The following is a 57,671-nucleotide window of genomic DNA, read 5'->3' on the forward strand; positions in this document are numbered from 1 at the left end:
ATAATGCCACTCATCTACATATTGCTCAAAGAATCCTCGACCATATGTATAATTTAAGCCTAAATTTGTAGACCAGTTATTGTTATACTTTTGATTCCAATGCAATTGGTAATGATCTTGTTTATAATTATCTACTTCATTCTCATAAAATCCTTGAAGATTTCCTTCGGCATCATATTGAAATCCTATTGGATTAAATCGTCTGTCATTTTCTAAAGTAGTCTTATCAATACCATTCCACGATTGATATGTAATTTCATGTCCACCAAAAGTAATTGCTTTTATTAAAGTGTTATCGTTTACATAAGATCCTTGTACGAAATACGATTTTAAATCTGAAGAAGCGCGGTCGACATAACCATCTGATGCAATAGCAGATAAACGACCTGCTATTTCTATCTTTTCATTAATTAACCCTGTACTAAATTTCAGGTTATGCTTTCTGGTTCCGAAGGATCCTACAGTATTCGAAATTTCTGCATTAGCTTTTTCAGAAACAGCATCTGTTAATAGGTTTAAACTTGCGCCAAAAGCTCCCGAACCATTAGTTGAAGTTCCTACTCCACGCTGAAGTTGAAGATTTTCGACAGAAGATGCAAAATCCGGAAGGTTTACCCAAAAAGTACCCTGACTCTCTGCATCATTAAAAGGTATCCCATTTAATGTAACATTTACTCTTGATGCATCGCTACCTCTTACTCTAATATATGTATACCCAACTCCAGTTCCTGCATCAGAAGTCGTAACGACTCCTGGTAAATAATTTAATAAAATTGGAATATCCTGACCTAGATTGCGTGTCGCCAGTTCCTCTTTAGACAAATTAGAATGGGTGATAGGTGAATCTGCTTCTACTCGTACAGATTTTACTAAAACCTCATCTAGTTTTTCTATCTTGGTTTGAGTAGAGTCTGTTGATTTCTCCTGAGCCGTAAGGTTAATGCTCAACAATAAGAGTGTAAGATATAATAATACGTTTTTCATCCGTAAACATTCATTACGAATAAAAGGGGTTATTATTCTGTTATAAAATTAGTACTTAAAAAAAGCCTGATACCATTAAGAACACACATTTTACCTAACGTTTTGGTATTTTCTTATATGTCATCTTGCTTATCACAAAAGAGGCACATCGCACCTTTTTTGGTTCCACAGTCCCTTGGCAACATTACTCGCCCAGGTTCATCGGGTATGATCTCAGCCTTTTACGTTTAAAACTTAAAAAGCACCCCTTTGAGATTTTGGCGCAAAAATACTGTGTTTTATTGATTTATTGTACATTTATTTGATGTAATGTAGAATCTATACTAAAACAAAGCAATGCTTTAGGGTTTTTGAAGTTATAAAAGGGTTATGAAGAATACGAAAAGATCGGTTACTTTTAAAATTATTGCAGGCTATCTACTTGCGGGTTTACTTGCCGTAACTGCATTTTGGGTTATCTACCAGCAATTAGGCAATTATACTCAAATCACCGAAATCAAAAATCAAAATAATGAAAAACTCTTTCTTGTTGGTGAAACGATAACAGGACTATATGAGGCTGAAAGCTTAACAAGAAATATCATTCAAACTTCTGATGTTAAAAAGTTTATTACTTATAAAGCTAAAATAGATACTATCTTAAAAACGATTAATCAGGTTTCTGAAATATCTGATGACACCCTACAAACCCGAAAAATCGATAGTATTAAACATCTTATTGATAGTAAAAATAAAAACCTCGAAGAGCTTATTAAAGTTTATGAGCAGCGAAAACAAAAAGGGTTATACGAGACTGCTATTGATGAACTGGAAAAAGTAAACAAAAGCTTTGGTGGATATACCAAATACGATATCCGATTTAAAAAATATGATCCTCGTACAAGAAGGGCATTGATAAATATTCTAGAGTTAACCAAACAAGATAATGCAAAACGACTTACCAATCAGACAGTCGATTCATTAGCTACTTCTGTAAAACAAGTACTTGCTGAGCTTGAGCAAAAGGATAGAAAATATAGGCGTGAAATAACGCTAAAGGAGAACAATCTTCTCAAAAAAGATCAAATCATTACAAAACAGTTAAGGGATTTACTTGCTTCTATTGAACGTAATGAAAGAAATGAATATTTTGCACGTCTAGAAGCTTCAAATCAGGTTTTAAATAATACTGCAGATATTATTGTAGTAATTGCAGCTATTAGTCTGCTAATAGCAATCATATTTCTGTTTTTGATTACTAAAGATGTTTCTAAAAGTCAAAAATACCGTAATGAACTCGAAGCCGAAAAAACATATACCGAATCTCTTTTAAAAACACGGGAATCTTTGATTAACACGGTTACTCATGATCTCCGTTCTCCTTTAAATACGGTTATCGGATATTCGGATTTGTTAGAAAGAACGGGGCTGGATAATAAGCAAAAACACTATCTGGACCATTTAAAAAAATCATCAGACTATATTCTTCACCTGGTAAATGACCTTCTTGATTTATCAAAACTTGAGGCCGGTCGAATGGTAATTGAAGAGCTTCCGTTTTCTCCACAAAAATTAATAGAAAATACAATTTCAAGTGTTATTCCTATAAATGACAAGAAAAATCTTGATATAAGGATTATAACAGATCCTCAATTAAAAAAACAATATTTAGGAGATCCTTTTAGAATAAAACAGGTATTGACAAATTTGGTAAATAATGCTTATAAATTTACTAATGAAGGCTCTATAACAATTGATAGTAAGGTTATCGAAAATGGTTTGTCGGAAAAACAATTGGTTATATCTGTAATAGATACAGGAATCGGAATTACAAAAGAACAGCAGCATTACATTTTCGAAGAGTTTTCTCAAGGAGATGATAATACCGAGAAAAAGTATGGTGGTTTTGGTTTAGGGCTTGCTATTACCAAAAAAATAATTAAACTCTTAAAAGGCAAAATCGAATTAGAGAGTGAACTTAATGTAGGTAGTAAATTTACATTTTATATTCCTTTTAAACAGTCTGGCACATTAATCCTAGAAGAGGAGTCAGAAGTCACAGAAATACAGAATTTTACAAATAAGAAGGTTTTGATCGTTGATGATGATCCTAGTCAATTAGCTCTAACTAGTGAGGTAGCTACATTAGCTGGTCTGACTTATGATATTTGTAAAAACGGTATTGAAGCGATTTCATTATTACAGACCAATACATACGATCTTGTGCTTACTGATATTCAAATGCCAAAAATGGGTGGTTTTGAACTTTTACAATCTATAAAAAGTAATGCAAATCAATCCACTATACCAGTTGTTGCATTATCTGGTAGAACAGATACTTCTTTTACAGAGTATCAAGAGGCCGGATTTGCTGCCAGCTTACGAAAACCATATGCCCCAAAGGAATTAATTGATCTTATTGCCAAGGTACTTAGTGTTGATTTAACCAATTATAATGGGACAACTCATAATGGCCTTAACCTATCTAATGAACAATATTCTCTTAATGATCTAATGCTTTTTGCGCAAGGTGATTCTGATTCTTTATATGCAATTCTAGATACATTTTATGAAAGTACTATTGACAATGTTAAAGAACTAAAAATGACAATAAGAAAAAAAGACATCTATCATATTAAAAAGATTGCTCACAAAATGCTTCCTATGTTTAAACAGATCAAAGCAAAAGAAGTAGTACCTATTCTAGAAAAGCTAGAACATCCGGATCAATATCACCTTAATAAAAAAGCGATATTAAATCTAACAAATGATGGTATCGAAAAAATTGAAGATTTAATTGATAAATTAAAAGTAGAAAATTAAAGACTAATATCGTACTGTTTTAATTTATTGTACAGTGTTTTTCGATCTATCAAAAGCATTCTGGCGGCTTTAGCTTTATTTCCATTTGCTTTTTCTAGCGCATCAAGAATCAATTCCTGTTCATTTTGGTTTTTAAACAATCCATAAGTTTGTTTTGCATTATGAGGAGCATATGCTATATCATTTGGTAATACATCTAATGTAATCATATCACTTTGAGAAAGAAGAACAGATCGTTTTACCATATTTCTTAATTCTCTTAAGTTACCAGGCCAATTGTATTTTTTAAATGCTTCCAATACTTCATCAGTGAATCCAACTACATGTTTTTCTAATTCGATATTTGATTCTTCGAGAAAGTGATTTGCAAAAAGCATCAGATCTTCAATTCTATCTCGCAAAGGCGGTACCTTAATAGAAAATTCATTTAATCTATGATACAAATCTTCTCGAAAATCCCCTTCCTTTACGGCATGACTAAGATCTTCATTAGTAGCGACTATTACTCTAATATCTACTTCTATTTCTTTATTACTACCTACTGGCTTGATTTTTCGTTCCTGAAGTGCTCTTAACAATTGAACTTGTAGCTCATAACTTAGATTACCTATTTCATCTAAAAATAATGTTCCTTTATTTGCAGCCTCAAAATGTCCCACTTTATCATTTACTGCCCCGGTAAAGGACCCTTTTATATGCCCAAAAAACTCACTAGAAGCTATTTCTTTAGGAATAGCTCCGCAATCTACCGCAACAAATGGTTTATCTGCTCGCTTACTTGCTTTATGAATACTGCTGGCCACGTATTCTTTACCTGTACCACTATCTCCTATTACTAAAACAGACATGCGTGTAGGAGCTACCAGAGCGACATATTCATTTAGTTTTTTGGAAGCATCACTAACTCCACGAACAAAAGAATCATTAGCCCTTTTTGGTATTTTAGGCTGTATTACATTAGTTTCCTTTTCTTTAACCGTTTTGTCTGATATAAATCCTTGTTTATTTAATGCTTTTTCTATAGTATGCAGTATAGTATCTGGATTAAATGGTTTTGAAACATAGTCAAAAGCTCCTTGTTTAATAGCACTAACAGCCATATTGATTTCGGCATAACCCGTCATAATAATTACTTGAGTATCCGAGCTATGTTTTAAAATTTCGGCTAATAAGGTAATACCATCACTATCGGGTAATCTCACATCAGAAAGTACAACATCAAAAGTTTCTTTCTTTATTTTTTGAATAGCTTCATTACCAGAAAATGCTGTAAAGACCTTATATTCCTTTTTTTGTAAAAAGGTCTTAAGCATTGTACAAAAAGCCACATCATCTTCTACGATAAGTATCTTAGACATATTTAAAAATTTATTCCCTAAAAAAGCTATTGTATAAAATTACGATTTAAAATACTTAGTTCGAATAAAAACATAAAAAAAGAGACCCTTGGGATTGAGTCTCTTTTTTAGCACTAAACAACTTTATATCGTCCTTGGTTGCAAAACGATATCCTTTTCTACCCCTAGATTTAAGATTTATTGTCGTTTGGCTTTATCCATTCGCCATTAGCGCTTGCAAATACAACTTTTGTATTATCGTCTTTACTTTGCAGGATAATTTTATACGTATTATCCTTAGATATATATGCTTTTACAATCCTTAACTCTGCAAAATCTTTGGCAGCTGCTTCTTGAATTGATAATGGCAATTCTACAATATTGATTTCAGTATATTCCTGCTGCTCATACTCATAGTCTCTAAACTCGAGATCATCACTAAGAACGGCTAATTCGTCCTGAGCAACAACACCCTGTGCCGAAAAGATACTTACTACAATCGCTACTATCATTGGTAACTTTTTCATTTTGGGTTACTGAATTATTTCTACAGTTAATAAATAGTAATAATTGTTCCAAAGATGTAATTACAAGCAAAAACAATTTAAACACCTGATTATCAATAAGTTGATATTTTTACATGTATAAATGTTTCGGTGTAGAAAATGTAGAATCCACACAAAAGTGTAGAAATGTTACACACTTTTTAAAAAGAGATTAACTTACAAAGAAGGCTTTTTACGATTAGCTTTCTTTAATGCATGCTTTTGTTTACTATTCAGACGTTTTTTGATAGCTGCTCTAGAAGGTTTAGTTTGTTTTCTTTTTTTAGGAATATAGAGATTGGCCTTAAGAATCTCCAAAAGCCTTTTAATCACCAATTCTTTATTTCTATGTTGACTTCTACTATCACCACATTGTAATAATAAAACACCAGATTTGGTTAATCGTGAAGACAACTTCTGACTCAGTCGTAATTTTTCGTCATCGGTAAACCCTGTCGATGTCATGATATCTAAAGCTAGTTCTATTTTTGAAGATACTTTATTTACATGTTGACCTCCTGCTCCAGAGCTTCGAATGGCTTTAAATTTTAGTTCATTTATGACTATAGAAGTATTCACGAAAAAAGAGTTACCTGGTGTGCAGACTTAAGTAAATCATTTACTGTTTTCACAGGGTTAAATGTAGTTAATGGTACTTCTACAAATACACTAATCCAATTTGCCATTGCGCCATTCCATAACCCGGGAAGCTCCAGTGCTTTAAGAATCTTACCATTCAAAGTTTTTTGGGTAATAAATCCTGCATCAGGATCTACAAAATCAAGTAGGTTAAATTTCTTACCGTTATAATCTCTTACGCCACATACCAAATCAACCGGATTAAAATGAGTAGCGCTACCAAGAATCTCTTCTTGTCTTCGATCTTTTTTATCAATTTGTGGTGCTTCGATAATCTGTAATACCAATCTTCCATTTTCGCGCTTTATCCAAAATGGGCCTCCTCCTGGTTCTCCTTCATTAATTACCATACCACAAACCCGAATAGGTCGATTTAAGGATTCTCGTAAGAATTGAAGTTTGTATTTATCAGAAAATTTATCAAAATCTAGTGGCAATCTTACATTAAGCTGGTGTACCAAAAACTTCTTGATGTCTTTTAACTCTGCTTCTGAAGGCTTCTTTTCATCAATTGCATTTAATATTCTAAATACTTCGTCCTGAATTTCGATAAGCTTACCTGCTAATACTTTTTTATATCCAGAAACCTCATCTTGATATTTACGTACCACTACATTATCTATATTTTTAATGTAAATAATATCTGCATCTAAATCATTTAAGTTTTCGATCAACGCTCCATGTCCTCCGGGTCTAAACAACAAACATCCATCTTCTTTTCTAAACGGTTCATTATCTTCTGTTACTGCGATAGTATCTGTTTCTGATTTTTGAAATGAATAGGTAATACTAAAATTGGTATTGGTCTTCTCTTCAACTTTTTTCTTAATTCTTTCAAACTCACCTTTAAAAGCTTCGAGATGGTCTTTAGAAATCGTAAAATGCAGTTTAGAATCACTTTTATCATTAGTATTATAACCGGCTGCCTCATATAAATGTTCTTCAAAAGAGGTTGCTATGCTATCATCATATTTATGAAAAGGAAATAATCCTTTAGGAAAGGTTCCATAATTTAATCCTTTCTCTTTTAGCATCATTTCGACAAAAATATACAATTGTTTCCCTTCGGATAACGATCCAAATTTAGGATAGGCACTTTTTACTTTTTCCATAACTATGTCATAGAATGGAAATTTTTCCAGACCTATTAAAAAAAGGCGTATTGCATCTGCTTTTTCATGATTCGTATAAGAATTAAGACTTTCTTTCTTAAAATCATAATTATCAAGAAACCGAAATAAATCTTTAAACATTCGTGTAGCTGCACCCGATGCAGGAACAAATTTTATTGTTTCGAGATGCTGCACTCTAGAATCGTATAACTTGGTAAGTTCTGACTGGTAGTGTTCAGAAAATTTAAGGATTCCATTATCCAGTGTTGCTGCACTTCTTAAAGCTACAAAAGGGATTTCATTTTTAAAAGTTTCTATTTGTGTAAGCACCTTATCAATCGTTAATCCTTTTGATTTGATTAACTTAATATCTTTATCTGTTATATTCACTTTTATCTTCTATTAATTGGCTAATGTGTGTCAATGCTTTTTCAAAACGAGATGTTTTATCTCCTTTTAAGACGATGTATGGAAGATTATGTTTATCAAGACATTCTTTAAATCTTAAAAACATTTCTTCTCGTTCGTGGGGTTTGTCCCTTAGATCATCGGCAATCCAAGGAATGTCAATATAAGTCAAAAGATACAAATCATAAACATTTTCTAATGAAATTTTATTTAAGGTTTCGGGAACAGTCCCATCGTAGTATGCTTCTGAATATACTTTGAGTTCTAAAAGATTTGTATCGCAAAACAATAGGGTGTTAACTTTTTGAGCAATTTCATTTTCTAATTTCATTTGCCCTTCTGCAATCTGAAGCATATCATCATACACACATACTTCTTTGGATTTGTCCCATTTTCTTTGCAAATATTCTCGCATATATTCGGGAACACACTCCGTATTATAATATGCTGCCAATTGCCTGGACAATGTAGTTTTACCCGTACATTCTGGACCAAACAATACTATTTTTACACAATTGCCGGGTCGTTGTCTAAGCTTTTTTTCCATGTGATATATCCAAAAATTGCAATAATCGTAAACACTACATATTGCAAACTGGTAAATGTAAATCCTTTATAAAAATATAACGGTACCGAAATAATATCTCCGATAATCCAAAATATCCAATTTTCAATTTTTCTTTTTGCCATTAACCACATTCCAACAAAGAATATCGCTGTAGTTAAGGTATCTATATATGCTGCCCAATCATTTAACTTATCAAAAAAAACATAAACTCCATACACAAAAAGCAAGGTCATGACAAAGATTATTGCTGATATATTCTTTTCTTCAATAGTTGTTCTTGCAATGGGAGTAACATGTGTCTCATCTATTTTTCGGGTCCAGATGTACCATCCATAAATACTCATTATAAAATAATACGCATTAATCATCATATCCCCTAACAATGACCATTGTAATAATAAATACACATAAATTGCAGTACTTATAATACCCGTTGGATATACCCAAATCTTATTAAACCAAGCAAAGATCACACTTAGCAGACCAAAAAGTGCCGCTATAATCTCGAGAGTTATATGTAAATCGGAGTATTCTGAATACTGCCCAAATAAAAATTCAAAAATGGGGTTCATAATCACTTCTATTACTTTTTACCATTTTCATATACACCAAAACGTGATCCATATCTCCAAACGCGTTTTTAATTTCTAAAGTCAGAAAAGACATTACTTCATCATATTCTCCATAGATTTGAGTACTTAAAGGATTTTCTATAACTGTAAACTCAGATGCCCTTAACCGTTTTATAAAACGAATAATATGTTCTTCAAAATCAGCTTGAAGCGGGGTAAGGGTTAATTCTATTGATATTTGCATGTTATCTTTTTTATGATATTTCTCATAAAATATTCATGTATTCGTAGCTACAAAATTTATATTTCAGAAGCTGGTAAAGCATATACACAGGTAAATCCCTCAAATTCTACAAATGCCATATCATAATGAGTTATTTCATCCTTATAATTAACAGCACCATAAACAAATGGATATTCTAATGTAAAAGGAGAAATATAAATATGTTGCTCAAAACTTAAGCCTGCCGTTGCATATAACTTATACAAAGATTCTTTGGCTCCCCAAATTATAGTTAATGCACGAGTCTTATCCAGATTTTGTTTTTCCAGAGCATCATTCTCAAAATCATTCACAAATTTATGAGCAATTCTATGAATCTTTTCTCTTTGTTTTTCGATATCAATTCCTACAAGTTTATCACTAATTATGATTCCTGCATACTCATAAGAATGAGTGATTGAGATTTGTTTTCCGTCTTTAAGATGTGGTTTTCCGAATTCATCATAATACAGATCATGATCGGTATAACCAAATGCAGCCAACAGATGCCTAACACTCATAAAGCCTCTGCGATGCATATCAGATTTCATATTATCTACTCTATTCTGGCAATGTTGTGTTAATTCTATTCCCTGACAGAGAGAGTCATAAGATTCTTCAATCTTCCAAATCAACACATTAGTACTTTCATCTACTGTTATAGTTTTGTAAAGAGGCATTTAAATTTTTAAAGTTATTATGTACCTTTGCAAACCGAAAAAGGAATATTATTCCATATTTTCGGGAAACGAATTTAGAACAATTTAGTGCGAAATACCAGAAAGCACTTCATAAACATAAAATTAACTACTATGAGTACTAAAACTGTACCTTATGTTCCTTACAAGGTGAAAGATATTTCATTAGCTGCTTGGGGAAGAAAAGAAATTGAATTAGCTGAAGCAGAAATGCCTGGACTTATGTCTCTTCGTGAAGAATACAAAGATGAGCAACCTCTTAAAGGTGCTCGTATTGCGGGTTGTCTTCATATGACCATCCAAACTGCAGTGTTAATAGAAACACTTCAGGCTCTTGGTGCAGAGGTAACCTGGAGTTCTTGTAACATATTTTCTACTCAGGATCAAGCTGCAGCTGCAATTGCAGAAGCAGGTACTCCTGTATATGCCTGGAAAGGTATGAATGATGAAGAATTCGACTGGTGTATAGAACAAACTCTATTTTTTGGCGAAGATCGTAAACCTTTAAATATGATCCTTGATGATGGAGGAGACTTAACTAATATGGTTTTAGATAAGTATCCTGAATTGGTAGAAGGAATCAATGGTTTATCTGAGGAAACAACTACTGGAGTTCATAGATTATATGAGCGTATGACAAATGGAACACTTCCAATGCCAGCAATTAATGTAAACGATAGTGTTACTAAATCAAAATTTGACAATAAATACGGATGTAAAGAAAGTGCTGTAGATGCGATTCGTCGTGCTACCGATGTAATGCTTGCTGGTAAACGTGTTGTTGTTTGCGGATATGGAGATGTGGGTAAAGGTACCGCTGCATCGTTTAGAGGAGCCGGTTCTATAGTTACTGTTACCGAAATTGATCCGATTTGTGCTTTGCAAGCAGCCATGGATGGTTTTGAAGTGAAAAAACTAGAAACTGTTGTTGGAAATGCAGATATTGTTATTACCACTACCGGGAATAAAGATATTGTTCGCGGAGAACATTTTAAAGCAATGAAAGATAAAACCATTGTTTGTAATATTGGGCATTTTGATAATGAGATTGATGTAGCTTGGTTAAACTCGCAAAGCGAGAAAATTGAAATCAAACCTCAAGTAGATAAGTACAACATTGGAGGTAATGATATTATACTTCTTGCCGAAGGTCGTTTAGTAAATTTAGGTTGTGCAACGGGTCACCCAAGTTTTGTAATGAGTAATTCATTTACCAATCAGACTTTAGCACAAATTGAGCTTTGGACTAATCTCGAAAATTATGAAAACAAGGTATATATGCTTCCGAAGCACTTAGATGAAAAGGTAGCAAAATTACACTTGGCTAAAATTGGAGTAGAACTTACTGATCTTAGCAAAGATCAAGCTGAGTATATTGGTGTAACTGTTGAAGGGCCATACAAACCAGAATATTACAGATACTAAAAAAGATCGCTATCGCGGTTAAAAATAAGAAACCCCCTATCAAAAGATAGGGGGTTTTTGATTCAAAAAAAAATTAAAGTCCTAATTTTTCTAAGTTATAAAAATAGAAATCTCGTTGTTCATTCATAGCAACAAAAAGTCCCTCTGTAAACATAGTATTTAGCGAAACCGTAACTGCATCACATCCATCTGTAGCAATCGTTCCTAAATTAACTGCTTTAATAAAACTATTTTCTTTTCTCGAAAATAAATTAAACTGCCCTTTTTGTTGATCTGAAACAATAAGAATTCCTTCCCCGTTAGGTTTTGCAGCTATAGCAATTCCCTCTATATCATCCTTAAAATATTCTCCTCCAAACACTGCCAATTCTTCATTGCCTTTTGCTGGGTCCGCATAGTATTTTCTAATCCCTACTCCCTCATCAGAGTAATAAACGAAACCTAATTCATCGTCTACCGCAATAGCCTCGATTTCCTTTTCTTCACTAAACTTTCCAAACTTTCTTACCAATTTGGTTTTTATGCCTGTACTATCACTTAAGAACTGATATTGATGCAAATAATCATCTGCAGGGCCAGATTTTCTACTTACGATTGCATAAATATTCTTACTCACAGGATCTTTATACAAACTTATCCCCATTGGTCTTCTTAATTCAAGGTCAGTTTCTTCTTCAAAAACCTGAAAACCACCATTATCCAAAGGTTTCATATCAGGAACAGAAAACAAGCGAATTCGATTTCGTTCTCTTTCTGTAAAAGCAATAACGTCAACAGTAATAGAATCATTAATTCTAAAGCCATATTCTACATCAATATTATTGGGATATTTAATATTCCTTATCGTTTTCTCTGTAATTACTTTTCCTTTTAAATCAAAAGCATAAATTGCTCCATTGGTATCCTTATCTGTACCAAAGACAATGCTTTTTGAAACATCTGTAGGATGAACCCAAATGGCAGGGTCATCGGTATCATATTGCACCTTTTCTGAAACAATATCAGGATCGATAGGAGGCAGTTTCTTATCACAGGATAAAAATATAATGATTGCAATTAGTATAATAGAATTTCTCATGTATTTAAAATATTACTGAAATTTTATAAAAATTAATTAAAAAAAGAGTTTGTGGTTTTATTTTTTGAACAAATCATACTTCAAACCAAAAGTAAATCTTCGTTCATAATATTCTGCCTGCATCGTTCGTTGTGAAACTCCTTGATAAAAACGCAAAGGCTGATTTGTGATATTATTTACATCTGCATAAACCCTAAGGTTTTTTGTAATAGCATAACTTGCATTAAAATCAAGAAAAAATTGCTTGTCATAATAACGATCTTCAAAAGTATTTCCTCCAATCTCATCAATATAAGCATCAGAAAAATTGGCAGATAACCTCACACTAAATCTATTATCGTTATATCCTAATGATCCGTTAAACATATTAGGTGCTGTATTTGGAAGATCCAGATCAGAACGTTCTTCACCGTCTTCGTTACGAATTCCATCTGCACTAGAAGTAAGATATGTATAATTCAGATAGATACTTAAATTCTTTGCAAACCCAGGTAAAAAATCCATTTTACGCTGAAATGCTATTTCTGCTCCAAAAACAGAAGCATCATCACCATTAAGCGGTTGAAAAATATCAAATCCCGAGGTTCCTGCTCCATAAGTATCATCGGTGGCTTCTCCTCTAAAAGTATATATAAAGTTATCAATTTTTTTATAAAACAACCCACCAGATACTATCCCAACAGATTTAAAATAGTGTTCTGCTAATAAGTCAAAATTCATAGAAGTGGTAGGATCAAGATCAGAATTCCCTACAAAAATTTCTTCATCACCTAATACGACATCCAAAGTAGGTACCAGATCTACATAATTAGGCCGGGCCAAAGTATTAGTCCAGGCAAATCTAAAAATTGTTTGTGGAGATAGATCATATTTAAAATGAACACCCGGTAATACATTAGTGTATGATTTTTCTTCTGTAATTTTACCTATTACGTTCTCTTCGTCTTCAATTTGATTTCCGGTAGCATTGATCATAGTATGTTCTACTCTAATACCAGCCAGAACACCAAATTTATCAGATAGTTTCTGATTCGTCATTACATATCCCGCCAATACATCTTCTTCTACATCAAAATTTGCTTTCAAAAACTCATCAGGAACAGATTCTCCATTCTCTAGATTTAATCCTCCCAACCAGTTTTCATCCGCATATGAACCCGCTTGATATTGACTTCCGGCCGAGAAACCTGGATCGGTATAATTTCGTACAGGTACATCTGCAAGTGTCGGGAAATTACCTTCTAAATCAAATTCAAAAAAACTGTTATCTCTTAATTTTTTTTTCAATCGGCTTCTTACCCCAAATTTCAGAATTCCATTTCCTTTTCCAAAGAAATCAGAAGGGAGTTCTACATTGGCAAAAAAGTTTATATCTTCTTCTTCGGTATATTGGTTTTCTTCTGTGATTTCTCCATATTCAAAACCCGAAAAATTATTGGCATCAGCACCATTTACAGGAGTGAAAACCGGAAATTTGGGATTAGAGTTATCATTATTCACAATATATTCAGATTCATACTCTGCATATCGTTCATTGAGTCTTTCTTCTGATGCTTTTGCAAAAGAAGCCATCCAATCTACCTTAACATTACCAAATAAATGATCCCCTCCTAAGCTATAATTTTGCATTCGTTGATCTTCTAACCTTCTATTTTTATTTCGGCTATTATCAATCCCACCTTTGGTTTGGCGCTTTACTTCTACCGGAAAACGAGTAAGATTTCTATTCACAACAGTGAAATCATCAATTTCGATATCCTCACCATCCAAAATTTCATGTTCTAAACGAAATCTATTTTCTCTATCATCTCTCCAGTTATACATGGTTTTTAAGTACATGCTATGATTATCATCGAACTGATAATCAAAATTGGCAGAAAAGCTCCTTCTTATACGTTGCACTAAATAGGTGCGTATTTGAAATTCTTTGGCATAAGGATTTACAGAAATCTCTTCGAGAATTGGTTCTCCATCTGCATCATCAACCCCAGTATAATACTCAAATTCATTGGTCCATTCTGCTTCTATATTATCAGAACCAAAATCATTATCGGTAATAGAGGCCGATAGCATCCAGCCAAATTTTTTGTTTTTAGATCGATCTCCAATAAGAAATGATCCATTAAGTATTCTTTTATCCGTAATAAAACTGATCCCAGAACCTAAGGTGGCAGAAAGTCTAAACCCCTGCGGAGCAGTTCTGGTAATCAGGTTTACAGATCCTCCTAATGCATCGGCTTCCATATCGGGTGTTACTGCTTTATTAACCTCTATGGTCTGTATCATATCTGAAGGAATCAGATCCATCTGAATATTTCGATTATCCCCTTCTGCCGAAGGGATTCTACTACCATTAAGCGTTACAGAATTTAACTGTGGAGAAAGACCTCTAACAATTATATTACGAGCTTCTCCCTGATCAACTTGCATCGTTATACCAGGAATACGCTTTACTGCATCGCCTATGTTTGCATCAGGAAACTTTCCTATCTGATCGGTAGACACTACATTGGTAATATTAATGTTATTCTTTTGAGTATTTAGCGCCTTGGCTTGCCCACTAATTGCTCTTCCTATAATTTGGACATCTTCAAGCTGAACACTCTCTGGTTTTAATACAACAGAAGCAGACACTGTTTTAGATGCAAGTACACTAACTTCTTGTTCAATATCTGAAAATCCCAAATACTCTATTTTCAAAGTGTAAGTTCCTTCGGGAACATCTACAAGTGTAAATATCCCATTTTGATCAGAAACAGTCGCTTTTTTTATTGAACTTATCAATATTGAGGCTCCGGGTATGTAAATCCCGTACTCGTCTGTAATAGTTCCTTTTATAGAACCGCTTTGTGCTGACAATGTATTGAAACTTATAATCATTATTAGCGTTACAAAAATCAATTTTAAAAATCCGGATGGTATCATTTTTATAAATTTAAAAGTCGAGACAAAGCTATATGTACAAAAGGATATAAGGATAAAACGTAAAGCAACAAAGGGTAAACATTTGGCTATATTAAGAGAAACAACAAGGCAACAATTAAGATTTATTTACATTGCAATAACATTTACAAAAAAAGACAGATTTATAACTTTTTTACAAGGCTATCATAAAATTAACAAGCTCTTCTTTTTGATCTATTGGAAGTTTTTTTCTTAGACGATATCTGGCTACTCTCACACTATCGGGTGTAACTCTTAAAATTGATGCAATTTCTTTTGATGATAAATTAAGACGTAGCAACATACCAAGACGTAACTCTGCCGGTGATAAATTTTCTTCAGACAATGAAGATAATTTTTTAATGAAATTTGGATGAATTTCTGTAAAAAAGTTATTGAATTCATCCCATTCTCGTTCCTGTTTTAGGTCGAAATTAATCTCTTTTACTATTTTCTTGATATTAGCATTCACATCTATATTCTTTCGATTTGCAATATTGGTAAGCCTAAAAGACAAATCAGATAATATTTTGTTTTTTTGCGATAAATGCAAGCTATATCTAGACAAAGCAGATGTTTTTACATCTACTTCATCTTGTAAATTCTTTTCTTCGAATGCTTTTTTTTCTAATTCTGCCTTTAGCATTCGTTGTTTATATTCTTGTATTTTCGAGTTTTCTTTTCTTTTTCTTCTGAAATATAAAAACGATATGATTGCAATAAACACAGTTGCAACTAAGCTAACAAGCAAAAGATCCTGATTAACCTGGCTTATTTCTTTTTGCTGTAAAAGCAAATTGATTTGCGCCTCTTTTTGTTTCGTTTCATAAACTACCTGAAGCGTATTTAATTGATTTATATTTTGAGAAGAAATTAATGATTCATTAATTCGTTCAGATTCTAAAAGATGATCAAATGCATTTTTATGATCCCCCATGAACTCATATGTCTTTGATAAATCTTTATGAGCACTTTTTAACTGGTACATATCTTGGGCTTCGATTGCCAAATTATAAGCTTTAAGTGTATATTCAAGAGCATCGGGATAATTACCTGTTTTTCGATTAATATCTCCCAAATTATTCAGAACATTTATTCGTTCGCTCCCGTTAACATTTTCAAAATATTCAGCTGCTTTTTTAAAATATTTATATGCCAGATCATACTGCTCAAGATCTTCATAAATACTTCCTATATTTTCATTTACAACCGCTACGCCTTTCTTATCATTTAATTTTTCAAACAATTCAAGACTTTCCTTTTGGTACTTAAGCGCTTCTAAATACTCTCCTTCTTTTTCATAACAAGAACCTAATAACTCTTTTGCTATAGCCTCTCCTTTTATATAACCAGACTCAGAAGATGTTGATCTACTTTGATCAAAATAAACCTTTGCCTTGCTTCTGTTTTTTAAGGATAGATATATTTTACCGATTTCATTTTTCAGAAGAATAGCCAAAGTATCATTCTCTTTAATCAATGCCAGTGCACTATTATAATGTTCTATGGCTTCATTATACACTCTTGCTTTATGATAAAACTTACCAAGTTGGAGATGTTTTTCGGCAATGATATGTGGTGTTTTATTTTGCTGAGAAATTTCTAATTCTCTTCTCAAAGATAGAAATGTAGAATCTACCTGTTTCTTTTCTTCTTCTTGAACCTGATTGATTTGTGCAGATGAACTAAAAGAAATAGTTATCACTAACCAATATAAAATGAAGATAGGTTCCTGTATACGTTTCATAAAACTTTGTGTGAAAAAAATAATTCCCCTAGATTTTGCAAAATCTCACAAATCTATGATGCACACAATTTTTTGCTGTTACGTATTTATTATTTTTATGTTATGCTCTCTTTTTAAGAAAACAACATCATGTCACTTCTTTTTTCTAAAGATATAACTCATCCATACAGGATCATTCTCTTCAGAAACAATAGATTGTCGATCTACAAACTCCCAATTAGCAGCATTCATGTAGTTTAATAAATCAGAGGTTTTCTCTAAATCTTCTAGCTGTTTAATGGTTATTTGCTTACCCACTAAAGATGTTTGTTCCTCTACCTTAATTCTTTTTACCTTACCTCTATTATTTGCTTTTTGAATTACAATAACCTCGAGATAATCATATTTAGGAATATTTTGCGAAGTAGCAGTTAAGGTTATACATAAAAAGAAGATAAAAGACGCTGTTTTGATTAGTATAGTACTCATAGTTTTTCTATGTATTTAGTACACTTTGTATTTTAACTATAAAATACAAAGTGTACTTATTTTTTATTCCCCATATCCATTCAATATCATTGTTTTTTGATTATGAATGTATAGGTCAGAGATTACTTTGCTTTTTTAAGGATATATTTTGCCATTTCCTTAGCTAGTTTAGCATAACTTTCGGCTATTCTGTATCCAGAATTATAATCGGCTCCATAAAAATTACTTCCTGGCACTTTAAAGTATTTTGTAGAGAATAATATTTTATCAGGATTACCAGTTTCATATACAATAATCGTTGCATTTACTTTAGAGGGTTGTTTCATAACACCCACATTATATCCCGGGTAAATCCATGTTGTTTTAACTTTCATAGTATGGGTAGCGCCTTCTAGATTTTTTTCAACTTTAACAGCTCCACCATCAAAACGCTTATTGAAAGATTCTATATATTTTGGTTCATATAAGTTTTCGCGATCAGCAAACCAGGATTTTTTAAATCTTTCACCTCTACCAGCTTCTTTAGCTTCTCGCTTTTCCATTTTGTTTTTCAGAAACTCTTCTTCAGTATCAAATTTGTCAACTTTAAGATTTTCGTAATCGAAAACTAAATTATACGCTGTGATACCTTTTAAATTTTTAATACTTCCTTCTTGGTCTTTTCTTTTTTGACTAAAAGAAAGGGTAACAGTCATTAACAATGTTAATAATAATAACTTTTTCATGATTAGGTTTTTAAATTTGATGTTAAATATATTTCTTTTTTTTTAAGAATAGGGAAAAAGTCTTTAACAGCTTGGTTCTTGGAGGTTAAAACAAGAAATTCCTTAAACTTAAAGTAGACATTAGAAAATTTATGAAAAACAAAAAACCCTTTTCTTAATACAGAAAAGGGTTTTTTTATATTACAAAGGAAAGATCCTTTATGCTTCAAATGGAACTATAGAAACATAGGATTTATTGTCTTTCTTTTTAGTAAATTTCACTAAACCATCTACTTTAGCATGTAGAGTATGATCTTTACCTGCATATACGTTTTCACCTGGCTTGTGGGCTGTACCTCTTTGTCTTACAATGATGTTACCAGCCACGGCAGCTTGTCCACCAAATATCTTCACACCTAAGCGTTTCGATTCTGATTCTCTACCGTTTTTCGAACTACCAACTCCTTTTTTATGAGCCATTTTCTTTCGGTTTTATATTGTTAATACTTACAGGGATTACCTGCCGTTTTTTATTTTCCTTGTAAAGCTTCGATTAATTCTGCTTTCTTCATAGAAGAAATCCCAGAGATTCCCTGCGCTTTAGCCATATCTTTTAATTCAGCTACTGTTTTAGCGCTTAAATCTTCTTTATCAGCTTTCGGCTTTGCTGCTTCTTTCTTAGGAGCAGCTGCTTTAGTTTCAGTTTTTGGAGTAGAAGCTTTTACTTCTTTCTCTGCTTTAGCTTTTGGTTCAGCTTTTTTAGTTGCAGTTTTCTTAGCTCCAGAAGTTACTATACTTTCGATAACAATTTCTGTAAGAGATTGGCGGTGACCATTTTTAACACGGTATCCTTTACGTCTCTTTTTCTTGAAAACAATAACTTTATCACCTTTAAGGTGTCTTGTGATTTTTGCTCCTACTTGAGCTCCATCTATAGCTGGGGCGCCTAAAGTAACTTTATCTCCATCTGCTGCAAGAAGAACTTTATCAAAAGAGACTTTATCTCCTTCTTCTCCTGCTAAACGATGTACAAACACTTTTTGGTCTTTTGCAACTTTAAATTGCTGCCCTGCTATCTCTACAATTGCGTACATAGCGTAACGTTTAATTAATTATTTTTATAAATAAAGAACTGCGCCTATTTCTAAATAGGCGGGTGCAAATATACTGCTAATTAATTAAATGGCAAATATTTTATGCCTCTACAGGCTTTGAATTGTGATTTTTTTTAGGATTCCAGCTTTCTTTAAATAATTGCATAAAAGATAACGTAAGCACAAAAGTAGTGGCAAACCCCATAATTGCTGCAACAAACACAACTATCCCTACTCCCACATGATAATGCGAACTCCAATTCGCCAGCATTTCTGGTAAGAAATTAGTATTGATATTAGTTACATATATTGCAAAGAAGATAATAAAAACGACTGTAGCATTAAACCCTGTAAAAAGTCCTGCCATAAATCCTTTCTGATATTCAAAATCACTTCCCTTTTCCAGCTTGTAGTTTTTCATGGCTTTGTACAAACCAAGAGCAACTATAATACCATTACCTAAACTAAAAACAGGTTTTGTTTGCACACCAACCAGAGAAAGGAGTAAAAAATATGCAATAAGTCCAACAGCAATAAGGAGTCCATATGTAACAGGAATAGTTGATTTCTTCATGGTTTCGCTCTTTAGGATTGTCTCTTAAAAGTAAGAAATTTAAGAGTTTTTTAACCTTAAAAGCTTGTTAATTTATTGTTTAGCAACAAGATATAAAGCTATCTATTCCTATTAGCCAAATATACTCCAAGAATAATAACTCCAGAAGCAAGCACTTGATACAATGTAAATTTCTCATTATCTAATATCCCCCATAGCATAGCTACAATAGGAATAGTATAGGTTACCGAAGTCGCAAATACAGGTGTACTGATCTGCACCAGTTTATTAAACAATACTTTAGCAATACCTGTACCCACTATCGCAAGTATAGATATATATATCAAGCTCATATGCACTTTTGGACTAGTAACTACTTCGGCTTTAAAAAAACCCGAAAAACATAACACGACCAAAGCAGGGATCACTAATACAACAAAATTTCCGTTAGCAATTGCCATAGGCGGTATATGCTGCATATACCTTTTTATGATATTTACATTTATTGCATAACACACAGAAGCACAAAGCACTAATAATGCATACCAATAGTTTTGATTGGGGTTTACCGAAGCTCCTTCTAATATCAGAGCAACACAACCTATTAGCCCCACAATCACACCAAAGAATTGATTTTTACTAAATCGAATAGAGAAAATCAACATCCCCAGAATCAAAGTAACTAGCGGTGTAGTAGAATTAAGGATTGATGCTATACCACTATCAATTTCTGTCTCGGCAAAGGCAAATAAAAAAGCAGGGATAAATGTTCCTGCAAAGGCAGATATGATCACCCATTTCCAGTCTGATGCTGCTATTTTTCTCATGCTCCTAAATCCGATCAAGAACAAAAATGTTGCTGCAAACAATGTTCTTAAAGCACCTAATTGCAGTGGTGTAAGTCCGATCAATGATTTTTTGATAAGAATAAATGAACTACCCCATACCAGAGAAAGCACTGCCAGATATATCCATTTTAGTTTTATGTTTTGCATTTTTGCGAAGTAAGTTGCAAAAGTGATAAAATTATAAGTACACAGAATACCTTTTGGAAGAAAATTAACTATTAAAAAGTGTATTTGAAGTTTTTTACTCTTTCCAACGAAGCGTTTCCATAAAATACCTCATATCATTACGCAAATAATTCGCAGCAGGAAGTATCGAATCATAATTAGGTTTCACTTTAAAATACATAGAACCTACTATAAAATGCCGAATACTATCTGTGACATAAAACTGAGATGGAGAAGCTGCATCACCAGAAACCTCATAAAACATACCATATACTTTATTTTCTTCATTTGCATATGGTGTTTGTACGATCCCATCTGCTTTGATTACATGTTCCTGGGTAAGGTTTTGAGCATCTCTAAGTAACGAATCCAGATTATTGTTAATTTCATAATAAGAAATATACATCGTGGCTCTTAGTTTTTTATACTCCAGATTGTACCAGCAATTTTTATTTCTTCTCGCTCTACGAAGTTCCGAAAATTCGTTTTTTTCAAAAGAATAAGGACAAGGTAATACCAGCTCTTTATACTTGGGAGCAGGGTAACTTAAACGCAGCATCCCTTCTGGCTTAGGCAGTACTTCGCCCCCGCAAGAAAATAGCATACACACGCTGGTCACTATAAAAAATCTAACTATTTTCGTTTTCATTAATGGTTAATTTCACTTGTTTTATTCGCTTGTTATCCAACGATTCTATTTTAAAAGCATACTGATCTACTACAATAATTTCTCCACGTTTTGGGAAACTTCCAGAGATCTCCAGTAACAATCCTGCGATAGTTTCTGCATCCCCTTTCTTTTCTTCAAAAACCTCATTATCTTCCAGTTTCAGTACTTTATAAAAATCTTTTAAAGCTGTTCTTCCTTCAAAAACATAGTTTTGATCATCTAATTTTGAAAATATCAAATCTTCATCGTCAAACTCATCACTAATATCTCCTACAATTTCTTCTATAATATCCTCGAGAGAAATCAAACCACTGGTTCCTCCATACTCATCTACAACTATAGCCAGGTGATTTTTTTTATTCTTAAAATCATTAAGTAAATCATCTAGTTTCTTATTCTCTGGCACAAAATAAGGAGCTCTTAACAGAGATATCCAATCAAAAGATGATGTATTAATATATGGCAATAAGTCTTTGACATACAGAATCCCAATTACATTATCGATACTATCTTCATATACCGGAATCCTGGAGTATTCTTTTTCGATAATCTCAGGAAGAATTTCCTGATATTCAGCTTCACTATTTAATGCAAAAATATCCATCCGAGGGTGCATTACCTGCTTAGCATCTGTGTTTCCAAAAGACACAATACCCTCTAATATTTTCTTCTCTTCGTCTGTAGTATCCTTGTCTGAGGTTAATTCTAATGCCTGTGACAATTGATCTACACTTAAATTAGATTTCTGTTTTCCTAGTCGGTTATGAATCCCAACAGTGATGCTACGCATTGGCATGCTAACCGGCGAAATGGCCCAATCCATAATTGCCAAAGGTCTTGCCATAAATTTGGCGAACTTCACCTTATTTCTACTGGCATATAGTTTGGGTAAAATTTCACCAAACAATAAAATCAAGAATGCTGCGACTCCCACCTCTACTACAAATCTCACATTAATCCAACCTAACCAAACATAATCAAGATTACTAAAATATATCTTACCCAAAGTATCAAAGAGCAACACTATCGCTATATTGATAAAATTATTTGCCACTAATATGGTAGCCAATAACTTCTTAGGATTATCTAGTAGTTTGGACACAATCCTAAGATTCTTAGACGCATTCTCTTCATCCTTAAGATCTGTGGGGGTTAAAGAAAACAGAGCTACTTCGCTACCCGATATTAATGCAGAAAAAATGAGCAGCACTACCAGTACAACCACATTAATAGTTTGCATAAAATCAAAAACAAATAGTGAAATAAATAACGGTTCAGGATCAGGGTCCAAATTATCTTTGTTTAGTTAGACATATCAGAACGGAAGATCATCATCTTCTGTTGCTGGTGAATTAGATGAAACTTCCTGCGAATTGCTTGTAGCAGGTGTATTCGTTTGAGGCGTATTCTGAGGTTTATGCTCAGAAGGTTGGTTCTCATTCTTAGGTGTAAGAAAAGTAAAATCTGTACATTGTATTTCTGTACTATACCTGTCTTTTCCTTGCTCATCTTGCCACTTTCTGGTTTTAAGGCGGCCTTCAATATATACTTTATCTCCCTTATTAAGGTATTTCTCACAAATTTCTGCAGCTTTATTTCTAACCACGATATTGTGCCACTCTGTAGTGTTTACACGCTCTCCTGTGCTTTTATTAACATACGAATCATTAGTAGCAAGAGGAAATCTGCCTATGCAACTACCTCCTTCAAAATAATGCATCTTTACCTCATCACCCGTATGCCCTATAAGCATTACTTTATTTAGTGTTCCAGACATTTTAGTTTATGGTTTGTTGTTTTGGTTCATCATTGCAAAGAAATGACAAACTGTATTAAATAACGCTATCCTAATACTTCTTATTTTTCAAAGTAACTTCAAATAACTTTGTTTATAGTAAATGTAATAAAAAAATTAATATATAAATGATCTCCCGATGGTCTTAACTTAGGTTTTAGATCTTTTTAACCTGTTATACTTTGGGGCTCTAAATTCATCAGTTTTGCTGAAAAAAGGCATCTATAAAATTACCCAACAGAATAGGAACGGGATAAGTATGTATTTCTTCATAATCCACAATTTTTTGATCCTGGTTTATTTTTGAAGGCATATCTGATTTAACGATATAAAATCGGGTATATAAATGCTGGTGAGATAATTTATGCACAATAGCCTCTTGTTGATGTGGTATGATCTCATACTCTTTATCTTTTATCATTTCTCTAAAAACAGCATGAGATGCAATAGCATCTGCATCTACAGTATCACTTTCTATTAAAGGAAACTCATATAACCCTTTCCATATACCACTACCTACTCTTTGTTGGATGATCGTTTTCTTATCTTCTGTAAAAAACACCAAATAGTTAAAGTAGCGTTTTTTGATTTTTAGTTTTTTGATTTTGACTGGCAATATATCTACTTTTCCATTTTTCAAAGCTTCACAACTATCTTGTAGTGGACATACAATACAATACGGGCTTTTGGGCTTACACTGTAATGCTCCAAACTCCATAATTGCCTGATTATATTCTGCCGGTTCTTCATGATCCATTAAGGTTATCGCAAGCTCTTTAAATTCTTTTACTCCTTTTGTACTATTAATAGGAGTATCGATTCCAAAATACCGTGACAATACCCGATATACATTTCCGTCTACTACAGGAACCGCTTCGGCATAACATATAGAAGCTATAGCACTCGCTGTATAATCACCAACTCCTTTTAATTGTAAGAGACCTTTATATGTATCGGGAAAAACACCTTTTAAATCGTTTGCTACATATTTTGCAGTGGCATGCAGATTTCTGGCCCTGGAATAATACCCTAATCCCTGCCATAACTTTAACACTTCTTCTTCACTTGCATTTGCAAGATCAAATACCGTTGGAAAAGTTTCTATAAACGATATATAATAAGGTAATCCTTGCGCCACTCTGGTCTGCTGAAGTATAATTTCACTGAGCCAAATATGATATGGATTTTTAGTTTCTCGCCATGGCATCGACCTTTTATTTTGTAAGTACCACGTAATGAGTTTTTTAGAAAATATCATAGTAAAATTATAAGTTTTGCAAAATTAAACGTTTAAAGATGAAAATATCATCTTAAGTATTGATATTTTGGATTTTAAATTCTTATATTTGCCCCCTTGAAAATTTAAAAACCCCTAAATAGGTAATATAATGACTAAAGCAGATATTGTAGCAAAAATTTCAGAAAAATTAGGAATAGAAAAAGGTGATGTTCAGGCAACGGTTGAAACCTTTATGGAAGAGGTAAAAAGTTCACTAGAGAGTGGAGATAATGTATACCTTAGAGGATTTGGTAGTTTTATAATCAAAACCAGAGCAGAGAAAACAGGCCGTAATATTTCTAAAAATACTACGATCAAAATTCCTGCACACAATATACCTGCGTTTAAACCTGCAAAAGTATTTGTAGAAGGTGTAAAAACTAACGTAGAAGTAAAATAAATAATTTATAAATATAAAACAGTACACACTATGCCAAGTGGTAAAAAACGTAAAAGACACAAGGTAGCTACGCACAAGCGTAAAAAAAGAAGAAGAGCCAACCGCCATAAGAAAAAGTAGTTTCTAACTACTTTTTTCATTTAAAAAGTTAAGTTCTTTGAAATCGAAATAAGACATACTACCCCACTACCGGTATCTTTGTTTTATTTCAACGGAATTGTAAAAATTCCTGTGAAAAAATTGTTTAATCCATCTCGATAATTATCGGGATAAAAATCTAATCAGAGTGAACAAAGAATTGATCATTAGGTCAGGTTCCTCTACGGATTTTGCCTTATTAAAGGATGGAAAACTAATTGAATTACATAAGGAAGAAGACGACAGTGATTTTTCGGTGGGTGATATTTTTATTGCCAAAATCCGTAAATCTGTCCCAGGTCTAAATGCCGCATTTGTTAATGTAGGCTATGAAAAAGATGCGTTTTTGCATTACCACGACCTTGGCCCTCAAGTATCTTCTTTACTTAAATTCATAAAACGTGTAAGCACAGGTAAATTAAAAAATTATTCTCTTAAGGATTTTCCTTTCGAGAACGATATTGATAAACACGGTACTATTACCAATGTGTTAAAATCAAATCAATCACTATTAGTACAGATAGTAAAGGAACCGATATCTACCAAAGGCCCTCGAATTAGCTCAGAGCTTTCGATTGCTGGTAGATATATTGTTTTAGTTCCTTTTTCGAATCGAATTTCTATTTCTCAAAAAATAGAATCCTCAGAAGAAAAAGAACGTTTAAAAAGGCTTGTAAAAAGTATTAAGCCAAAAGGTTTCGGAATTATTGTACGTACAGTAGCAGAAGGCAAAAAAGTAGCAGAACTAGACAAAGATTTAGAAAATCTAATGGGACGATGGCAAAGCATGTGTAAAAAATTGCACAAAGCTCATCACCCTTCAAAAGTACTAGGTGAAATGAATAGAGCATCTTCTATATTAAGAGATGTATTTAATGACACTTTTACTTCTATTGTTGTAGATGATGAAGATCTCTGCAACCAAATCAAAGAGTATCTGCAAGAAATTGCTCCAAAAAAAGAATCAATTGTAAAACTTCATAATCCCAAAATACCAATTTTCGAAAAATATGGTATTGAACGGCAAATCAAAACAAGTTTTGGCAAGACGGTGTCTATGAGTAAGGGTGCTTATTTGGTTATAGAGCATACAGAAGCGATGCATGTAATCGATGTAAATAGCGGTAACCGATCTAATAAAGCCAAAAACCAAGAAGATACTGCACTAGAGGTAAACCTGATTAGTGCAGCTGAAGTAGCCCGCCAATTGCGTCTTAGAGATATGGGAGGTATTATTGTAGTCGATTTTATCGATATGAATAATGCAGATAACCGTAGAACCCTCTTCAATCAATTACGAGAAGAGATGAAAGACGATAGGGCGAAGCATAAAATTTTACCGCCAAGTAAATTTGGCCTGATTCAAATCACGCGACAGCGTGTTCGACCAGAAATGAATATCAAAACCCGTGAGGATGATCCCAACGGAATAAATGGCGAAGTTGAGGCGCCTATAGTATTGGTAGAAAAAATAAAAGTCGAATTAGAAAAATTAATTAAAAAAGAACATAAAAAGATAACGCTAAGTGCGCATCCTTTTATTGCAGCTTTTTTAACCAAAGGATTTCCATCCACCCGATCAAAATGGTATTTTAACCATAAACGATGGGTAAAGATTGTACCTAGAGACGCTTACACGTATTTAGAATATCATTTTCACGATAAAAATGGTGAATTGATAAAATAAAATTAAACCCGGCCTGATAACAGTGCCGGGTTTTTTTGTTTTTGATGGTTATGTAGTTATCATAGCAAGCTGCAATTGCTCATTCCTACCCTTCTACTATATTTTTCATCCATAAAATTATATGTAACAAAAACATTTTTCATAAAAAAATTCCCAGTCCCGAAAAATGAAACTGGGATATCGTATTCTTGACCTATGAAATCAATCTCATATACCATCTGTATCATGAAAAACACTATACTCTTCGTCTTATTAACCCTCACAGGGTGGCATCATCTTAGTGCCCAGGTAGTACTATCAGACAAGAACTATGTACATGCTACAGTTCCGCAAACAGCCTTGACGATTGCAGAAATAGAGAATGTAAACTGCTCTAATATCAATGATATCGATAGGGCTATAGAGAGTGTTACTTATTTTGATGGATTAGGTAGGCCTATCCAAGAAAGAGCAATTAAAGCCTCTCCAGGTGGTAACGATATTGTAACTCATATCACTTATGATACCTATGGAAGACAAAACAAGCAATACCTGCCTTTTGAGGCAACTAATACCATAGGAAGTTATAAAGAGATCAATATCAATACCGATATCAATCAATATTACGCAGCTACCTATGCTAATGATTTCCCAGGGATTACAAATGCTAACCTGGGAGAGGTGAATGCCTATTCAGAAAGTGTGTTTGAAGCTTCTCCTCTTAATCGGGTACTAGAACAGGGAGCCCCGGGTACGGCCTGGAAAGCAGATCGAGGTAGTGATACAAATCATACTATTAAATTTGATTGGGATACCAATATAGCGAATGAAGTAGTCTATTTTAAAGTAACCTTTGCCAATCCAGACGATACCGAAGCTCCTACCTTAACAAAAGATGGTTTTTATGCTGCGAATCAGTTATACATCACCATTACCAAAGATGAGAATTGGATCCCGGCAGATGGTAACAATCATACTACTAGAGAATATAAAGACAAACAAGGTAGAGTGGTGTTAAAAAGAACCTATGCTTCGACAAGCTCAGCAACCCCAGAAGCGCATGATACGCATTATGTATATGACCGATTTGGGAATTTAACATACGTAATCCCACCAAAGGTGAATACTGGTGCTACAAGTATCTCTGCTACTGAGCTTGCAGAACTCTGTTATCAATACAAGTACGATTACAGAAATCGCCTTATTGAAAAGAAAATCCCTGGTAAAGACAAAGAGTATATTGTCTATAACAAGCTAGATCAGCCGATCTTAACTCAGGATGCGAATCTAAAAGCAAGCAATGCCTGGCTCTTTACCAAATATGATGCCTTTGGTCGGGTTACCTATACTGGTAAATTCACCGATAACCGAGAAAGAAAAGTCATACAACAAGCTGTGAATACAGAGTCTACACTATGGGAAACACGGAATGTTGCAGCCCAGATCGATGGTACTACTATCTATTATAGCAATACAGCATTCCCAAAAACAAACCTGGAGTTACATACCATCAACTATTATGATGATTATGGGTTTGACATTGCAGGATTAACCAATCCTGGTACGGTATATGGTGAGACTATATCAGATCAAACCAAGACACTACCTACAGGAAGTAAGGTACGAGTACTAGATACCTATGATTGGATCACTACGGTTACCTATTATGATAAAAAATCAAGACCCATCTATGTAGCTAATAAAAACGAATATCTTAACACTACCGATATCGTAGCAACCCAATTAGATTTTGTAGGTAAGGTAGAACAAACCAAAAGTACCCATACCAAAGACAACAATACACCGATTATAACCATAGACACCTTTACCTATGATCATATGGGGAGAATGCTCACCCAACGGCAATGTATAGAAGATGCTTCTGGGGTAAATTGTACAGGTAATACTGGGGTTACACCAGCAGTAACCTTATCACAACCGATTACCCAAACCACAACTACTGTAGCAGGTAATACCATTACCTTATCTAATGGATTTCATTTTGCAGCTACGACTAGTACTTCTTTCTTTGCTAAGATCCAGAACGAGGAATTCCCAGGAGAATTGATTGTATCTAATACCTATGATAAGTTAGGGCAATTAATTTCTAAAGAAGTTGGAGGAGGATTACAAGATGTACATTATACCTACAATGTAAGGGGATGGTTAAAAAACATCAACCAGGATAGTTATGATGATAATGATCTGTTTGATTTTACGATCAATTACAATACACCACAACATGGAGCTACTGCATTATTTAATGGTAATATCTCTGAAACAGCATGGAAAACTCAAAGTGTAAACCCTAATCCTCCGAACAATCCGGTAAGTAGTTTCTATGTGTATAGTTATGATGCACTTAATAGGGTTGTAAGTGCAACAGATAATACGGGTCATTATTCGATAAGCAATATCACCTATGACAAAACAGGTAATATCATGTCCTTAAACCGAAAAGGAAATCTTAATTCAGCTGCTACTTCTTTTGGAGATATGGATATCCTGGCATATACCTATGATAACGGTAACAAACTCTTAAGAGTAACTGATACCGGGAATACAACTTTTGGTTTTAAAGATGGTAGCAATACCAATGATGATTTTGCGTATGATGCCAATGGTAATATGACCCAGGATCAAAATAAAGGGGTTACAGGGATCACTTACAATCATTTAAACTTACCCAAAACAGTTACGATTCATAATGCAGATTATATAGGAAATATTACCTATATTTATGATGCTACTGGAGTGAAACTAAAAAAGATTGCAACAGAGGGAAGTTCATTAACAACAGAATATGCCGGTAATTATGTGTATAAAAATGGTACGCTAGAGTTCTTTAATCATGCAGAAGGTTATGTTAAACATGAAGCCGATGGATATAAGTATGTATATCAATACAAAGATCATTTAGATAACATACGATTATCTTATAAAGATGCTAATAAAGATGGTACAATCACTGCTTCTGAGATTATAGAGGAGAAGAATTATTATCCTTTTGGACTGCAACATGAAGGATACAATTTTGCTGTAAATGGAAGCAAACATAATTATGGTTTTGGAGGGAAAGAAGAACAGAATGAGCTTGGTTTAAATTTATATGATTATCATGCTCGAATGTATGAACCATCAATTGGAAGAATGATGAATATTGATCCTCATGCAGACAGTTATTATGGAATTAATCCTTATAACTATACTCTTAATAATCCTGTTTTGTTAATCGATCCTGATGGGAAAGACACTGTGATTTCAATAGAAGGTAATACCATAACTGTATCTACACAAATTTATATTCATGGTAGCGGAGCTACTCAAGAAGAAGCTAATAAAATTCAAAAGAGCATTCAATCACTTTTTGGAAAACATAATGAGTTTAAATACACAGATGAAGATGGTAACGAGTTTGACGTAAACTTTGAAACATCAGTAGATGTATATGATGAAGAAAACACAGAATTAGCAGAAGGTGACAACCTTATTGAAGTTAAAAATGAAGAAGGAAGATCAGAAGTAAGTGAATTAACAGGAGATACAGGTACTTGGTATTCTAAAGAAAAAACAGCCGGAGAAAATTATGGGATATATCCGCATGAATTTGGACATTTAGTCGGATTAAAAGATAGATATTCAATTTTATACTCCTTAGTTGGAATAAATAAACCTGACAAAAATTGGGAAGACAATTTTATGGCAGATGGGGCTACTATGAATGTCCAACAACGTAATATTGACGGAATTGTAAAAGGTGCAATAAAAAGTTATAACAGGTATAAAGAACAATATAGTGATCAAAAGAGTTCGGAAAAACCATACAAGTACATAAAAAATACATCTTTTAATAGAATTAGAGGAAATTGATAAAATTTAGATTATGAAAAGAATAATTATTTTTTTAGTAATAAATATAATAGGATTTTTTTTTCAACTCTATGTGTTGATGCCGCATTGTTACCCCTGTAGACCTGGAGAACCATGTTCTATATGCATGGGTAAAGAGCAAGGAATATTCCTCATTGCTTTACTCCTATTTGATATTTTTTATATATTAAAATATTTTATCAAACCCAGAATAAAGAAAAATGTATAATCTGTTAAAAGAAATATTTTCCTGCTAGCATAGATTAAAACAATAAGCAAGTATTTAATACATCCTAACTCACAATAACTTCTCGATACACTACGCCCAAAAGCGTGGCACTCGAAGGGACATTACATTTTAATTAAAGTTATCGTGTCATTCCAGCGTAGGCTGGAATCCATAATCACGTACTACACAATATAGATTCCGGATCAAGTCCGGAATGACAAGATCACTCCAAAATCTCACTCCTCCAGCTTTTTTATGAAATACGAGGGATATATCCCCGTTTTTTTGTAGAACGTTTTAGAAAACGCTTCTGCGGTATTAAAACCGACCTCTTGCGCAATAGCTTTAATCGTATATTTCCTGAATTTTGAATTCGACTGTAGTTTCTCTACTACAAAATCGATACGCAGGTCATTGATGTATTGGCTTAATGTCTTTTGCTTATAGGTATTAACCACCAATGACAAATAGCTGGAGTTAGACCCAAAGCTTTTGGCCAAGTCTTTAGAATTAATATTAGAAGCAAGGTATTTCTGGTTTTTCTCAAACTCTTCTAAATGCGCCAGCAGTTGCTCTAAGGTATCGGGGCTTATGGTAGTGATCCCGGTTTTATCTTTAGGTGAGGGTACTGGTATAGTTTCTTGTGGTGTATTGGTGTTGAGTAGTTGCAAAAATCGTTTTTTATAACGGCGTTGGTTATAGTAATAATACCCCACTCCTCCAAGGCTTAGTATCAACAAAGAAGATACAACCAGAATTTGAGTAGCACTGCTACTCTTTTCTGCTTCTAAGGAGGCAATAATTTCTTCTTTATCCCGAAGCAGATTCGGGATATCATAATCTTTGGTGATTTTTTTATTTAAGCTTTTATATCTTTTATCTAAAAGACTATCTACTTTAATTAGTTGATTGATATAATATAATTGCTCATTTTTATTATTTATTGATTTATAATAATCAATCAACATAGTATAGCTCTCTCTCATTTCTTTACAAGCAAAATTTGAACGTTTGTATGATTGATTGATTTTGAGTAAAAAATCCAAATATTTTTCTTTATTATCAAATTCTTTATACAGTTTAGCCAAATGTAAATACGCAATGACTAATATTTCTTCATCTCTTGGTTTAAGCTCTTCAAAAAAAACCAATGCTTTATTGATACTATCTAATGAAGCCTGATACTGTTGTTTATAGAATAAGTTGACCCCTTCATTCAAAACAAAATAGTCATAAATGTCTATGCTATCTTTAAGGGATTCTTTTATACCTATTTTATTATAAAAAGTGGCAGAATCTTTATACTCTAATTTTCTATACGAATCGGCTAAATATAATATAGTTGCCAAATGCCCTATACCGCTTATATTATTTTTATCTTCATAATCTATGACCTCTTTAAACATTACTGCAGCCTCTTCAAGTTCTCCAGCTCTCTTTTTTAAACTAGCAATATTATGTTTAGTCAAATAATAAAAATTCATATTATTTGCTTTTTTAGAATATTTTAGAGCTGCAATATAACAATCAAGAGATTTATCGAAATCTCCCATTTCTCTATACTTTCCTCCTTTAACAGAATAAGAAATTGCAGGAAATCTTTTATGATTTAAGTATTTACTTACAGCAATAGAGCTATCCAAATATGCTAATGTTGTGGGGAAATCCTCACCACGATAATAAGATACCAATTGATATCCTTTTGCCAATCCTAAAGAATCCTTTAATTCTTTTGCTTTAGCAAGTAATGTATTTGAATACATTTTGTATTTGAGCGTATCGGGATAATACTTATAACTTAAATTTTCTAGTTCATCAATAGTTTTATCCTGCAACGAATCCGGGATTTGAAATTTTTGACCATACCCAAAAAATGAGAACAAGAAGACAAACAGGGTAAGATAGGTGGCTCGCATAATCGATATTGGTTCGCTTACCAAAAGTATTGAAATAATAGATAATACCATTTATTATTTGGATTTACCGTAATAAAATGGTCTTTTTTCACCTCAGTTTCAGAATAAAAATAAACCGTAGCCCTGCTATGCTTGATTTTTCTTCTTCACTGAAGCAAAAAAATACTAATTTTCTTTTCTAGCAAATTCAAACAATAAATGGTATAATCTCTAAAAAAATAATCGTCTTGGCTTAGATACGCCAGGACGATTATTTTTTACTACTTCTTTTTGAGTACACAAGAAATATATTACAGATTATAATGTACTTTTATTCAAAAGCAATATCTTTCGTTTTATTTCCACAGTTGTAATCCTTGCTTCGGCAATTTCGAAATATAGAACCTTCACATAAATTAACTGCAGCACTTGGTACTTCTCCTGCTTTAACCTGTGATAATTTATGAGATGTTAATAAGGTAATGTTTAGCTTTTTTAATTCCAGCTTCTTTGTTTGATGTTGATTTTTCATGAGTTTTTATGTTATGAGTTCAAAACAAATGTAGGGGATAACCTTAAAAAAATAAGGCAAAAAAAGGAAGTACCAGTCTGTATTCCAAGAAATCAGACTTTTAACAAGCTCAAAAACAGATACTTAATTATTTTTCCTTTTCAAGCTGTTTGATAAAGTAAGAAGGGTAAATTCCCGTCTTTTTGTAGAAGGATTTAGAAAAAGCTTCGGTAGTATTAAATCCGATTTCGCGAGAAATCGCTTTGATGGTGTACAATCTAAATTTGGATTCGCGCTTTAGTTTTTCGATCACATACTCAATACGCAATTCATTTATATACACACTAAAGCTTTTTTTCTTATAGGTATTAATGATTTTAGATAAATATTTAGAATTAGTCTGTAGTTTTTTAGCCAACTCCCCGGTAGTAATATTCGTCGATAAATACCCTTGTTTATCTTCAAACTTTTGCAAACCCTCTATGACCGAGTTTACAATATCTTCAGAAATTCCTATCGCTTCGGGTGTGGCAGCGTGCTTATCCAATACTTCTTTCTGGATAGCTGCGTCAGGGATCGAAGCCTGCATCAATTCTTTAAAACGTTTTCTATAGCGTACATTTTTAATATAGATCAGAACAACAACAATGATCAACACCACAGCGAAAAAGACGACAATGATAAACTTTATACTGGTCTTTTTCTCCTTTTGTTCTAGAGCATCAATTAGATTTTGCTTTTCTTTTAATAATTTAGGGGTATCATATTCTAATACGATCTTTTTACTCAGGCTTTTATAATTGGTATCCAGGATACTATCTACTGCAAATAGCTTATCAATATAATATAACTGCTTATTTTTATCGTCTATCGATTTATAATAATCAATCAATAGTTCATATCCCTCTCTCATTTCCATAGAAACAAAACCTGAACGATCATAGGATTCATTAATTTTTAATAAATACTCCAGATACTTTTCATCCTCATCAAATTCTTTATAGAGTTTTGCAAGGTAAACATACGCATCAACCAATGCTTCCTCCTCTCTTGGCCTAAATTCTTCAATAAATGGTAATGCTTTGTTAATACTATCTAACGAACTTTGATACTGTTGTTTATAGTATAAATTGATCCCTTCATGTAACACAAAAAAATGATAAATATCTAAACTATCTTTAAGGGATTCTTGTATTCCTTTCGTATTATAAAAAGTAGTCGAATCTTTATATTCCAGTTTTCTATACGTATCTGCTAAATGTAGCATAGTTACCAAATGTTCTGCACCACTTATATTATTTTTATCTTCATAATCTATGACTTCTTTATATATTATAGCTGCTTCTTCAAATTCTCCTATATCCTCTTTTAAGCTAGCAATGTTATGTTTGGTTAAATAATAAAAATCAATATTATTTGATGTGCTAGCATGCCTTAAAGCTGCCAGATAATTATCCAGAGCTTTACTATAATCCCCTATTCCTCTGTACTCTCCTCCTCTAATAGAATACGGTACTGCAGGATATAGCATATCATTTAAGTTTTCGCTTACAGCAATAGAACTATCTAGATACGCAATTTTTTCAGGGAATTTATTTTTATAAATAAACATTGTAGATTTATATGCCTTAGCTAGAGAAAGGGGATCATTTTTTTGTTTTGCTTTGGCAAGTAGTGTATTTGCATAAATTTCATATTTGAGAGTATCGCGATAGTATTGATAACTTAATTCTTCAACCTCATCAAACGTTTTATTCTTTAACGAATCCGGGATGGTAAACGCACTTGTATCCTGGGCAATCCCCGGGATCATATATAAAAAAAAGATACTAACGATGAGTGCTAGTTTTTTCATGATACAGTATAGCTTACTTTTGTTTTTTGATATCGCACTAAAAAATCATAACACACCAACTCATAAAATCGTTGTTTGGATCTAAAGGCACGGTTTACCAGCATATGTATATAACTGCTTAGCAAATCGTCTAATGGCATTTCTAACTGCTTATCTTGCTGTGCTTCCATAATCTTTTGTACAACTCCTAACGATTGTTTTGCTTTGTGATCCAGTAAATCATCCAGGATGTTATAGTCTTCCTGCATAGAAGTTGTCTCTAAAAAAGAAGAAAGCTTGCTTTTTAGTCCCCTATATTTTTTATCTAATTGTTTATTTAGTCCTTTATCTGCATGAAATTCTCGTTTAAATCCCAGGCTGTTTCGGGTTACCAACTCTAATTTTTGTTGTTGCTCATAACCAAAACTGTTTAATAACCTATCGATCGCTTTTACTACAAATAAAAAGTACAATTCTTCATCTTCGATCAACGCTATGGCATCTAGCAGCATGGCACTATCATAAAAAAATAAGGTTTCAGAGGCATCTATAGTATTTGTACCATAACGTTCTAATTCTCGTATATAGGTATCGGTTTGTAGTTTATATACTACCCGCTGTTCTACATAATGTTGCATCGCAGCATTAATCTGTAGGATCACGGTTCCTATTGCGCGTATATCGGGTAAACGAAATCGTATCCTGATATGAAAATCGGGGTCTCCGTACCGTATAAAAAACCAGGAATCGATTAGTCCTTGTTCTAATAATTGCGCTGTGAGTGGTTTTATAGTTTCGGTAAGGATGACATCAGACGTACGGGCACCACAATATATTTTATAATATAGCCACTCATCCCCCAGTATATATGTTCTTTTTGTACTCATGTAGTATCCCCCTTGTTTTGTGTTTTTACTGCTTTGTCATTCCTGCGTAGGCAGGAATCCAAAAATGATCTTAATCATACCAATCAGAAGCCAGGTCATTCCAATCTTTGTTATCTTCTTCAATTAGGTTTATTTTCCATTGTTGCTTCCATGCCTTTAATCTTTTCTCTCTTTCTATTGCATCATTAACATACTGATATATCCCAAAATATATTAACTTATCCAAATCATATTTTTTAGTAAATCCATCAACATATTTGCTTCTATGCTCAAAAACCCTTCTTTCCAGATTATTTGTCATACCTATATATAATGTCCCATTCTTTTTATTGGTTAGAATATATACCGCATATTGATGTCTTGGTTTTAACATTTCAATTCAATTGTGGATCCCAGCCTGCGCTTGGATGACAAAGTCATTTGAATTATTGTTCTTTATACTTTTTCTTTTCAACATCCTTTCTCAATTATGGATCCCAGCCTACGCTGGGATGACAAATTACTAGGATGACAACAATGATCTTAATCACACCTCAACTGCTTTTAATGCTTCTGTGTTCTTTCTTGCCTCCTCTAGTTTTTCTTTATTATACAGCGAGATTACAAACTGGTTGGTATAACTCATACCTTCTTGCTGCACAATACCTTTTTGCTCACTAGACTGTCCTTCTTCTGCAAATAAAAACTCTTCTAATACACATGTTTTTTTATTTTTTATGGTATCTAACCACATATTTATCGAGTTCGTATTCTCCATATGGATCAGCAAAGTATTATCCCCATCGATCAATTGTACCATCTTGGGTATATTGTGTTTTGCCCTCCAGGCGGTTATCATTGCAATCCTATCGTTTTCACTATTCTCTTTTAGAAAAGGCAAATCAGCCATAGTGATCTTCCATCGGGCTTTTGCCAATATAAACTCTTTATATACCACTCTAGGTAAAAAAGTATGCTTCTCTAACGCTTCACCCCAATAAAACCCAAGACCTGGTCGACCGCCTTGCTTTTGTACATCACATAAGAAATGATATACCGGCAATGCATTAGCACTATAATTATGAGCATTAGTCAAACGAGGGATAATTTCTTTATTAAGTATTTTAGAGCGTAGTATAATACGACCATATTGCACCGATATCATTAGATCTGATATGGCAACCTGCTGCTCTATAGGTACATTAGATTTTCCTAAATACGGGATTTCATACTCACGTATGGTTGCCCTGCGAATTACATTACCTGTCCTGGATTCTGGTAAATGAACAACTTCGGCCAGGATCTGGTTTTGATACATTTCTTGTTCTACAGCTGCAATACCTTGTACATGTTTTAAAATATCCTCATTTCCGGTAGAAAACCGTCCTAACAGATTCGCCGCAGAGGACCCTCCTACAGAAGAAAATATCATCTTTTCTTCACCATCAACCCTTGCAATTTGAGCAATCGTAGACATGGTATCGGGCAAATCGTTCCAGTCTAATTCGAGATGTTCAACATCCTTATCTTCGAGCGATAGCGTATATTGGTTTTCTTTATGTATATGTTGTAATTTCTTATTTAGAATTTCCTGTACTGGGGTCCAGTGCATTTCTTGTTTGGAAGCTGGTTTGGAAGGGATATACAGATCGTCTAAAAAAGAAGTAGAGTCATTAGCACTCTGATGCTGAAGGTATCCAATACCTACCTCGGTATCTAAAGCAGTAGCCAGGGGAATTTCCTGAGTTTCGTATCGCTTTGTAAATGCATCTTTAAACCGTTGCAAGTGGGTTTCTGATGAAGCGCTATTCATTCTGTTTAACAGCTCTAGTGCTCGCGTTAGCTTATACCCCCATCGTATATTTAATTGATTAGACTGTGCCTGAGTATACATATCGGTCTGAAAAAGATATTTTAACTCAAAAGGCGTTTCTAGTTTCGCTACCCGCTCACTAAGTTTTAGGTATTCGCCAGATCCATTACCCAGTTTCTGATCTATTTGTTCCAGAAATTTTTTATAGTAATCAATTTCTGTTAGTATAGCATCGGTACCTTCTATCTCACTCAAACAGGTTTCTAACTGTTCTAAAAAATCATCCCCGGTTACAGAGGGTTCTATTTCGCTCACCAGGATTTGATTGTCTATCAATTCGTCTATAAATTCTGAAGCTTCTTCGTGTGTAATTTCGTCATCAACCAGTAGAGAAGCTAATTCTTTTATTTTTTTACCAGTCCTGGCACTCTCGATTATAGCTTCGAGATACTCTGCATAGGCCACTGCCTCTATAGAATGTTCTCGTCGATTATATTGATTATACTTATATTCGATATATCGATATTGATCTCCGATTTTATACAGGCTATTATTAGTATACCACAATAGTTGTTTTTTGATGACTTCTTCTTTGGCCATCTTTTGTGAGAACGCTACCAAAAAGTTCATATCAAATCGCGTTTGTCTTTGATGAGTATCATAATTAGACAATTCTATTGCTGTAGTCTTACCAAAGGTTCCTATACTACAACCAGCAAATAATCCAAAGGGAGTACAACGCGAACTCATCCTGGATAAATATTTTAACAAAGATGATTCTAATCGTTTCTTCTTTTTAACATCTTCGAGTTGCCCCGACAACCATTTCTCGATTTCAGAAAATAACTCTGGTGATGCCAGAAAAATAGCTTCTCTAATACTGTCATTTTTCCAGACATCTTTAAACATTTCTACAGGGATGTCCTTCTCTTTGGTAAGGTTATGATAAAAATCTAATGGTAAAAGGGGAGTTCTTAGACAAAACTGATCAAAGAAGGTATATGGATTTTTTAGTTTCAAGAGGTGTTGGTATTATTCTATACTTATTTAACAGGATATAAATATACTATTTTCTGTTTTAAGATTTCTTTTAGATAATTATAACAAAACTATATGATAATCAACCGATTACTATTTTAAACTAAAGGTCTGCATTCTGCGAATTCCGTGTTTGTTTTCAGGAATCACGACTTCTTTCCCTTGTTTTTGGGGCTTTATCAAGGGTATATTTGATCAAATCAAAAAACGTAGCAGTCGCTTTAGTTTCACTCAAAAAAATCAAAACTTATGATACACGTACTGATCAATTTCATTTCACAATTCACCACTTTTCTGATGGATCATTTTATCATTATGTATCAATCCATTGTTAACGTTTAAAGAATATCCAGCATGAAACAGTTATTTCCAAAAGAAATTATAGAAAACACCATAGAGGTACATCAGTTTGAGCATAGTAGCAGAAGTAAAATGATCTACACAACAATATTGGTTGCTTTTGTCATTGCATTAGCCCTTTTGCCATTTATCAAGATCGATATCTATACCACAGCAAGAGGAATGTTAAGACCTAGTAAAGAACGTATTGCTATTACTCCGCTTCAATCGGGTAAAGTTGTTTTTGTAAATATGATTGATAATCAAAAAGTAAATAAAGGGGATACCTTGCTTATGACCAATACGTCGGTAGTAAAGGAACAAATTACCCGGTCCTCGACACAGATTAAAGAGACCGAGCAGTTTATTGCAGATTGCGAATATCTGATCAATACGGCTAAGCCGAAATTTAATAACATACAATCGGCACGTTACCAAAAAGAGTATCTGTACTTCACTCAAAAAATACAAGAGCTAAGAACCCGATTTGAAAAAACAAAAATCGATTACCTGCGTAACCAAAAACTGTATGAAAAAGGGGTGGTCGCCAAAGTCGATTATGAGAATAGTGCTTTTGAGCATCAACTGGCATCGAGTACACTGCAGCAATACCGAAAACAACAAAAAAATAACTGGCAGGCTACAGTAACAGAGTACCACAACACCATAAGAGAATTAAAAGGTGGATTAACACAACTAAAACAGAATCAAAAAGAACTGTTGATTACAGCACCAATTGACGGAATTCTTAAAAATGTTTTAGGTATCGAGCCAGGTAGTCTAATCGCAGGAGGACTAACTATTGCCGAAATATCTCCCGATACGGGACTGGTTGCAGAATGTTACCTCTCGCCATCGGATATAGGATTAGTGAGTCGAAATAAATCGGTGAATTTTCAGATCGATGCTTTTAACTATAACCAATGGGGACTGGCTACCGGAAAAATTCTGGAGATCAGTAAAGATGTAGACATCATTAATGAACGACCTGTTTTTAAAGTACGCTGTGCTATCGACCAGGGCCATCTCGAACTTAAAAATGGTTTTAAAGGAAGTTTCAACAAAGGGATGACGCTAAGCGCACGATTTCAACTTACGCAACGTACCCTGTATGAATTACTTTATGACAAAGTAGATGATTGGCTTAACCCATCGAGTCCCACTATAGCAGAAGCAGTATATGCTAAATAATGATTACTGAATATTGAAAAAATGAATATGGAAATGATAAGTAAAAAAACCTGTTACACTCTTTAAAAACAAAGTTTTGTAAGTGAGACAGAAGATATATAAGTCTCAACACTCACTACTCTTATCTCAATACTAAATAAATTATGGCTAAAACAAAAATAAAACAACACGATATCACTGATTGCGGTGCGGCTTGCCTGGCATCAATTTCGGCACATTATAAATTGCAACTGCCAATCGCACGTATTCGACAGTTTGCAAGTACCGATAAAAAAGGAACCAATGTATTGGGATTAATCGAAGCTGCCGATAAACTCGGGTTTGAAGCCAAAGGAGTACGTGGGGACCTGGACAGTTTGTTTAAAATCCCTAAACCTGCCATCGCTCATGTAATCGTGAATGAGAAATTACATCATTATGTAGTGATCTACGAAGTGACTAAAGAGCACATCAAAATAATGGATCCGGGAGATGGTAGGTTTCACAAAAAAACCCATGAAGAGTTTAACAAAGAATGGACAGGCGTATTGGTATTACTACTACCAAAAGAAGATTTTACAACAGGTAACGAAAAAGTATCAGTTTATAAACGATTCTGGTTTTTATTAAGACCTCATAAAGGAGTATTGATACAGGCATTTGTTGGAGCGATCATCTTTACATTATTAGGGTTCTCTACCTCGATATACATCCAAAAACTTACCGATCATGTTTTTATGGGTACCAGTACCAAACTACTTAATCTGTTAGGAATCGTTATGGTCACATTATTACTTCTAAAACTAATAGTAGGAGCATACAAAGATGTTTTCCTGATCAAAACCGGGCAACAGATCGATTCGCGACTGATTCTTGGGTACTATAAACACCTGTTAAAACTACCTCAACAATTTTTTGATACCATGCGGGTGGGAGAGATCATCTCCCGAATCAATGATGCCGTAAAAATCAGAAACTTTATCAATGGGGTAGCTTTAAACTTAACGGTTAATATCCTAATCCTGGTGTTCTCTTTTGGATTGATGTTTACCTACTATTGGAAACTAGCACTGATCATGCTGGCAATTATCCCAATTTATGCAATCATATATATAATCACCAATAAGCTGAATAAGCGCACAGAACGAGGGATTATGGAAAAATCTGCAGATCTTGAAAGTCAGTTGGTAGAATCTCTAAATGCTGTAGGAACTATCAAAAGATTTGGTCTTGAAGGCTTTGCCAATATTAAAACAGAAACCCGCTTTATTGGGTTATTAAAAACAGGATACAAATCTGCATTAAACAGTGTATTTTCTAACTCCAGTACCGGTACTATTGCACAATTATTTACCATCATCCTATTATGGAGCGGCTCTTTTTTTGTGATTCAAAAAGAAATTACTGCCGGAGAACTTATGGCCTTTTATGCCATTATAGGATATTTTACCAGCCCTGTTGCCAGTTTAATTAGTGCCAATAAGCAAATCCAAAATGCATTGATTGCTGCAGACCGTTTGTTTGAGATCATGGACCTGGAACGCGAAGAAGGTGAGCAGAAAATAAAACTCACAAAAGATAGCATTGGTGATATCAATTTCTCTAATGTAGGGTTTAGATATGGATCCAGAGTAGAAGTTTTTAAGGATTTTAATCTTGAGATTCAGACAGGAAAAATCACAGCCATTATCGGGGAGAGTGGTTCGGGAAAATCTACTCTGATGTCTCTACTACAAAATATTTATCCTATCCAGAAAGGGCAAATATCTATAGGAAATCAGGATCTGAAACACATCGAGAATGGTAGCCTTAGAGACCTGGTAAGTGTAGTGCCACAAAAAATAGATCTGTTCGCAGGTAATGTGATAGACAATATTGCAGTAGGAGAATTTGCTCCCGATGTAGAGCGTATTATGGAGGTATGTAAAGCCATAGGTATTCTTGAATTTATAGAAAATCTGCCCAATAGCTTTGCTACGTATCTGGGAGAAAACGGGGCTACCTTATCTGGAGGACAAAAACAACGTATTGCCATTGCCAGAGCATTGTATAAAAATCCTGAAGTATTGGTCCTGGACGAAGCTACCTCTTCACTAGATAGTACTTCAGAAAATTATATACAGAGAGCAGTACAAAGTTTGCGTGATCAGGATAAAACCATCATCATTATTGCCCACCGGTTAAGTACAGTGATTAATGCCGATAAAATTGTAGTACTCGAAAAAGGGAAAGTAGTAGAAGAAGGAAATCATGAAGTATTATATGCCCGACAGGAAAAATACTATGAACTATGGCAAAAACAAATGCCAGTAGTAGATCATATCCCTAAAATAAATGCTGTTGCATAACTAGAAGATGGTTCGGTAAAATTTAATTGATAATTATGTTTTTAAAATGCTAAAAAACTTTTTAATCTAAATATTTGGTTATGAAAAAAATAGAGCGTCAAATTGAAGTCATAGAACGATTAAATCGGTTGATACGATTAGGAAAAACGGGAACTCCTGATCAATTATCCGAAAAATTGGAAATCTCAAAAGCATCTTTGTTTCAGATTCTTGGAGTAATGAAACAACTTAATGCTCCTATTGTATTTGATATCACACTACAGAGTTATGTCTATGAAGAATCTGTAAACTTTACTTATGGTTTTTACACCCGTAAACTTTATGGAGAAGAAGTACTAGAGGTATCTTCTTATAATGCTCAAAGTATTATGATGCAAGTAGATTTTAAATACCCAAGCTTAAGAATAGTATAATAACATTTAAAGAATAAACTTATGAAAAATTATGATCCACAAAAAAACGAAAGCAACCTAACAGAACGTAAATTAGAAAACGATTTTTTACAACAAGAAATCAATGATCCAGAACTAAAACATGTGATATCTGATGTTATTTCCTACTCTGAAGAGTACGAAATCTATATAGATCATGATGATATGAACGATTGGATGTTGTAAAAGGATTACGCATCGATTTACAACATGCAATCACACCAATCATTAAACTGCTTTATTAATCAAAAAACAAACAATTATGAATATTATCATCAAGCAAATCGAAATGATCGAGAGAATTGACCGACTCATACGCCTACAAGCCACGGGAACTCCTGTAGAGCTAGCATCAAGACTAGGAATCTCTAGAGCGCAAACCTATAGGATTATTGATATTATGAAAGAGCTAAATGCTCCTATCACTTATGATTTTACAATACAGAGTTTTGTATATGAAGAAACTGTAGGTTTTAAATTTGGGTTTTATACAAAAGAACTCGACGCCACAGAGATTAGATCTGTTAGTGGAGGAAATTCTTTTGAAAGATTACAATACCTGGCTGCCAGCATATAAAATGAAATCTCGCAAGTACAACCATAGACAAAAGGATTTATATCATTTATTTATAATACTTCCTATAATTATAAATTGTTCAATATAGGTAAACAGAAAAATCATGAAATCAATTCTATTACTAATTGTATATCATACTTATGTTTAACGCAACTATATAAATACACGAACCTAAATTTGGAGAGTAAAATGAAAAAATCTTTTGAATAAAAATCCTGGAAAATCAATTTTCCGGGATTTTTTATTTCCCCAATCGACTTTATCATTTTAACGTGAATAATGGGTAAGAAATTTTCGTCGGTTTGAGTGCCAAATCTCTGATTTGGTATATCGAAAACAAGAAAATTTATAGCTAAAAAGTACTTCTCGATACTAAATTCTTATAGAATTTCACTCGAAGTGACGTATCTGCTCTTATCCATTATTCACATCATTTAATAAACTTTATAAGAGCATCTCATAAAATGAGATCATCGCATACTATCATTGTAGTATAAAAGAGATAGCGTAGCTGTATTTACAGCTGTAACAACAAAATCATTAATCATTAAATCGTAAAAAATGAAAAATTTAAGTAACAAAGAGGCATTAGAAACCAATGGAGGGTCAGCATTTCCTATTCCTAGTTGGTTACAGCCTTTAGCAGATTATTTTTTTGGTGTACCAAAAGAAGAAAAGGAAAACCATACAAATTCAAATAATCACTAATTACAAAAACATAAAAAAATGAAAAACTTAAACAACTACAACGTTCAGGAGCTGCAATCAAACGAACTTTTTAACAACAACGGAGGTACTTTATTAATATCTGCTACTACACGTAAAATCATTTGCGAAGTTACCACCGGTTTTTTCAATATTCCGACTACTTCATTTACACTATCATAATTATTGATAGTAAAAAAGAAAAGATCAAAAGAATTAGATTGTAAAAAAACGAACCATTTGAATTGATAACACATCAGTGTTTGCATTGTAAAAAAAGAGTCTTGTAGTAACAAGACTCTTTTTTTTGCTTTATGCTAAATAGCACTCTTCTTTCCTGAAAAAGTATTAAGGAAGTTACAGCAATTCTATTTCTGAAAAAAACTTAACAACTATAGTATACTATCCCGAAATAAATACTAGGGCAGACTAGACTCTAAGAACCATGAATAGTGAAGCGCTTAATAGATGTTGAAATGGTATTGATGCTTTGTTATTGCCCTACATATCATGTCTTACTTAAAAATAATCATGAAAAAATGAAAAAAAAATATCAGTCTCACAAGATGAGACAGCCCCACCGTATCATTGTACTGTGAAAGGGAAACAACAAAGCTTTTCACGATTGTTGCAACAACAAAAAAGAGTTTACATATCGATTTGACGGAATGGATAGTGTAAGCATAAATTAAAAAAATCATTAATCATTAAATCGTAAAAAATGAAAAATTTGAACAACTTAGAATTTCAAGAATTATCAAAACAAGAAGCAACAGAAATTAACGGAGGTATCGTTTGTGGTGGATTCTGTGTAGGAGCTCTTATCGTAATTGGAGTTGGTGCTTTAGGTCTAGGTATATACAACGGATACCAGGATGAAAAAGACAAGCACGAAAAGAAATAAGAAAAAATTTAAAACAAAACATTAATTAATTAAAAAAACAAATAACATGAATACTTTAGAATTAAACGTAACAGAATTATCAAGCAAAGAATTAAGAACTTTAGAAGGTGGTGTTATCGATCCTATCACTGTAACAGCAGCTGGAGCAGCAGTAGTACTTGCAGCTATCGGTGGACTTTATAAAGCTGGAGAAGCTATAGGAAAAGGACTTTACCACCTTTTTAACTAATATAACTATCATGGGTATATTTCAAAAAGGTAGTGGTGTTGATATTACTCCTTATTTAGAATATGTTGTACTTGCAATCGTTGCAGTAATCTTTTTCTATAACGCTGGAGTTGCGATAGGTAAATTTATCTATCATATTAAACACTAGACCACTAAAATAACCCTCTGGTATATTGCCAAGAGGGTTATTTATTTTATTAAAAAAACACCACAATTCGTGCTGAACTTGTTTCAGTCTCAAAAAATCTAATATCATGGAATCAAAAGTTTTAATACATATTATAAAAGAAATAGAAACAACAGAAAATACAATACAGGTAGAAGAATTTATTACCGATTTATTTGTGTATACCAAGCAAAAAGATAATGATGTTTTCTATAGAAAAGATGAAGATAAAATGTATGCTGTAAACAAAATAGCAAAAAACATAACACCTATTTCATTAGATCAAAGGCAACAACAAGCTGATCAATTTAAAAAACTATTTTCTCAAATAGACGTTGAGCATAAAGCAGAAGAAAATAGCCGAAGCATAAGTATTGATGGTAAAGGCAATATCGTAACCATATCGGGAGAAGTAAAAATATCTAAATTTCCTGACCTTGAACATACAGCTAATCTTGGAGCGTATAAATTATTAAGCAAATCATCTTTGGTAGATATCGATATGGAAAATAACGAAATCACCAATTATGCAGATATTAATATTAATGTACAGGGGAAAAGAATTAAAAATAAAACCGTGATAAAAAACATTGAGGTTTTAACCACCGATATTAATCGATATGATTATTTACTCAATTATTCGGTAAACTAACCTCTCTGATCTTCTATGCATATAGAAATCTATATATAAAAAGAATTGATTTTCAGATGATCTTTTGAATTCTATGATCGTTCGGCTATCTGAAAATGTATTGCATTCACTCTATTGTATAACCGAAAAAAACATTTTATTTTGGATCAAACGGTATTAAAAATTCTTCTGCAACTTAAAAGAGAACTCTCATTAGAAATTCCTAATGAGAAATTAGAATCACTTTTGCTTAGTCATCAGGATTATCCCAGTATCTTTTCTTTTTCTGATACATTAAAAAAAATAGGTGTCGAAAATAAGGCAGGCAGAATCTCATCGGATCAATTACTGAAATTATCTCCTATTTTTCTAGCGTATTCTATAGAAGAAGGCCTGGTAATCGTTACTAACATTTCGGGTGCCGAAATACGCTATTATAGTGGTAATAGTAATACCCTTATTGTAGAAAGTTTTGAGGACTTCTTACAGAAATGGAATGGTATTGTTCTTTTGATTGATACCGATGCTATTGTTGAAATGTCTAAAGAAGATCTGGCTCGCGAAAAACTAAAAAGAACGAAGCATTTTGGAGCTTTGTCTTTATTAGCTATTCTTATCACCTTATCGATAAAAAGTTATCATGGAGTATTTAATCTGTTCTTACTTACAAAATTAGCAGGAACTCTTATTAGTTTACTAATAGTATATACCGAGGTTAGCATCATACATAAATCTAAATTCTGTAAATCTAATGATCATATAAGCTGCGAAGGTGTCTTAAACTCTGGGGCTTCTAAAATTTTTTCCTGGCTTTCTATGTCAGATTTAGGGTTATTATACTTTTCAGGAAGTTTTATATCGATTTGCATTGCTTCGATGGCCTCCAATTTTAAAAGTGTTGCTTTTTTGATAAGTATACTCTCCTTTTTTACATTTCCATATATATTTTTTTCTATTTACTATCAATATAAAATAGTAAAGAAATGGTGCATGTTGTGCCTGGTAATCCAGGGGATATTTTTTATAGAAACCTTACTTTCTTCATATTTTCTTTTTAACAACAATTTCGAATCATCTATAAATGGATTTCTCATACCTGGTATTTCTTTTTCATTAATCATCATTATATGGTCTTATCTAAAAAACCCTGTATATAAATATTTTCAATTTAAAGAAAGTATGTACAAATACGTAAGGCTAAAAAACAATCCCGAAGTTTTTACACTACTACAAGAGAAAGAGAACCTTATTAATACTGCTTTTACTGAAAATCATATTGTATTCGAAAATTCTAAGGACATCGATAAAAGAGCAGCTTTGGTCATAAATCCTTATTGTCACCTCTGTGCAAAGGAGTTTCAAAAAATCCTTGAAATCAATAAAACTTCTGAGGGGATCAATTTCTCATTGATTTTTTCTGATACCGACAGCAATGAAATCTCACAATTTCTTATTGAGCTGTATTATAAAAAGACAAAATCAGAATTCCTATCCGTATTAAGTAAGTGGTTTGAACACAAAAATTTAAATACACTAAAGGAAAAGTATGCCATAGAAATATCTGAAAAATCGAGAACAACTTATGCCCAACACAAAAAATGGTGTACCCAGAATAATATTTTGCAAACTCCGCTTACTATTTTTAATAATAGAAAATTATCAAATCACTATACCATAGAAGATCTTATCACATTCTAATAGTGTTTTCCATACTTTTTTTCAAAAAAAATATAGCGTCTCATAAGATGAGACATTCAACTCTTATCATTGTACTATCAAAAGGAATTGAAAAGATTTATTACCATAAAATAACTATTAATCATAAAAACGTAAAAAATGAAAAATTTAGAAAAACTTGGAGTTCAATCGTTAAGTACTACTGAAACCAGAGAAACACAGGGAGGTATAATTTTCCCGGGACTTTACACAAGCTTAGTAACCGAGGCTATCATCTTTGTACACAATGTAAAAAAAGTAATCAAACAATTATAACAAATTGCAAAAATTAAGTGTCATGAAAAATCAAGTTATAAGCCAGTACACATTATTATCATCAAAAGAAATCACAACCATTAATGGTGGTTGCGGAGGAGAGGACATTGAGTGTCCAGAATTAGAGTTATTACAAGAAGTATTAGACAATTTAAAACATCTACTAGCAGTGCTCTAAGCACTTTAGCATTATTAATAATCATCAATCTTAAAACGAAAATCATGAAAAATTTAAAATCATTCGAAGCATTAAACAACGATCAATTAAATACCATTAATGGTGGTTTGGTTATTCCAAATCTGGGAGATCTGGATACATTTCCAATTGTACCATTTGGTGATCCTAGAGAATGGGATAACTATTTTCCTAAAAAAGAAACTTCTAGTTTCTAAACTACTTTAATTTCATCAATCATCATTATATCATCAATCTTAAAACGAAATCGCATGAAAAGTTATAAAACTGCATCCTTTCAGGAATTAAATGCATCAGAACTAATCACAATAGAAGGTGGTGCTTTTTTTCCTGCAATTTCTACCTCTGATACACCAGGATTGCCTGGACTTGACCACCAATTTAATAAAGATTGGGGATGGGTCGGGAGCGGTCCCGGAGGTCAAAATACTAGCTTGTAAACTAATGAGTAAAGTTAGTGAGTTCATTTTCTCCTATAATCTATTTGGTTATAGGAGAATTATGCTTCTAAGCTTTTCTTTATAAAAGAATATTCAATTCTATATATCTCAAAAACATACACCATGACAAACGAAAAAGAACTACTCTATAAAATCCTTGAAAACTTTAATGGAATGGGGAAAATCGAAGCTTATGATCTAACCCATAAGCTAGAAACTCTTTTGTTTTATGCATCTAATCCAGTTAATGCCAAGGAACTTAAACAACTCATAGTTTCTGATATGGATCATGATCATGAAATTGATCCTTTTCATTTTACTATTCTGCCAAATGGTAATTTTTGTGAGTTTGTAGGTTGTAATAATTGGATGCATGTTTACAAAGAAAACAAGAGGATATTACCTGATTGGCCTGTTTTTGAAACTTATTATTTTAAAACAAGATATGCTCCTTTAGAACTTAAAAAACTAACCAAAAAAAATCTGTTACAAGATGTAAAAGAAAAAAATGAAGACGAAAAAGTAAGAGCCTTTTTAAAGCAATATAATGTTTGTAAAAAGGATGTAGTGACCAACAGATTATTAATTTTAGAAGCATAACTTTTGGGGTAATTATAAAAGTCACTGTACATTTGTGGTCATGTATAGAAATCCCATTACATCTATAACCGTAGCCGAGGCATTACGAAAAATGGAACGCTATTGTGCCTACCAGGAACGTTGTCATAAAGATGTAGAGGATAAATTAAGGACTATGAAACTTATTCCAGAGGCTAAAGAAAAAATTATTCTACATCTTCTGGATCAAAATTTCCTTAATGAAGAACGTTTTGCCAAAGCGTTTGCCCGAGGGAAATTTAATATCAAAAAATGGGGTAAACAACGAATAGTACGTGAACTCAAATTTCGTAATATCTCACCTTACAATATAAAAACGGCACTTAAAGAAATACCCGAAAAAGATTATTTTGAAACTTTTCATAAGCTTGCCGAAAAAAAATACTACAGTATTACTGAGCAGGACAAAAACAAAAAACGTAAAAAACTTATAGACTATCTTTTGTATCGGGGATGGGAAACCACTCTTGTTTATGAAAAAGTGAATGAGTTAATTCTATGACGTAAAAAGGAGCAATATATCAATTTAGAAACACTGCCCCCTTTCATAAAATTTCTATTTATTTAACAGAGTGATTGCTCTTTCTATTCCGCTATCTTTTTCATTAACAAAATCGTCGTTAGAAAATAGTGGAACTCTATTTCCTTCACTTGGCCCAACCCCAATTGCTTCATAAACCTTTCCATTAACATCACTATACACCTCATTAGACAATGCTATTGAAGCTCCGTTTGGTAAAGTGTGTGCTAAAATATCAGAAAAAACTCCATTGGTATTATCACCAACTAATGTTACATAAGGTAAATCTTTCATACAAAGTGTAAAAACCTCTGCCGCACTTGCTGTTAAAGGGCTTGTTAATACTACTATGTCCTCCTTAAATTGAAAATCACCTTTGGGAGTCATAGATACCGATGTGCTTTTGGTAAAACCGCTTCCTAATTTTGCTTTTTTAGAAAATGCAAGTCGTTCATGATCCAAAAATCGCGAAGCTATATTCACTGAAGCCATGTCGTATCCCCCACCATTAAAACGAACATCGATTATTAATTTAGAAACTGCAGCACCTTTAAGGTCATTCATTATTTTGTCTAATACCGAATTTAATATTTCCATCTCATTTTTTGTGGTATCACTATACCCTTCCATTCCCAAAATATTAATATATGCGATATCATTGCCAATCATCCCCCACACGATTTTTCCTTTTTCATCAGCCTTAAATTCGTTATCTAAATACTTTACTGCTATGGTTTGTAATTTCTGGTTATATAGTGTATTGTAATCTTCTCCAGATTGGATAAGTAAGTTTCCTCTTAAACTTGAATTTAATCTAGAAATCAGATCAGGAGAACCTGCATCGATCGCAATATTATTAGCTTCATCATCAATACCTACATGCCCATCCTTTAAAAGAAAAACTAACTCCTGTAGAATATCATAAAAATTATCTGAAGTTACTTGTTCTCTTAGGTTTTTGTATTGCGACCAGTTTACATTTCTTGTTTCAAAAAAAGCATAATAATCATTAAAAATGTTCCAAAAATGATCAAAATTAATCTTTGGATCTTTAGTATTGGCAATCTGATTAGGGAGGCAAAACTCATTTTGATTTAATAACCTCTTAAACTCAATACTAGATGCACTAAGCTCTGGAGCCCCTACCAATTTGTCTGGGCCAATTAGATCTAGCGGTACACCCCAAGATTCTTCTGGCACAAAATTATTTTCTATAATTGTACATCCAATAGAATTTATGCCATACAGCACTTTTGTTGTGTCGGTAATCTTTACGACATATCCTTTATCTTCGGCTAACCAAAAGCCATTTATAGTTTTTTCTGGTTCGGGCTCAGGTTGATCATCATCAGACTTACAAGCTGTAAATAAAATCACGGATAAGATTAAAAAACATCTTTTTAAATTTATAATACCGTTGTGTAAATTCATACTAATCAAATTTTTAAAAGTTACATTTCATTGACAAATAAAAAACCTATCGGTCGCATTAAAAATGATCACAGTGCAGTACTCGCAAACATCAATTTATAAATAGACCGATATGTAATTAATTATAGCCAAAACTAGGTAGGGCTTATAAAATCGATGTCCGATATTATTAAAATTTAAGAATTCGAAACCTTTTTATTTTTAGATTTAAGTTGACAGGGGGTTAATCCAGTTTTTTTGAACGAAGTATAAAAAGTAAATCCTGATTTTTGTCCTATGGCAAATAAACCATACTTATGAAATTCTAATGAATTGTATAGAATTAATCCTGAATATTTTTCAAAATCCAAATCGCATAAATCATTATAAATGATAAGCAGATACAAAATTTTAGTATGTCTCAAAATATGAGACTCTTGCGGCTTAAGTTTGAACCAGAAAACGATAAAAAGCTAAAGAAACTTATGAAAGAAGCTTTTGAGCAAACTAATCACTAGAATACTAATTAGAATCATAAATCTGTAAATTATTTAACTATGAAAAATTTAAATGAATTGAAAGTAAGCGAACTAAGCTTTGAAGAAACTACTCAAATAGAAGGAGGAGGTCCTATCGGAGACTTAATCGATGATATAGTAGAAGTTGTAGAAACTGCTATTGAAGTGATTAAGAATTTGAAAAAATTCACCCCAACCTTGTAAACATGCTAAGAGATTTTTAATCAGATTCTTCTCTGTTATTAAACATCCTTAGAAAACAAAACCTTGGCAATGAGTAAAAACTCGGTAGTCGAGGTTTTGTTTTTTATATAATCCTAAGGTTACTATATCTCTTCTTTAGTGTATCCGTTTCTTTTATTCGTTCGCAGAACTGCTTTATTATTTTTATAGTCGATCCACTTCTCTCCTCTGGTTTTTCGCATAAAATTATCCAGATATCGCATAAAAAAAACATTGTAACAAGCTTTTGAAAACTGAACAACTCCCTGGGGTGCAGAACGGATACTCATAGAAAATCCCGGAGTTAAATACGTCATCTGATGCCAATATCCTTCTGGCATATACAATGTTTCGCCATGTTTTAAATTTGCAATATACCCCCTGGCATGTTGTAACGCAGGCCATTTTTTAAAATCCGGATTTGCATAATCTATTCCTTGATGAGATAGTAATGAATGTGGTAATTTGTATAAATATTTTGTTTCTGAAGGTGGAAATAATATACATTGTTTTTCTCCATGAAAGTGAAAATGAAGAATATTAGCTAAATCTATATCATAATGCATAAAAACTTTAGAACCACTACCTCCGAAAAACAAAAACGGTAGTTTTTTCATAAATTTTAATCCTATTTCCTCTGGATATCTAAAATCCTGTTGAAGCCGAGGTACTTCTTTCAGTAAATTATATAAAAAAATACGATAATTGGTAGGTTCTTGTTCAAGTAGAGTAAGATATGCTCCCATTCTCATACTAGTGTGAGCTTCATTAAATTTACGCTCAGACGAAATAGGTCGATCATCATACAAAGGAACGGTCTTATCACCTGCTATATCATTGATATAAGAAAGATTCCATTTGGTATACGCAGGCCAATCTACAATTAACCGTTCGATTACAACCGGCTTTTGTAGTGTTACATATTTCTTAAGAAATTCCTCTTTGGTAATTGATTTTACCCTTGGTATTTGTTCTAAATTTAATTTCACTTACTAAAAATAAGCCCTAAAAATTAAGGCGATATCTGCCAAAAGTAGGTGATGGCAATATTATACTGATCTACATAAGTGTAGTCTGATGATAAAAAAATGCAGTTAAAAATATGTAAATGTTTATTAACCCTCAATAAGGGTTTTATCACATTTTTATTTATCTGCTATCACTCCTTTAGCTTTTTCTTTTGCTGCTTGGTTTCTTTCGATAGTATGATCTGGTCGGGACCATTTAGGTTTTTCTCCCAAAGGTTCAAATACAGAATCTTCTGCTTCGACTGTTTCAGGTTGAGCCTTTTTAACAAATGGTTTTTGCGGATTAAGTCCTAATGTTTTAAACATCTCCATATCCTTATTCACATCTGGATTAGGAGTCGTTAGTAGCTTATCTCCTGCAAATATAGAATTTGCCCCGGCAAAAAAGCACATGGCTTGTCCTTCTCTACTCATTTCGGTCCTTCCTGCAGATAATCTTACTTGTGTTTTTGGCATTACGATTCTGGTAGTAGCAACCATTCTAATCATATCCCATATTGCTACAGGTTTTTCTTCTTCCATTGGAGTTCCTTCTACAGCAACCAATGCATTTATAGGTACTGATTCGGGTTGTGGGCTTAATTTTGACAATGCTGCCAGCATTCCTGCTCTATCACTCACTTCTTCTCCCATACCGATAATACCACCACTACAGACAGTTACATTCGTTTTACGAACATTATCAATTGTTTTTAATCGATCTTCATAACCTCTTGTAGAGATTACTTCTTTATAATATTCTTCTGAAGTATCTAAATTATGGTTATAGGCATACAATCCTGCCTCTGCCAATCGCTGAGCCTGATTTTCGGTAATCATACCTAATGTACAGCATACCTCCATATCAAGTTTATTGATTGTACGAACCATTTCAAGTACATTTTCAAATTCTGGCCCATCTTTAACATTACGCCAGGCAGCTCCCATACATACTCTAGAACTTCCCGAAGATTTTGCACGAAGTGCTTGTGCTTTTACTTGTTGTACGCTCATCAGGTCATTACCCTCGATATCAGTATGATATCTGGCTGCCTGTGGGCAATACCCACAATCTTCAGGACATCCTCCTGTTTTAATAGATAACAGGGTAGATACCTGTACGACATTAGGATCATGATATTCGCGATGAATAGTTGCTGCTTTATACAGTAAATCCATCATAGGTGTATTGTAAATATCAAGAATCTCTTGCTTGGTCCAATCGTGTCTAATAACGCTCATAAATCATCTAAATCTAAAAGTCAAATGTAAGAAAATCTGGTGTATTTGTATCAATTAATATAATAAAGTCATATCTCAAAAAATTAAAGACGCTCGAGCAAAATACTAACGGCATTACCCCCAAAACCAACAGCATTTACTATTATTTTATTTAACTGCTTGGGAAACTTATCATATGTTACATAAGGTACTGGTATAAATTCCTGATGTTTTAACATCAGTACTGCAAGCTCCAGGCTCAAGATCCCGCTAGCCCCAAAGGTATGCCCAATTTTCCATTTATTTGTTGTTAAAGCAGGCAGTGCATCTTTAAAAACAGTTTTAATCGCATTATATTCTGCCAGATCTCCTTTTACCGTACCAGGTGCATGTAACACGATCGCATCTATCTCATTTACAGAAGTTTCTCCTAAAGCCATTTTTATAGATTTTTGAAAACAATCTGCTTCTGTAGATATCGATATATTATGCTTTAATGGTTCTGTAGCATAGCCAATACCTCCAATTAAAGCTAAAGCATTTTCTTTTATTCCTTTTTCTATACATGCAATAGCAGCACCTTCACCAAGAAACATAGAATTTCTTTTTTTATTCCAATTCATTGCCTGGCATGGATATGCTGCCTTATCATTAGATGCATATATCTTAAGGGCTTTCATTTGTGCAATCGTAAATGGTGTTAATGGGGCTTCGCTTCCGCCTACCAAAAATTGGTCTGCCAAGCCCGATTGTAACCAGGCAATACCATTAAGCATAGCATGTAGCGCTGTCGAACAGGTAATTGAGTGACTTATTTCTGGCCCGCTGGTTTGTAAATCATGAGCAATCCATGATGAAATATTTCCTAGTGTAGTTGTGGGTGAACTTAATGTAGACGATTTACCACTTTTTAGAAATTCCTGGTGGTATTTTTCAAAAAGTCCTGTTGCCCCACGAGAAGAACCTATATTAATCCCAAAATTGCGATCGTCATTCCATCCAGCATTTTTAACTGCTTGTCTGGCTGCAAAAACACCAAAAAGAACCGAGTCATCCAATGCCTCATAATGAGAACTCTCTGCTCTTAGTTCTTTTATTTTCTGTTTTACGTTTTGAGAAAGTAATGCAATTGGGGCTTGTTCTCCTTCAAAATCTTTAAAAGAGATACGATGTGATGGATCTTTATATGCTTTCCATATATCGTCAGAAGAAACTCCTAATGGAGATATAGAAGAAATTCCTGTTATTGATATTTTCTGTTGCAATTTTCAATTTTTGGCAAATGTACAGGTTTGTTCGATCTTGTTCAATAGTTATATCATTTATCATAAGATTTTAGTAACAAAAAACACATTTTAGATACTTATCTTTATAGGATATAATGATAAAAATTATGGAGGATCATATACAACAAAAAAGCTGGTTTGCCAGAAATTGGGGCTGGGCAGTTCCTGTGGGAGGCTGTCTTACTCTAATTGTTTTGTTTTTTATTTTTTTAGGCTCTCTGATATTTGGTGTAAGCGAATTAATCACTGAATCTGCTCCTTATCAGGATGCTCTTTTTAAAGTAAATGAAGATGAATATGTAGTAAGTATCCTGGGAGAACCTATAGAGACTAATGGTATAATGAATGGTAGCCTTTCTTATAAAAATAACACAGGATCTGCAGATATATCAATTCCTATAAAAGGGCCAAAAGGTGAAGCACAATTATATGTTGTGGGTACTAAACAAAATGACCAATGGACATACAAAGAAATGTATGTAATCATTGATGAAACCGATGAACAAATTGATTTATTAGGATATCAACAAAATGAATATGACAACGAAAATCCATAGTAATTTAGTAGTATTCGGAGTACCAGTACTCCTTATTTTGTTAGTGGTTTTGATCACCAAATCACAAATTTTTGCTTCAAATACCGATGCATTATCAATTGGTATCACTCTTGATCTACTTTTTACGATACCCATTGTTTATTTTATATTAATCAAAAAGAAAAATATTCCTAAAACCACTATCGTTCCTTTTTTTATTCTAGGAATGGTTATCGCTTCTTATATTATTCCACAAGAACATCAGTCTACACTAAATTGGGTAAAAAACTGGATTTTTCCTTTTGTAGAGCTGGGTGTAGGTGTTTTTGTATTTTATAAAGTTCGCCAAACCATAAAACGATATAAGGTAAATGCAAAACAAGAACTAGATTATTTCTCTGCATTAAAGGAAACTTGTGGTGAAATTGCGCCTGGTAAAATTGCAATATTTCTTGCTATGGAGCTTGCAGTATTCTATTATGGATTCGTATCCTGGAAAAAGAGAATCCTAGCAGAAAATGAATTTACTTATCATAAAAATAGCGGAACCATTTCTTTATTAGCTGCACTTATCGTAATCATTGGTGTTGAAACCTATGTACTACATGTTCTTTTATTAAAATGGAGTGTAATTGCAGCCTGGATTGCAAGTGTATTAAGTGTATACTCTAGTATCCAGATCTTTGGTTTTCTAAAATCTATTATTAAAAGGCCCGTCACCATAGAAGGTAATATTTTACATCTACGTTATGGTATCCTTAGTGAAACTACAATAAACATTAACGACATTGCATCTATCGAAATTACAAACAAAGAAATCGAATTCGATACTAAGACTATAAAATTATCTCCACTTGGTGAATTAGAAAGTCATAATATGCTAATCACCTTGAAAAAAGAAAATATGTTTTCTGGACTTTATGGAATGAAAAAAATGTATAAAACGATAGCATTTTTTATTGATGATAAAGAGAGGTTTATATCTTCTATAGAAGACAGGTTAAAGGATTAAACATTTTCTAATAACTCGACAATAGTATCATACACTTTCTGTAACTGTTCCTGAGTAATTACATACGGAGGGAGAACATAAACTGTGCTTCCCAGTGGTCTTAATGCTACACCATTTTTCATGAAATGGTCAAATATTTCATAGCGTTTTTTACCATAACGGTCCATTTCGATATCCAAATCCAGGGCATAAATTACTCCTGTTTGCCTGGTTCTTTTAATTTTAGGATGGTTTTTG

59 protein-coding genes (2 of these 59 only partly in view) are annotated in these 57,671 nt (G+C 33.2%); 26 read left to right on the plus strand and 33 right to left on the minus strand.

The genetic code is table 11. From position 1 onward, the window contains the following. Positions 1 to 984: the 5' end (the start) of a TonB-dependent receptor gene (locus Z053_RS0107645; protein WP_025664455.1), read on the minus strand. The gene continues 1,236 nt to the left of window position 1, outside the view; the window shows 984 of its 2,220 coding nt (coding positions 1–984); its start codon is at positions 982 to 984; the stop codon falls past the left edge of the window. A gap of 369 nt (positions 985 to 1,353) precedes the next feature. Between Z053_RS0107645 and Z053_RS0107650 the strand changes: the two genes are divergently transcribed. Beyond that, positions 1,354 to 3,786 (plus strand): hybrid sensor histidine kinase/response regulator, encoded by a 2,433-nt coding sequence (locus tag Z053_RS0107650; protein ID WP_025664456.1) that lies wholly within the window; start codon positions 1,354 to 1,356, stop codon positions 3,784 to 3,786. Here the strand turns inward: Z053_RS0107650 and Z053_RS0107655 are convergent. The 8 genes from Z053_RS0107655 to Z053_RS0107690 form a co-directional block, all read right to left on the minus strand. Then, positions 3,783 to 5,144, minus strand: coding sequence for a sigma-54-dependent transcriptional regulator (locus Z053_RS0107655; RefSeq protein ID WP_025664457.1), 1,362 nt, complete (start codon positions 5,142 to 5,144; stop codon positions 3,783 to 3,785). The two genes, Z053_RS0107650 and Z053_RS0107655, sit on opposite strands and share 4 nt — an antisense overlap. Before the next feature lie 170 nt (positions 5,145 to 5,314). Next, complete coding sequence (locus Z053_RS28080; protein WP_025664458.1) at positions 5,315 to 5,650, minus strand: hypothetical protein; 336 nt, start codon at positions 5,648 to 5,650, stop codon at positions 5,315 to 5,317. A gap of 195 nt (positions 5,651 to 5,845) precedes the next feature. Next, on the minus strand, positions 5,846 to 6,247 hold the full coding sequence (arfB, locus tag Z053_RS0107665; RefSeq protein WP_025664459.1) for an alternative ribosome rescue aminoacyl-tRNA hydrolase ArfB: 402 nt from the start codon (positions 6,245 to 6,247) through the stop codon (positions 5,846 to 5,848). Further along, entirely contained in the window at positions 6,244 to 7,809 is a 1,566-nt protein-coding gene (locus tag Z053_RS0107670; protein ID WP_025664460.1) for a DUF4301 family protein, read from the minus strand. The genes arfB and Z053_RS0107670 overlap by 4 nt, the downstream gene beginning before the upstream one ends. After that, positions 7,793 to 8,374 carry an AAA family ATPase gene (locus Z053_RS0107675; protein ID WP_025664461.1) on the minus strand — a complete coding sequence of 194 codons (582 nt, stop codon included), beginning with the start codon at positions 8,372 to 8,374 and terminating at the stop codon, positions 7,793 to 7,795. Before Z053_RS0107675 ends, Z053_RS0107670 begins: the two co-directional genes overlap by 17 nt. Further along, a complete protein-coding gene (pnuC, locus tag Z053_RS0107680; RefSeq protein WP_025664462.1) occupies positions 8,335 to 8,967 on the minus strand; it encodes a nicotinamide riboside transporter PnuC in 633 nt (210 codons plus the stop codon). The genes Z053_RS0107675 and pnuC overlap by 40 nt, the downstream gene beginning before the upstream one ends. After that, positions 8,951 to 9,211 carry a hypothetical protein gene (locus tag Z053_RS0107685; RefSeq protein WP_025664463.1) on the minus strand — a complete coding sequence of 87 codons (261 nt, stop codon included), beginning with the start codon at positions 9,209 to 9,211 and terminating at the stop codon, positions 8,951 to 8,953. Before Z053_RS0107685 ends, pnuC begins: the two co-directional genes overlap by 17 nt. A gap of 56 nt (positions 9,212 to 9,267) precedes the next feature. Further along, positions 9,268 to 9,909, minus strand: a complete 642-nt coding sequence (locus Z053_RS0107690) for a 4'-phosphopantetheinyl transferase family protein (protein ID WP_025664464.1) — start codon at positions 9,907 to 9,909, stop codon at positions 9,268 to 9,270. Positions 9,910 to 10,041: 132 nt separating this feature from the next. Between Z053_RS0107690 and ahcY the strand changes: the two genes are divergently transcribed. Then, on the plus strand, positions 10,042 to 11,352 hold the full coding sequence (ahcY, locus tag Z053_RS0107695) for an adenosylhomocysteinase (protein ID WP_025664465.1): 1,311 nt from the start codon (positions 10,042 to 10,044) through the stop codon (positions 11,350 to 11,352). A 73-nt stretch (positions 11,353 to 11,425) separates the two neighbouring features. On the opposite strand, the gene Z053_RS0107700 is transcribed toward ahcY, so the two are convergent. The 13 genes from Z053_RS0107700 to mutY all read right to left on the minus strand — a co-directional run bounded on the left by Z053_RS0107700 (position 11,426) and on the right by mutY (position 24,675). Then, entirely contained in the window at positions 11,426 to 12,430 is a 1,005-nt protein-coding gene (locus tag Z053_RS0107700; RefSeq protein ID WP_025664466.1) for a phytase, read from the minus strand. Positions 12,431 to 12,487: 57 nt separating this feature from the next. Then, positions 12,488 to 15,355: a TonB-dependent receptor gene (locus Z053_RS0107705; protein WP_025664467.1), complete on the minus strand. Its 2,868-nt coding sequence runs from the start codon at positions 15,353 to 15,355 to the stop codon at positions 12,488 to 12,490. Positions 15,356 to 15,527: 172 nt separating this feature from the next. Then, on the minus strand, positions 15,528 to 17,120 hold the full coding sequence (locus Z053_RS0107710; RefSeq protein WP_025664468.1) for a tetratricopeptide repeat protein: 1,593 nt from the start codon (positions 17,118 to 17,120) through the stop codon (positions 15,528 to 15,530). A 132-nt stretch (positions 17,121 to 17,252) separates the two neighbouring features. Next, on the minus strand, positions 17,253 to 17,588 hold the full coding sequence (locus tag Z053_RS0107715) for a hypothetical protein (RefSeq protein ID WP_025664469.1): 336 nt from the start codon (positions 17,586 to 17,588) through the stop codon (positions 17,253 to 17,255). Between the two features lie 122 nt (positions 17,589 to 17,710). Next, entirely contained in the window at positions 17,711 to 18,313 is a 603-nt protein-coding gene (locus Z053_RS0107720; RefSeq protein ID WP_025664470.1) for a hypothetical protein, read from the minus strand. A 198-nt stretch (positions 18,314 to 18,511) separates the two neighbouring features. Further along, a complete protein-coding gene (gene rpmA / locus Z053_RS0107730) occupies positions 18,512 to 18,772 on the minus strand; it encodes a 50S ribosomal protein L27 (RefSeq protein WP_024768273.1) in 261 nt (86 codons plus the stop codon). Positions 18,773 to 18,822: 50 nt separating this feature from the next. Beyond that, positions 18,823 to 19,386, minus strand: a complete 564-nt coding sequence (rplU, locus tag Z053_RS0107735; protein WP_025664472.1) for a 50S ribosomal protein L21 — start codon at positions 19,384 to 19,386, stop codon at positions 18,823 to 18,825. Between the two features lie 100 nt (positions 19,387 to 19,486). After that, the gene (locus Z053_RS0107740) at positions 19,487 to 19,960 is read right to left on the minus strand and encodes a DUF4199 domain-containing protein (protein WP_025664473.1); all 474 of its coding nucleotides are present in this window, start codon (positions 19,958 to 19,960) and stop codon (positions 19,487 to 19,489) included. Between the two features lie 98 nt (positions 19,961 to 20,058). Then, positions 20,059 to 20,934 (minus strand): DMT family transporter, encoded by an 876-nt coding sequence (locus tag Z053_RS28085; RefSeq protein WP_035095442.1) that lies wholly within the window; start codon positions 20,932 to 20,934, stop codon positions 20,059 to 20,061. A gap of 94 nt (positions 20,935 to 21,028) precedes the next feature. Continuing rightward, positions 21,029 to 21,601, minus strand: a complete 573-nt coding sequence (gldD, locus tag Z053_RS0107750) for a gliding motility lipoprotein GldD (protein WP_025664474.1) — start codon at positions 21,599 to 21,601, stop codon at positions 21,029 to 21,031. After that, positions 21,582 to 22,913 carry a gliding motility-associated protein GldE gene (locus tag Z053_RS0107755; protein WP_025664475.1) on the minus strand — a complete coding sequence of 444 codons (1,332 nt, stop codon included), beginning with the start codon at positions 22,911 to 22,913 and terminating at the stop codon, positions 21,582 to 21,584. Before Z053_RS0107755 ends, gldD begins: the two co-directional genes overlap by 20 nt. A gap of 24 nt (positions 22,914 to 22,937) precedes the next feature. After that, a complete protein-coding gene (locus Z053_RS0107760; RefSeq protein WP_025664476.1) occupies positions 22,938 to 23,399 on the minus strand; it encodes a single-stranded DNA-binding protein in 462 nt (153 codons plus the stop codon). 217 nt (positions 23,400 to 23,616) lie between these two features. Next, entirely contained in the window at positions 23,617 to 24,675 is a 1,059-nt protein-coding gene (gene mutY / locus Z053_RS0107765; protein ID WP_025664477.1) for an A/G-specific adenine glycosylase, read from the minus strand. Between the two features lie 130 nt (positions 24,676 to 24,805). On the opposite strand from mutY, the gene Z053_RS0107770 reads away from it, so the two are divergent. The 3 genes from Z053_RS0107770 to Z053_RS0107785 all read left to right on the plus strand — a co-directional run bounded on the left by Z053_RS0107770 (position 24,806) and on the right by Z053_RS0107785 (position 30,770). Continuing rightward, entirely contained in the window at positions 24,806 to 25,096 is a 291-nt protein-coding gene (locus Z053_RS0107770) for an HU family DNA-binding protein (RefSeq protein WP_024768281.1), read from the plus strand. A 286-nt stretch (positions 25,097 to 25,382) separates the two neighbouring features. Continuing rightward, positions 25,383 to 26,921, plus strand: a complete 1,539-nt coding sequence (locus Z053_RS0107775) for an Rne/Rng family ribonuclease (protein ID WP_025664478.1) — start codon at positions 25,383 to 25,385, stop codon at positions 26,919 to 26,921. A 225-nt stretch (positions 26,922 to 27,146) separates the two neighbouring features. Beyond that, on the plus strand, positions 27,147 to 30,770 hold the full coding sequence (locus tag Z053_RS0107785) for a DUF6443 domain-containing protein (RefSeq protein WP_025664479.1): 3,624 nt from the start codon (positions 27,147 to 27,149) through the stop codon (positions 30,768 to 30,770). Positions 30,771 to 31,235: 465 nt separating this feature from the next. On the opposite strand, the gene Z053_RS0107790 is transcribed toward Z053_RS0107785, so the two are convergent. From Z053_RS0107790 to Z053_RS0107820, 6 genes are all read right to left on the minus strand, one after another. Next, positions 31,236 to 32,966: an AraC family transcriptional regulator gene (locus Z053_RS0107790; RefSeq protein WP_025664480.1), complete on the minus strand. Its 1,731-nt coding sequence runs from the start codon at positions 32,964 to 32,966 to the stop codon at positions 31,236 to 31,238. 259 nt (positions 32,967 to 33,225) lie between these two features. Beyond that, complete coding sequence (locus tag Z053_RS0107795) at positions 33,226 to 33,426, minus strand: hypothetical protein (protein ID WP_025664481.1); 201 nt, start codon at positions 33,424 to 33,426, stop codon at positions 33,226 to 33,228. 127 nt (positions 33,427 to 33,553) lie between these two features. Next, entirely contained in the window at positions 33,554 to 35,260 is a 1,707-nt protein-coding gene (locus Z053_RS0107805; protein WP_035095445.1) for a helix-turn-helix domain-containing protein, read from the minus strand. Further along, positions 35,257 to 36,126, minus strand: coding sequence for a thiopeptide-type bacteriocin biosynthesis protein (locus Z053_RS0107810; RefSeq protein WP_025664483.1), 870 nt, complete (start codon positions 36,124 to 36,126; stop codon positions 35,257 to 35,259). Before Z053_RS0107810 ends, Z053_RS0107805 begins: the two co-directional genes overlap by 4 nt. Before the next feature lie 70 nt (positions 36,127 to 36,196). After that, positions 36,197 to 36,499, minus strand: coding sequence for a GIY-YIG nuclease family protein (locus Z053_RS0107815; RefSeq protein WP_025664484.1), 303 nt, complete (start codon positions 36,497 to 36,499; stop codon positions 36,197 to 36,199). Positions 36,500 to 36,652: 153 nt separating this feature from the next. Beyond that, entirely contained in the window at positions 36,653 to 38,938 is a 2,286-nt protein-coding gene (locus Z053_RS0107820) for a lantibiotic dehydratase family protein (protein WP_025664485.1), read from the minus strand. A gap of 372 nt (positions 38,939 to 39,310) precedes the next feature. Between Z053_RS0107820 and Z053_RS0107825 the strand changes: the two genes are divergently transcribed. The 18 genes from Z053_RS0107825 to Z053_RS0107905 all read left to right on the plus strand — a co-directional run bounded on the left by Z053_RS0107825 (position 39,311) and on the right by Z053_RS0107905 (position 50,204). Then, entirely contained in the window at positions 39,311 to 40,486 is a 1,176-nt protein-coding gene (locus tag Z053_RS0107825; protein WP_025664486.1) for an HlyD family secretion protein, read from the plus strand. A gap of 143 nt (positions 40,487 to 40,629) precedes the next feature. Beyond that, positions 40,630 to 42,813, plus strand: a complete 2,184-nt coding sequence (locus tag Z053_RS0107830; protein ID WP_025664487.1) for a peptidase domain-containing ABC transporter — start codon at positions 40,630 to 40,632, stop codon at positions 42,811 to 42,813. Between the two features lie 80 nt (positions 42,814 to 42,893). Next, the gene (locus tag Z053_RS28090; protein WP_025664488.1) at positions 42,894 to 43,226 is read left to right on the plus strand and encodes a hypothetical protein; all 333 of its coding nucleotides are present in this window, start codon (positions 42,894 to 42,896) and stop codon (positions 43,224 to 43,226) included. Between the two features lie 21 nt (positions 43,227 to 43,247). Continuing rightward, positions 43,248 to 43,430 (plus strand): hypothetical protein, encoded by a 183-nt coding sequence (locus Z053_RS0107840; RefSeq protein WP_025664489.1) that lies wholly within the window; start codon positions 43,248 to 43,250, stop codon positions 43,428 to 43,430. Between the two features lie 76 nt (positions 43,431 to 43,506). Beyond that, the gene (locus Z053_RS31800; protein WP_025664490.1) at positions 43,507 to 43,821 is read left to right on the plus strand and encodes a hypothetical protein; all 315 of its coding nucleotides are present in this window, start codon (positions 43,507 to 43,509) and stop codon (positions 43,819 to 43,821) included. 561 nt (positions 43,822 to 44,382) lie between these two features. Next, on the plus strand, positions 44,383 to 44,529 hold the full coding sequence (locus Z053_RS31395; protein ID WP_160170064.1) for a hypothetical protein: 147 nt from the start codon (positions 44,383 to 44,385) through the stop codon (positions 44,527 to 44,529). 18 nt (positions 44,530 to 44,547) lie between these two features. Continuing rightward, on the plus strand, positions 44,548 to 44,709 hold the full coding sequence (locus tag Z053_RS31400) for a hypothetical protein (RefSeq protein WP_160170065.1): 162 nt from the start codon (positions 44,548 to 44,550) through the stop codon (positions 44,707 to 44,709). 538 nt (positions 44,710 to 45,247) lie between these two features. After that, positions 45,248 to 45,430: a hypothetical protein gene (locus tag Z053_RS0107860; protein ID WP_025664492.1), complete on the plus strand. Its 183-nt coding sequence runs from the start codon at positions 45,248 to 45,250 to the stop codon at positions 45,428 to 45,430. Positions 45,431 to 45,476: 46 nt separating this feature from the next. Continuing rightward, the gene (locus tag Z053_RS0107865) at positions 45,477 to 45,659 is read left to right on the plus strand and encodes a hypothetical protein (protein ID WP_025664493.1); all 183 of its coding nucleotides are present in this window, start codon (positions 45,477 to 45,479) and stop codon (positions 45,657 to 45,659) included. Positions 45,660 to 45,669: 10 nt separating this feature from the next. Next, on the plus strand, positions 45,670 to 45,807 hold the full coding sequence (locus tag Z053_RS31405; protein WP_159025429.1) for a hypothetical protein: 138 nt from the start codon (positions 45,670 to 45,672) through the stop codon (positions 45,805 to 45,807). 106 nt (positions 45,808 to 45,913) lie between these two features. Then, a complete protein-coding gene (locus tag Z053_RS0107875) occupies positions 45,914 to 46,477 on the plus strand; it encodes a hypothetical protein (RefSeq protein WP_025664494.1) in 564 nt (187 codons plus the stop codon). A gap of 141 nt (positions 46,478 to 46,618) precedes the next feature. Beyond that, positions 46,619 to 48,154, plus strand: coding sequence for a vitamin K epoxide reductase family protein (locus tag Z053_RS0107880; RefSeq protein WP_025664495.1), 1,536 nt, complete (start codon positions 46,619 to 46,621; stop codon positions 48,152 to 48,154). Between the two features lie 138 nt (positions 48,155 to 48,292). Then, positions 48,293 to 48,448: a hypothetical protein gene (locus tag Z053_RS31410; protein ID WP_159025430.1), complete on the plus strand. Its 156-nt coding sequence runs from the start codon at positions 48,293 to 48,295 to the stop codon at positions 48,446 to 48,448. 22 nt (positions 48,449 to 48,470) lie between these two features. Beyond that, the gene (locus tag Z053_RS31415; RefSeq protein WP_160170066.1) at positions 48,471 to 48,626 is read left to right on the plus strand and encodes a hypothetical protein; all 156 of its coding nucleotides are present in this window, start codon (positions 48,471 to 48,473) and stop codon (positions 48,624 to 48,626) included. 44 nt (positions 48,627 to 48,670) lie between these two features. Then, positions 48,671 to 48,841: a ComC/BlpC family leader-containing pheromone/bacteriocin gene (locus Z053_RS31045; protein WP_152538273.1), complete on the plus strand. Its 171-nt coding sequence runs from the start codon at positions 48,671 to 48,673 to the stop codon at positions 48,839 to 48,841. A gap of 54 nt (positions 48,842 to 48,895) precedes the next feature. Then, positions 48,896 to 49,084 carry a hypothetical protein gene (locus Z053_RS0107895; RefSeq protein ID WP_025664496.1) on the plus strand — a complete coding sequence of 63 codons (189 nt, stop codon included), beginning with the start codon at positions 48,896 to 48,898 and terminating at the stop codon, positions 49,082 to 49,084. Positions 49,085 to 49,207: 123 nt separating this feature from the next. Continuing rightward, positions 49,208 to 49,684 carry a hypothetical protein gene (locus Z053_RS0107900; RefSeq protein WP_025664497.1) on the plus strand — a complete coding sequence of 159 codons (477 nt, stop codon included), beginning with the start codon at positions 49,208 to 49,210 and terminating at the stop codon, positions 49,682 to 49,684. 40 nt (positions 49,685 to 49,724) lie between these two features. Continuing rightward, positions 49,725 to 50,204 (plus strand): regulatory protein RecX, encoded by a 480-nt coding sequence (locus tag Z053_RS0107905; RefSeq protein ID WP_025664498.1) that lies wholly within the window; start codon positions 49,725 to 49,727, stop codon positions 50,202 to 50,204. 54 nt (positions 50,205 to 50,258) lie between these two features. Here Z053_RS0107905 and Z053_RS0107910 read toward each other — a convergent pair whose 3' ends face one another. Further along, a complete protein-coding gene (locus Z053_RS0107910; RefSeq protein ID WP_025664499.1) occupies positions 50,259 to 51,653 on the minus strand; it encodes a S41 family peptidase in 1,395 nt (464 codons plus the stop codon). A 554-nt stretch (positions 51,654 to 52,207) separates the two neighbouring features. Between Z053_RS0107910 and Z053_RS31420 the strand changes: the two genes are divergently transcribed. Then, positions 52,208 to 52,354 carry a hypothetical protein gene (locus Z053_RS31420; protein WP_160170067.1) on the plus strand — a complete coding sequence of 49 codons (147 nt, stop codon included), beginning with the start codon at positions 52,208 to 52,210 and terminating at the stop codon, positions 52,352 to 52,354. Positions 52,355 to 52,476: 122 nt separating this feature from the next. On the opposite strand, the gene Z053_RS0107930 is transcribed toward Z053_RS31420, so the two are convergent. From Z053_RS0107930 to Z053_RS0107940, 3 genes are all read right to left on the minus strand, one after another. Then, positions 52,477 to 53,361: a cupin-like domain-containing protein gene (locus Z053_RS0107930; RefSeq protein ID WP_025664500.1), complete on the minus strand. Its 885-nt coding sequence runs from the start codon at positions 53,359 to 53,361 to the stop codon at positions 52,477 to 52,479. A 156-nt stretch (positions 53,362 to 53,517) separates the two neighbouring features. Then, positions 53,518 to 54,621 (minus strand): biotin synthase BioB, encoded by a 1,104-nt coding sequence (gene bioB / locus Z053_RS0107935; RefSeq protein WP_025664501.1) that lies wholly within the window; start codon positions 54,619 to 54,621, stop codon positions 53,518 to 53,520. Between the two features lie 83 nt (positions 54,622 to 54,704). Next, positions 54,705 to 55,865, minus strand: coding sequence for a beta-ketoacyl synthase N-terminal-like domain-containing protein (locus Z053_RS0107940; RefSeq protein ID WP_025664502.1), 1,161 nt, complete (start codon positions 55,863 to 55,865; stop codon positions 54,705 to 54,707). Positions 55,866 to 55,993: 128 nt separating this feature from the next. Between Z053_RS0107940 and Z053_RS0107945 the strand changes: the two genes are divergently transcribed. Continuing rightward, entirely contained in the window at positions 55,994 to 56,443 is a 450-nt protein-coding gene (locus Z053_RS0107945; RefSeq protein WP_025664503.1) for a cytochrome c oxidase assembly factor Coa1 family protein, read from the plus strand. Beyond that, a complete protein-coding gene (locus Z053_RS0107950) occupies positions 56,424 to 57,434 on the plus strand; it encodes a hypothetical protein (RefSeq protein ID WP_241459812.1) in 1,011 nt (336 codons plus the stop codon). Before Z053_RS0107945 ends, Z053_RS0107950 begins: the two co-directional genes overlap by 20 nt. Here the strand turns inward: Z053_RS0107950 and bioA are convergent. Then, positions 57,431 to 57,671, minus strand: the 3' portion of a protein-coding gene (gene bioA / locus Z053_RS0107955; protein WP_025664505.1) for an adenosylmethionine--8-amino-7-oxononanoate transaminase. Its footprint extends 1,025 nt past the window's final position; only the last 241 of its 1,266 coding nucleotides appear in the window; its start codon lies off the right edge, out of view; the stop codon is at positions 57,431 to 57,433. The two genes, Z053_RS0107950 and bioA, sit on opposite strands and share 4 nt — an antisense overlap.

Source organism: Aquimarina megaterium XH134 (assembly GCF_000520975.1).
GTDB lineage: Bacteria > Bacteroidota > Bacteroidia > Flavobacteriales > Flavobacteriaceae > Aquimarina > Aquimarina megaterium.

What these genes read in the sequence shown, in the direction of transcription:
- Z053_RS0107650 (WP_025664456.1), top strand. Translation starts at nt 1,354, where the DNA reads ATGAAGAATACGAAAAGATCGGTTACTTTTAAAATTATTGCAGGCTAT.
- Z053_RS0107655 (WP_025664457.1), bottom strand. Translation starts at nt 5,144, where the DNA reads ATGTCTAAGATACTTATCGTAGAAGATGATGTGGCTTTTTGTACAATG.
- Z053_RS28080 (WP_025664458.1), bottom strand. Translation starts at nt 5,650, where the DNA reads ATGAAAAAGTTACCAATGATAGTAGCGATTGTAGTAAGTATCTTTTCG.
- Z053_RS0107675 (WP_025664461.1), bottom strand. Translation starts at nt 8,374, where the DNA reads ATGGAAAAAAAGCTTAGACAACGACCCGGCAATTGTGTAAAAATAGTA.
- pnuC (WP_025664462.1), bottom strand. Translation starts at nt 8,967, where the DNA reads ATGAACCCCATTTTTGAATTTTTATTTGGGCAGTATTCAGAATACTCC.
- Z053_RS0107685 (WP_025664463.1), bottom strand. Translation starts at nt 9,211, where the DNA reads ATGCAAATATCAATAGAATTAACCCTTACCCCGCTTCAAGCTGATTTT.
- Z053_RS0107690 (WP_025664464.1), bottom strand. Translation starts at nt 9,909, where the DNA reads ATGCCTCTTTACAAAACTATAACAGTAGATGAAAGTACTAATGTGTTG.
- ahcY (WP_025664465.1), top strand. Translation starts at nt 10,042, where the DNA reads ATGAGTACTAAAACTGTACCTTATGTTCCTTACAAGGTGAAAGATATT.
- Z053_RS0107700 (WP_025664466.1), bottom strand. Translation starts at nt 12,430, where the DNA reads ATGAGAAATTCTATTATACTAATTGCAATCATTATATTTTTATCCTGT.
- Z053_RS0107705 (WP_025664467.1), bottom strand. Translation starts at nt 15,355, where the DNA reads ATGATACCATCCGGATTTTTAAAATTGATTTTTGTAACGCTAATAATG.
- Z053_RS0107710 (WP_025664468.1), bottom strand. Translation starts at nt 17,120, where the DNA reads ATGAAACGTATACAGGAACCTATCTTCATTTTATATTGGTTAGTGATA.
- Z053_RS0107715 (WP_025664469.1), bottom strand. Translation starts at nt 17,588, where the DNA reads ATGAGTACTATACTAATCAAAACAGCGTCTTTTATCTTCTTTTTATGT.
- Z053_RS0107720 (WP_025664470.1), bottom strand. Translation starts at nt 18,313, where the DNA reads ATGAAAAAGTTATTATTATTAACATTGTTAATGACTGTTACCCTTTCT.
- rpmA (WP_024768273.1), bottom strand. Translation starts at nt 18,772, where the DNA reads ATGGCTCATAAAAAAGGAGTTGGTAGTTCGAAAAACGGTAGAGAATCA.
- rplU (WP_025664472.1), bottom strand. Translation starts at nt 19,386, where the DNA reads ATGTACGCAATTGTAGAGATAGCAGGGCAGCAATTTAAAGTTGCAAAA.
- Z053_RS0107740 (WP_025664473.1), bottom strand. Translation starts at nt 19,960, where the DNA reads ATGAAGAAATCAACTATTCCTGTTACATATGGACTCCTTATTGCTGTT.
- Z053_RS28085 (WP_035095442.1), bottom strand. Translation starts at nt 20,934, where the DNA reads ATGCAAAACATAAAACTAAAATGGATATATCTGGCAGTGCTTTCTCTG.
- gldD (WP_025664474.1), bottom strand. Translation starts at nt 21,601, where the DNA reads ATGAAAACGAAAATAGTTAGATTTTTTATAGTGACCAGCGTGTGTATG.
- Z053_RS0107760 (WP_025664476.1), bottom strand. Translation starts at nt 23,399, where the DNA reads ATGTCTGGAACACTAAATAAAGTAATGCTTATAGGGCATACGGGTGAT.
- mutY (WP_025664477.1), bottom strand. Translation starts at nt 24,675, where the DNA reads ATGATATTTTCTAAAAAACTCATTACGTGGTACTTACAAAATAAAAGG.
- Z053_RS0107770 (WP_024768281.1), top strand. Translation starts at nt 24,806, where the DNA reads ATGACTAAAGCAGATATTGTAGCAAAAATTTCAGAAAAATTAGGAATA.
- Z053_RS0107785 (WP_025664479.1), top strand. Translation starts at nt 27,147, where the DNA reads ATGAAAAACACTATACTCTTCGTCTTATTAACCCTCACAGGGTGGCAT.
- Z053_RS0107790 (WP_025664480.1), bottom strand. Translation starts at nt 32,966, where the DNA reads ATGGTATTATCTATTATTTCAATACTTTTGGTAAGCGAACCAATATCG.
- Z053_RS0107795 (WP_025664481.1), bottom strand. Translation starts at nt 33,426, where the DNA reads ATGAAAAATCAACATCAAACAAAGAAGCTGGAATTAAAAAAGCTAAAC.
- Z053_RS0107805 (WP_035095445.1), bottom strand. Translation starts at nt 35,260, where the DNA reads ATGAAAAAACTAGCACTCATCGTTAGTATCTTTTTTTTATATATGATC.
- Z053_RS0107810 (WP_025664483.1), bottom strand. Translation starts at nt 36,126, where the DNA reads ATGAGTACAAAAAGAACATATATACTGGGGGATGAGTGGCTATATTAT.
- Z053_RS0107815 (WP_025664484.1), bottom strand. Translation starts at nt 36,499, where the DNA reads ATGTTAAAACCAAGACATCAATATGCGGTATATATTCTAACCAATAAA.
- Z053_RS0107825 (WP_025664486.1), top strand. Translation starts at nt 39,311, where the DNA reads ATGAAACAGTTATTTCCAAAAGAAATTATAGAAAACACCATAGAGGTA.
- Z053_RS0107830 (WP_025664487.1), top strand. Translation starts at nt 40,630, where the DNA reads ATGGCTAAAACAAAAATAAAACAACACGATATCACTGATTGCGGTGCG.
- Z053_RS28090 (WP_025664488.1), top strand. Translation starts at nt 42,894, where the DNA reads ATGAAAAAAATAGAGCGTCAAATTGAAGTCATAGAACGATTAAATCGG.
- Z053_RS0107840 (WP_025664489.1), top strand. Translation starts at nt 43,248, where the DNA reads ATGAAAAATTATGATCCACAAAAAAACGAAAGCAACCTAACAGAACGT.
- Z053_RS31800 (WP_025664490.1), top strand. Translation starts at nt 43,507, where the DNA reads ATGAATATTATCATCAAGCAAATCGAAATGATCGAGAGAATTGACCGA.
- Z053_RS31395 (WP_160170064.1), top strand. Translation starts at nt 44,383, where the DNA reads ATGAAAAATTTAAGTAACAAAGAGGCATTAGAAACCAATGGAGGGTCA.
- Z053_RS31400 (WP_160170065.1), top strand. Translation starts at nt 44,548, where the DNA reads ATGAAAAACTTAAACAACTACAACGTTCAGGAGCTGCAATCAAACGAA.
- Z053_RS0107860 (WP_025664492.1), top strand. Translation starts at nt 45,248, where the DNA reads ATGAAAAATTTGAACAACTTAGAATTTCAAGAATTATCAAAACAAGAA.
- Z053_RS0107865 (WP_025664493.1), top strand. Translation starts at nt 45,477, where the DNA reads ATGAATACTTTAGAATTAAACGTAACAGAATTATCAAGCAAAGAATTA.
- Z053_RS31405 (WP_159025429.1), top strand. Translation starts at nt 45,670, where the DNA reads ATGGGTATATTTCAAAAAGGTAGTGGTGTTGATATTACTCCTTATTTA.
- Z053_RS0107875 (WP_025664494.1), top strand. Translation starts at nt 45,914, where the DNA reads ATGGAATCAAAAGTTTTAATACATATTATAAAAGAAATAGAAACAACA.
- Z053_RS31410 (WP_159025430.1), top strand. Translation starts at nt 48,293, where the DNA reads ATGAAAAATTTAGAAAAACTTGGAGTTCAATCGTTAAGTACTACTGAA.
- Z053_RS31415 (WP_160170066.1), top strand. Translation starts at nt 48,471, where the DNA reads ATGAAAAATCAAGTTATAAGCCAGTACACATTATTATCATCAAAAGAA.
- Z053_RS31045 (WP_152538273.1), top strand. Translation starts at nt 48,671, where the DNA reads ATGAAAAATTTAAAATCATTCGAAGCATTAAACAACGATCAATTAAAT.
- Z053_RS0107895 (WP_025664496.1), top strand. Translation starts at nt 48,896, where the DNA reads ATGAAAAGTTATAAAACTGCATCCTTTCAGGAATTAAATGCATCAGAA.
- Z053_RS0107900 (WP_025664497.1), top strand. Translation starts at nt 49,208, where the DNA reads ATGACAAACGAAAAAGAACTACTCTATAAAATCCTTGAAAACTTTAAT.
- Z053_RS0107905 (WP_025664498.1), top strand. Translation starts at nt 49,725, where the DNA reads ATGTATAGAAATCCCATTACATCTATAACCGTAGCCGAGGCATTACGA.
- Z053_RS0107910 (WP_025664499.1), bottom strand. Translation starts at nt 51,653, where the DNA reads ATGAATTTACACAACGGTATTATAAATTTAAAAAGATGTTTTTTAATC.
- bioB (WP_025664501.1), bottom strand. Translation starts at nt 54,621, where the DNA reads ATGAGCGTTATTAGACACGATTGGACCAAGCAAGAGATTCTTGATATT.
- Z053_RS0107945 (WP_025664503.1), top strand. Translation starts at nt 55,994, where the DNA reads ATGGAGGATCATATACAACAAAAAAGCTGGTTTGCCAGAAATTGGGGC.
- Z053_RS0107950 (WP_241459812.1), top strand. Translation starts at nt 56,424, where the DNA reads ATGACAACGAAAATCCATAGTAATTTAGTAGTATTCGGAGTACCAGTA.